At 68.1% G+C, this 55,360-nt stretch carries 55 protein-coding genes (2 of these 55 running past the window's edge); 29 read left to right on the top strand and 26 right to left on the bottom strand.

Going from position 1 to position 55,360, the window contains the following annotated elements; genetic code table 11:
- On the top strand, positions 1 to 156 hold the 3' portion of the coding sequence (locus ASG51_RS22420) for a helix-turn-helix transcriptional regulator (RefSeq protein WP_056383132.1). Its footprint begins 81 nt before the window's first position; 156 of the gene's 237 nt are visible here — the last part of the coding sequence; its start codon lies beyond the left edge, outside the window; its stop codon occupies positions 154 to 156.
- A gap of 299 nt (positions 157 to 455) precedes the next feature.
- Here the strand turns inward: ASG51_RS22420 and ASG51_RS22410 are convergent, their stop codons facing one another.
- From ASG51_RS22410 to ASG51_RS22350, 13 genes are all read right to left on the bottom strand, one after another.
- Positions 456 to 1,310 (bottom strand): shikimate 5-dehydrogenase, encoded by an 855-nt coding sequence (locus ASG51_RS22410; RefSeq protein WP_277996220.1) that lies wholly within the window; start codon positions 1,308 to 1,310, stop codon positions 456 to 458.
- 2 nt (positions 1,311 to 1,312) lie between these two features.
- Positions 1,313 to 1,936, bottom strand: a complete 624-nt coding sequence (locus tag ASG51_RS22405) for a hypothetical protein (RefSeq protein WP_244480238.1) — start codon at positions 1,934 to 1,936, stop codon at positions 1,313 to 1,315.
- An 18-nt stretch (positions 1,937 to 1,954) separates the two neighbouring features.
- Complete coding sequence (locus ASG51_RS22400) at positions 1,955 to 2,194, bottom strand: hypothetical protein (RefSeq protein ID WP_056219187.1); 240 nt, start codon at positions 2,192 to 2,194, stop codon at positions 1,955 to 1,957.
- Between the two features lie 39 nt (positions 2,195 to 2,233).
- Positions 2,234 to 3,274 carry a formate dehydrogenase subunit gamma gene (locus ASG51_RS22395; protein WP_056383127.1) on the bottom strand — a complete coding sequence of 347 codons (1,041 nt, stop codon included), beginning with the start codon at positions 3,272 to 3,274 and terminating at the stop codon, positions 2,234 to 2,236.
- Positions 3,275 to 3,345: 71 nt separating this feature from the next.
- Positions 3,346 to 3,942 carry a formate dehydrogenase FDH3 subunit beta gene (gene fdh3B, locus ASG51_RS22390; protein ID WP_055955987.1) on the bottom strand — a complete coding sequence of 199 codons (597 nt, stop codon included), beginning with the start codon at positions 3,940 to 3,942 and terminating at the stop codon, positions 3,346 to 3,348.
- A 16-nt stretch (positions 3,943 to 3,958) separates the two neighbouring features.
- Positions 3,959 to 6,901: a formate dehydrogenase subunit alpha gene (locus tag ASG51_RS22385; protein WP_056273118.1), complete on the bottom strand. Its 2,943-nt coding sequence runs from the start codon at positions 6,899 to 6,901 to the stop codon at positions 3,959 to 3,961.
- Between the two features lie 7 nt (positions 6,902 to 6,908).
- A complete protein-coding gene (locus tag ASG51_RS22380) occupies positions 6,909 to 7,148 on the bottom strand; it encodes a formate dehydrogenase (protein ID WP_056219196.1) in 240 nt (79 codons plus the stop codon).
- Positions 7,149 to 7,216: 68 nt separating this feature from the next.
- Positions 7,217 to 7,819 carry a molecular chaperone TorD family protein gene (locus ASG51_RS22375; RefSeq protein WP_244480237.1) on the bottom strand — a complete coding sequence of 201 codons (603 nt, stop codon included), beginning with the start codon at positions 7,817 to 7,819 and terminating at the stop codon, positions 7,217 to 7,219.
- A 168-nt stretch (positions 7,820 to 7,987) separates the two neighbouring features.
- Positions 7,988 to 8,662 carry a DUF3306 domain-containing protein gene (locus tag ASG51_RS23745; protein ID WP_082514209.1) on the bottom strand — a complete coding sequence of 225 codons (675 nt, stop codon included), beginning with the start codon at positions 8,660 to 8,662 and terminating at the stop codon, positions 7,988 to 7,990.
- A complete protein-coding gene (locus ASG51_RS22365) occupies positions 8,659 to 9,186 on the bottom strand; it encodes a DUF3305 domain-containing protein (protein ID WP_056383279.1) in 528 nt (175 codons plus the stop codon). The genes ASG51_RS23745 and ASG51_RS22365 overlap by 4 nt, the downstream gene beginning before the upstream one ends.
- 47 nt (positions 9,187 to 9,233) lie before the next feature.
- Positions 9,234 to 10,244, bottom strand: a complete 1,011-nt coding sequence (locus ASG51_RS22360; RefSeq protein ID WP_056383124.1) for a DUF6352 family protein — start codon at positions 10,242 to 10,244, stop codon at positions 9,234 to 9,236.
- A gap of 35 nt (positions 10,245 to 10,279) precedes the next feature.
- The gene (locus ASG51_RS22355; protein ID WP_056219209.1) at positions 10,280 to 10,855 is read right to left on the bottom strand and encodes a DUF6505 family protein; all 576 of its coding nucleotides are present in this window, start codon (positions 10,853 to 10,855) and stop codon (positions 10,280 to 10,282) included.
- The gene (locus tag ASG51_RS22350; RefSeq protein WP_056383123.1) at positions 10,852 to 11,598 is read right to left on the bottom strand and encodes a biotin/lipoate--protein ligase family protein; all 747 of its coding nucleotides are present in this window, start codon (positions 11,596 to 11,598) and stop codon (positions 10,852 to 10,854) included. Before ASG51_RS22350 ends, ASG51_RS22355 begins: the two co-directional genes overlap by 4 nt.
- A 282-nt stretch (positions 11,599 to 11,880) precedes the next feature.
- On the opposite strand from ASG51_RS22350, the gene ASG51_RS22345 reads away from it, so the two are divergent.
- Complete coding sequence (locus tag ASG51_RS22345) at positions 11,881 to 13,878, top strand: 4Fe-4S binding protein (RefSeq protein ID WP_056383121.1); 1,998 nt, start codon at positions 11,881 to 11,883, stop codon at positions 13,876 to 13,878.
- Between the two features lie 17 nt (positions 13,879 to 13,895).
- Positions 13,896 to 14,399, top strand: a complete 504-nt coding sequence (locus ASG51_RS22340) for a GNAT family N-acetyltransferase (RefSeq protein WP_082514206.1) — start codon at positions 13,896 to 13,898, stop codon at positions 14,397 to 14,399.
- Between the two features lie 7 nt (positions 14,400 to 14,406).
- Here ASG51_RS22340 and ASG51_RS22335 read toward each other — a convergent pair whose 3' ends face one another.
- The gene (locus ASG51_RS22335) at positions 14,407 to 15,657 is read right to left on the bottom strand and encodes a c-type cytochrome (protein ID WP_244480236.1); all 1,251 of its coding nucleotides are present in this window, start codon (positions 15,655 to 15,657) and stop codon (positions 14,407 to 14,409) included.
- Positions 15,658 to 15,979: 322 nt separating this feature from the next.
- On the opposite strand from ASG51_RS22335, the gene ASG51_RS22330 reads away from it, so the two are divergent.
- The 4 genes from ASG51_RS22330 to glp are packed head-to-tail and all read left to right on the top strand — an operon-like array spanning position 15,980 to position 20,818.
- The gene (locus ASG51_RS22330; protein WP_056383274.1) at positions 15,980 to 17,047 is read left to right on the top strand and encodes a molybdopterin-binding protein; all 1,068 of its coding nucleotides are present in this window, start codon (positions 15,980 to 15,982) and stop codon (positions 17,045 to 17,047) included.
- Positions 17,048 to 17,055: 8 nt separating this feature from the next.
- Positions 17,056 to 19,035, top strand: coding sequence for a molybdopterin biosynthesis protein (locus tag ASG51_RS22325; RefSeq protein ID WP_200941370.1), 1,980 nt, complete (start codon positions 17,056 to 17,058; stop codon positions 19,033 to 19,035).
- Positions 19,032 to 19,577, top strand: a complete 546-nt coding sequence (gene mobB / locus ASG51_RS22320; protein ID WP_056219221.1) for a molybdopterin-guanine dinucleotide biosynthesis protein B — start codon at positions 19,032 to 19,034, stop codon at positions 19,575 to 19,577. The genes ASG51_RS22325 and mobB overlap by 4 nt, the downstream gene beginning before the upstream one ends.
- Entirely contained in the window at positions 19,565 to 20,818 is a 1,254-nt protein-coding gene (glp, locus tag ASG51_RS22315; protein WP_056383119.1) for a gephyrin-like molybdotransferase Glp, read from the top strand. The genes mobB and glp overlap by 13 nt, the downstream gene beginning before the upstream one ends.
- Here the strand turns inward: glp and ASG51_RS22310 are convergent.
- Positions 20,794 to 21,786, bottom strand: coding sequence for a substrate-binding domain-containing protein (locus ASG51_RS22310; RefSeq protein ID WP_056383117.1), 993 nt, complete (start codon positions 21,784 to 21,786; stop codon positions 20,794 to 20,796). The genes glp and ASG51_RS22310 overlap by 25 nt on opposite strands.
- Before the next feature lie 73 nt (positions 21,787 to 21,859).
- Here ASG51_RS22310 and ASG51_RS22305 point away from each other — a divergent pair, with 73 nt between their 5' ends.
- The 5 genes from ASG51_RS22305 to ASG51_RS22285 all read left to right on the top strand — a co-directional run bounded on the left by ASG51_RS22305 (position 21,860) and on the right by ASG51_RS22285 (position 25,598).
- A complete protein-coding gene (locus ASG51_RS22305) occupies positions 21,860 to 22,555 on the top strand; it encodes an ABC transporter permease (protein ID WP_056383116.1) in 696 nt (231 codons plus the stop codon).
- 4 nt (positions 22,556 to 22,559) lie between these two features.
- Positions 22,560 to 23,276: an ATP-binding cassette domain-containing protein gene (locus ASG51_RS22300; RefSeq protein ID WP_056383113.1), complete on the top strand. Its 717-nt coding sequence runs from the start codon at positions 22,560 to 22,562 to the stop codon at positions 23,274 to 23,276.
- Positions 23,249 to 24,073 (top strand): extracellular solute-binding protein, encoded by an 825-nt coding sequence (locus ASG51_RS22295; protein ID WP_056383111.1) that lies wholly within the window; start codon positions 23,249 to 23,251, stop codon positions 24,071 to 24,073. Before ASG51_RS22300 ends, ASG51_RS22295 begins: the two co-directional genes overlap by 28 nt.
- Before the next feature lie 264 nt (positions 24,074 to 24,337).
- Entirely contained in the window at positions 24,338 to 25,108 is a 771-nt protein-coding gene (locus ASG51_RS22290; RefSeq protein WP_056383109.1) for a hypothetical protein, read from the top strand.
- Positions 25,109 to 25,280: 172 nt separating this feature from the next.
- Positions 25,281 to 25,598 carry a hypothetical protein gene (locus ASG51_RS22285; protein ID WP_056383107.1) on the top strand — a complete coding sequence of 106 codons (318 nt, stop codon included), beginning with the start codon at positions 25,281 to 25,283 and terminating at the stop codon, positions 25,596 to 25,598.
- 201 nt (positions 25,599 to 25,799) lie between these two features.
- Here ASG51_RS22285 and ASG51_RS22280 read toward each other — a convergent pair whose 3' ends face one another.
- Entirely contained in the window at positions 25,800 to 26,045 is a 246-nt protein-coding gene (locus ASG51_RS22280) for a hypothetical protein (RefSeq protein WP_244480234.1), read from the bottom strand.
- Between the two features lie 14 nt (positions 26,046 to 26,059).
- The gene (locus ASG51_RS22275; RefSeq protein ID WP_056353476.1) at positions 26,060 to 26,707 is read right to left on the bottom strand and encodes a PRC-barrel domain-containing protein; all 648 of its coding nucleotides are present in this window, start codon (positions 26,705 to 26,707) and stop codon (positions 26,060 to 26,062) included.
- Positions 26,708 to 26,859: 152 nt separating this feature from the next.
- Here ASG51_RS22275 and ASG51_RS22270 point away from each other — a divergent pair, with 152 nt between their 5' ends.
- The 4 genes from ASG51_RS22270 to ASG51_RS22255 all read left to right on the top strand — a co-directional run bounded on the left by ASG51_RS22270 (position 26,860) and on the right by ASG51_RS22255 (position 33,453).
- Positions 26,860 to 28,248: a Wadjet anti-phage system protein JetA family protein gene (locus ASG51_RS22270; protein ID WP_056383105.1), complete on the top strand. Its 1,389-nt coding sequence runs from the start codon at positions 26,860 to 26,862 to the stop codon at positions 28,246 to 28,248.
- Positions 28,249 to 28,452: 204 nt separating this feature from the next.
- A complete protein-coding gene (locus ASG51_RS22265) occupies positions 28,453 to 28,722 on the top strand; it encodes a hypothetical protein (protein WP_056383103.1) in 270 nt (89 codons plus the stop codon).
- A 127-nt stretch (positions 28,723 to 28,849) separates the two neighbouring features.
- Positions 28,850 to 29,485: a DUF4194 domain-containing protein gene (locus ASG51_RS22260; RefSeq protein ID WP_056219257.1), complete on the top strand. Its 636-nt coding sequence runs from the start codon at positions 28,850 to 28,852 to the stop codon at positions 29,483 to 29,485.
- A 512-nt stretch (positions 29,486 to 29,997) separates the two neighbouring features.
- A complete protein-coding gene (locus tag ASG51_RS22255) occupies positions 29,998 to 33,453 on the top strand; it encodes an SbcC/MukB-like Walker B domain-containing protein (RefSeq protein ID WP_056383100.1) in 3,456 nt (1,151 codons plus the stop codon).
- Between the two features lie 14 nt (positions 33,454 to 33,467).
- Here ASG51_RS22255 and ASG51_RS22250 read toward each other — a convergent pair whose 3' ends face one another.
- Positions 33,468 to 33,941, bottom strand: a complete 474-nt coding sequence (locus ASG51_RS22250; protein ID WP_056219264.1) for a cupin domain-containing protein — start codon at positions 33,939 to 33,941, stop codon at positions 33,468 to 33,470.
- An 871-nt stretch (positions 33,942 to 34,812) separates the two neighbouring features.
- On the opposite strand from ASG51_RS22250, the gene ASG51_RS22240 reads away from it, so the two are divergent.
- Positions 34,813 to 35,601: a Crp/Fnr family transcriptional regulator gene (locus tag ASG51_RS22240; protein ID WP_244472743.1), complete on the top strand. Its 789-nt coding sequence runs from the start codon at positions 34,813 to 34,815 to the stop codon at positions 35,599 to 35,601.
- 84 nt (positions 35,602 to 35,685) lie between these two features.
- Here ASG51_RS22240 and ASG51_RS22235 read toward each other — a convergent pair whose 3' ends face one another.
- Complete coding sequence (locus ASG51_RS22235; protein WP_056219272.1) at positions 35,686 to 35,889, bottom strand: ribosome modulation factor; 204 nt, start codon at positions 35,887 to 35,889, stop codon at positions 35,686 to 35,688.
- A 46-nt stretch (positions 35,890 to 35,935) separates the two neighbouring features.
- Here ASG51_RS22235 and ASG51_RS24450 point away from each other — a divergent pair, with 46 nt between their 5' ends.
- The 7 genes from ASG51_RS24450 (at position 35,936) to ASG51_RS22205 (ending at position 41,997) form a co-directional block, all read left to right on the top strand.
- Positions 35,936 to 36,253, top strand: coding sequence for a hypothetical protein (locus tag ASG51_RS24450; RefSeq protein ID WP_156389828.1), 318 nt, complete (start codon positions 35,936 to 35,938; stop codon positions 36,251 to 36,253).
- A gap of 130 nt (positions 36,254 to 36,383) precedes the next feature.
- On the top strand, positions 36,384 to 37,475 hold the full coding sequence (locus tag ASG51_RS22230; protein ID WP_056383096.1) for an HWE histidine kinase domain-containing protein: 1,092 nt from the start codon (positions 36,384 to 36,386) through the stop codon (positions 37,473 to 37,475).
- Complete coding sequence (locus ASG51_RS22225) at positions 37,472 to 37,924, top strand: response regulator (RefSeq protein WP_056273055.1); 453 nt, start codon at positions 37,472 to 37,474, stop codon at positions 37,922 to 37,924. The genes ASG51_RS22230 and ASG51_RS22225 overlap by 4 nt, the downstream gene beginning before the upstream one ends.
- 109 nt (positions 37,925 to 38,033) lie before the next feature.
- Positions 38,034 to 39,317, top strand: coding sequence for a LarC family nickel insertion protein (locus ASG51_RS22220; protein ID WP_056383094.1), 1,284 nt, complete (start codon positions 38,034 to 38,036; stop codon positions 39,315 to 39,317).
- Positions 39,314 to 40,141, top strand: coding sequence for a hypothetical protein (locus ASG51_RS22215; RefSeq protein ID WP_056383093.1), 828 nt, complete (start codon positions 39,314 to 39,316; stop codon positions 40,139 to 40,141). The genes ASG51_RS22220 and ASG51_RS22215 overlap by 4 nt, the downstream gene beginning before the upstream one ends.
- The gene (gene larB / locus ASG51_RS22210; RefSeq protein WP_056219287.1) at positions 40,138 to 40,839 is read left to right on the top strand and encodes a nickel pincer cofactor biosynthesis protein LarB; all 702 of its coding nucleotides are present in this window, start codon (positions 40,138 to 40,140) and stop codon (positions 40,837 to 40,839) included. Before ASG51_RS22215 ends, larB begins: the two co-directional genes overlap by 4 nt.
- 48 nt (positions 40,840 to 40,887) lie before the next feature.
- On the top strand, positions 40,888 to 41,997 hold the full coding sequence (locus ASG51_RS22205; protein ID WP_056383091.1) for an aldo/keto reductase: 1,110 nt from the start codon (positions 40,888 to 40,890) through the stop codon (positions 41,995 to 41,997).
- Positions 41,998 to 42,354: 357 nt separating this feature from the next.
- On the opposite strand, the gene cynS is transcribed toward ASG51_RS22205, so the two are convergent.
- From cynS to ASG51_RS22185, 4 genes are read right to left on the bottom strand one after another with little or no spacing between them, the layout of a single operon-like run.
- Positions 42,355 to 42,843, bottom strand: coding sequence for a cyanase (cynS, locus tag ASG51_RS22200; protein WP_056383089.1), 489 nt, complete (start codon positions 42,841 to 42,843; stop codon positions 42,355 to 42,357).
- Positions 42,844 to 42,878: 35 nt separating this feature from the next.
- Positions 42,879 to 43,859: an ABC transporter ATP-binding protein gene (locus ASG51_RS22195; protein ID WP_056383087.1), complete on the bottom strand. Its 981-nt coding sequence runs from the start codon at positions 43,857 to 43,859 to the stop codon at positions 42,879 to 42,881.
- Positions 43,860 to 43,864: 5 nt separating this feature from the next.
- On the bottom strand, positions 43,865 to 44,704 hold the full coding sequence (ntrB, locus tag ASG51_RS22190; RefSeq protein WP_056383085.1) for a nitrate ABC transporter permease: 840 nt from the start codon (positions 44,702 to 44,704) through the stop codon (positions 43,865 to 43,867).
- A gap of 3 nt (positions 44,705 to 44,707) precedes the next feature.
- Entirely contained in the window at positions 44,708 to 46,069 is a 1,362-nt protein-coding gene (locus tag ASG51_RS22185; protein ID WP_056383083.1) for a CmpA/NrtA family ABC transporter substrate-binding protein, read from the bottom strand.
- Between the two features lie 174 nt (positions 46,070 to 46,243).
- Between ASG51_RS22185 and ASG51_RS22180 the strand changes: the two genes are divergently transcribed.
- The 5 genes from ASG51_RS22180 (at position 46,244) to ASG51_RS22160 (ending at position 52,134) form a co-directional block, all read left to right on the top strand.
- Positions 46,244 to 48,163, top strand: a complete 1,920-nt coding sequence (locus tag ASG51_RS22180) for a sigma 54-interacting transcriptional regulator (RefSeq protein WP_056383082.1) — start codon at positions 46,244 to 46,246, stop codon at positions 48,161 to 48,163.
- A gap of 157 nt (positions 48,164 to 48,320) precedes the next feature.
- Positions 48,321 to 49,250 (top strand): aldo/keto reductase, encoded by a 930-nt coding sequence (locus ASG51_RS22175; protein WP_056383080.1) that lies wholly within the window; start codon positions 48,321 to 48,323, stop codon positions 49,248 to 49,250.
- A complete protein-coding gene (locus tag ASG51_RS22170; protein ID WP_244480233.1) occupies positions 49,204 to 49,974 on the top strand; it encodes an NAD(P)-binding domain-containing protein in 771 nt (256 codons plus the stop codon). Before ASG51_RS22175 ends, ASG51_RS22170 begins: the two co-directional genes overlap by 47 nt.
- An 80-nt stretch (positions 49,975 to 50,054) precedes the next feature.
- Positions 50,055 to 51,338: an MFS transporter gene (locus ASG51_RS22165; protein ID WP_244479553.1), complete on the top strand. Its 1,284-nt coding sequence runs from the start codon at positions 50,055 to 50,057 to the stop codon at positions 51,336 to 51,338.
- 322 nt (positions 51,339 to 51,660) lie between these two features.
- Positions 51,661 to 52,134, top strand: a complete 474-nt coding sequence (locus tag ASG51_RS22160) for a MucR family transcriptional regulator (RefSeq protein ID WP_056219319.1) — start codon at positions 51,661 to 51,663, stop codon at positions 52,132 to 52,134.
- Between the two features lie 98 nt (positions 52,135 to 52,232).
- Here the strand turns inward: ASG51_RS22160 and ASG51_RS22155 are convergent, their stop codons facing one another.
- The 3 genes from ASG51_RS22155 to ASG51_RS22145 all read right to left on the bottom strand — a co-directional run.
- Positions 52,233 to 52,466: a hypothetical protein gene (locus tag ASG51_RS22155; protein WP_056383266.1), complete on the bottom strand. Its 234-nt coding sequence runs from the start codon at positions 52,464 to 52,466 to the stop codon at positions 52,233 to 52,235.
- Between the two features lie 69 nt (positions 52,467 to 52,535).
- Complete coding sequence (locus tag ASG51_RS22150) at positions 52,536 to 53,708, bottom strand: YncE family protein (RefSeq protein WP_244480232.1); 1,173 nt, start codon at positions 53,706 to 53,708, stop codon at positions 52,536 to 52,538.
- A 964-nt stretch (positions 53,709 to 54,672) separates the two neighbouring features.
- Positions 54,673 to 55,360 carry the end of a DUF882 domain-containing protein gene (locus tag ASG51_RS22145; protein WP_056383262.1) on the bottom strand. The gene runs 731 nt beyond the window's last position, so 688 of the gene's 1,419 nt are visible here — the last part of the coding sequence; its start codon lies off the right edge, out of view; it ends in the stop codon at positions 54,673 to 54,675.

Below are 55,360 nucleotides of genomic sequence, written 5' to 3'. Positions count from 1 at the left end.
ATCAACCAGCCGCGGATCTCGCGTTTCATCAACGGCATGAAGAAACCGAACCCGGACCTCGTGCGTGTCCTGGACGCCTTCTTCGCGGCGGAGGCGCAGGCCCGCGTCGCGGCGCGGACAGGCGGCGGGTATCGGCACGGCCCTCCGCGCGCGTAGACTGCCGCTCTCCCGGCACCGGCGCTGCCGGCATCGGATCCAGCCCGTCTTCGCGTTGGACGCTCGCCCGAAGCGCGCCGTCGCCTTCACCCGGCGAACGCTCGCCGAAGGTCCCGCAAGGCTCGTTCGCGAATGACCGATGTCCCCCGCGGCGACGGCCGGATGGTCCGCGCCGAGGAAGAAACGCCAAGGGTGCCGGTCCGGTCACGACCGCGGCGCCTCCTCGGCATGATGGCGTCGATCGCCGCCGTCATCGCCCGGGTTGACCGCGGGCTGGACGCCCGCGCGCCCTCGTCCCGTCAGGTCCGGGCGTAGGCGGCCGCATCCGCCACCTGCGCGGAGGACGGCGTCACGCCGGTGTAGAGGATGAACTGTTCGAGGCCCTGCAGGATCAGGACCTCGTGCCCGGTGATGCACGGCTTCCCGAGGCGTTCCGCCGCCGCGAGGAACGGCGTCCGGGAGGGCAGGGCGACCACGTCGAAGGCGATGGCGCAGGCGGCGATGGCCGCCTCCGGAAAGGCCAGGGCCCCGGCATCCGGCCCTTCCATGCCGAGGGGCGTGACGTTGACGAGGAGCGGCGCCGTGCGGTCGCCGAGCGCGGTCGCATGGGCGAAGCCGGACCGCTCCGCCAGGGCCGCACCCGCCGCCGCGTTGCGCGCGACGATCGTCCCATGCCGAAAGCCCGAATCGCGCAGGGCCGCCACGACCGCCTTGGCCATCTCGCCGGACCCGCGCACGATGAACGGCGTCGCCGGATCGATCGCGTGCCGGGCCAGCAGGGCGCGCACGGCGAGATAGTCCGTGTTCGCGCCGGTCAGCGTGCCGCCGTCGTTGATGATGGTGTTGACGCTGTCGATCGCCCGCGCGGACGGATCGAGGGTGTCGAGGAGGGGGATCACCGCTTCCTTGAAGGGCATCGAGACCGCGCAGCCGCGGATGCCGAGGGCGCGGATGCCGCCGATCGCCCCGGGCAGGTCGGTGGTCGAGAACGCCTTGTAGACGTAGTCGAGACCGAGCAGCGCGTAGAGCCGGTTGTGGAACCGCGACCCGAAATGCCCCGGCCGGGCCGACAGGGACATGCACAGGGTCGTGTCCCGTCCGATGAGGGGACGCGCGGGCAGACCCGCCTCCGCGTTCTCCGCCGTCCCGCCCACCCTCAGGGCTGCGATCCCGCGAAGAGCTTCGGGTTCAGGGCGGCGAGCGCCAGGAGGGGCGGGGGCATGATGACGCCGGCGACGCGCATGGCGCGCGCGGCCGCGCGGCAGCCGGTCTGGTCGTTCGCTCCGGCGGCGGCCTCGAGCTGCGCCACGACGGCGGGATCCGGCTTCGGGCTCGGCGCCGGCGCACCGGGGGGCGGCGGAGACTTGGCGGCGGCATTGGCCTGCGCCAGGACGGTCTTTCCGTCGCTGACGGGAGCCCGCGTGTCGCTGGTGGGCGCCTTGGTGTCGGTGTTCGTGGGCCCGCTCAGCCCCGACTTCTGCTGCGGGTCACCGCCGGCCGTGGAGGGCTGCCCGTCGCTCTTGCCGGAGGCATTGGAGACGGCGGTGGCCTGCTTGGGCGGCGTGGCGGCCTCCTGCTTCTTCTCCTCCGGCTTCTGCACGAACGCGATCAGTTCCTGGCACAGGTTCGCCGGTCCCTTCGCGGGCGCCGCCGCCGGGGCGGGCGCCGCATCCTGCGCGAAGGCTGCGGGCGCCGCGAGGCAGCCCGACAGGAGCAGTGCGGCGAAGGGCAGGCGTCGGATCATCTTCGGTCCCCTGTGGTCCGGGCTCGTGGTTTTCATCGGTGATCGCTGGAAGGATCAGGATCGCTTCGGATGGGACGGCTCTCCGGTGGCCTTGCCGTGGGCGGATTCCCCGGTGTCGTTCGTCTGCGGATCCCCGTTCCACTTCTCCCCGACGAGATTGGTGCCCGGCTCCGACACGCGGGCGCCCGACGTCGCGAAGGCCTGGTAGGCGAACGTCTGATTGCTCGTCAGGGCGTACATCGCCACGACGCCGAGCCCGATGGCCGCGATGATGGCGAGGATGAAGGCTTTCATGGTCGGGGTCCTCGCCGCGCGGGCGTGCAGGGTGTTCGGTTACTCGGCGGGGGCGGGGTGGCGACCGGAGAGCTGCGGGCCGCTCGCCGTCTTCGCCTGCTCCTGCTCCACCCAGAGATCGTGGTGGGCGCGCGCCCAGGCCAGGTCGACCTTGCCGCTGCCCATGGCGTCGTAGGCGCCCTTCATGCCGAGCGTGCCGATGTAGATATGGGCGAGGATGCCGGCGATGAAGGCGATGCCGATCAGCGAGTGGATCACCTGCATGACCTGCATGCCGTTGATGTCCAGCAGCGCGAACGGGAACAGCATCATCAGGCCGGTCATGCTCATGGCGGCGCCGAAGCCGGCGACCATCCAGAACACGCCTTTCTGACCAGCGTTGAAGCGGGCCGCGTGCGGGTGCTTCTTGCCGATGAACCCGCCGCCGGCCTTGATCCAGTCCCAGTCGAGGCGGTTCGGGATGTTGTCCTTGATCCAGACCACGAACATCATCACCACGCCGAACATGAACGGCCAGGCGAGATAGACGTGGCTGTACTTGGCCCATTGCGCCAGGGCGCCGAAGGCCTCGGGGCCGATCAGCGGCATCAGCAGGCGCTTGCCGAAGATGTAGTTCAGGCCCGAGAGCGACAGGATGATGAAGCACACGGCCGTCATCCAGTGGGTGAAGCGCTCGAAGGTGTTGAAGCGCAGGATCTTCCGGCCCGATTCCTGGCTGTGCTCCGTGAGGATGCGCCCGCGCCAGAGGAAGAACGCCCCCAGCGCGCCGATCATGCCGAGAATGAGGGCGGCCCCGATCCACGGCAGATAGTGCTCGCGGAACGACTGGTACTCGCGACCCTGCGGCTGGATCAGGTTCGCGGCCTTCCGATCGGGGATGCTGATCCGGCCGGTGATCTTGTCCGCGTTCTTGAAGAGAAACTCTTCGTTCACCGAATCCGCCGTGGGCTTGGCGCCCATGGGGTTCTGCCCATCCTGTGTGATCGGATTCTGGGCGCGTGCCGGTTCGAACGCGCCCGGCGCGGCCAGGAGCGTCGTCGCGACGACGAGGGTGCTGAGGAGCGTGACTGCCCGCCGCATCGGCGTTCCTTTCGATGGCGTGTCGTCTCGGAGCCGCCGGATGGCCGCCGGCTCCAGGGGCGAGGGGGCGATCAGATCGCCACGGTCTCGCGGTAGGCCGTCTTCCAGCCCCAGGCGCCGGAGCCGTAGCCGCGCTTGATCACGCGCTGCTTGTAGATCTCGGCGATCATCTCGCCGTCGCCGGCGAGCAGGGCCTTGGTCGAGCACATCTCCGCGCAGAGGGGGAGCTTGCCCTCGGCGAGGCGGTTCGAGCCGTATTTCTCGTACTCGGCCACCGACAGGTCCGGCTCCGGGCCGCCCGAGCAGTAGGTGCACTTGTCCATCTTGCCGCGCGAGCCGAAGTTTCCGACGCGCGGATACTGGGGCGCGCCGAAGGGGCAGGCGTAGAAGCAGTAGCCGCAGCCGATGCAGATGTCCTTGGAGTGCAGCACCACCGCGTCGGCCGTGGTGTAGAAGCAGTTCACCGGGCACACGGCCGCGCAGGGCGCGTCCGTGCAGTGCATGCACGCCATCGAGACCGAGCGCTCGCCGGGCTTGCCATCGTTGAGCGTCACGACGCGACGGCGGTTGATGCCCCAGGGCACCTCGTGCTCGTTCTTGCAGGCGGTGACGCAGGCGTTGCACTCGATGCAACGGTCGGCGTCACAGAGGAACTTCATACGGGCCATGGTCGATGCGCTCCTCTCACGCGGCCTTGATCTGGCATAGGGTACACTTCGTCTCCTGCATGCCCGTCACAGGATCGAAGCCGTAGGTGGTGACCGAGTTGACGCTCTCGCCGAGCACCACCGGGTCGGTGCCCTTCGGGTAGTAGTCGCGCATGTCCTTGCCCTCGTACCAACCCGAGAAGTGGAAGGGCATGAACGCGACGCCCTTGCCGACACGGTCGGTGACGAGCGCCTTGACCTTGGCCTTCGAGCTGTTCTCGGCGCCGGTGACCCAGACCCAGGACCCGTCCTTGATGCCGCGCTCGACGGCGTCGCCGGTGTTGATCTCGACGAACATGTCCTGCTGCAACTCGGCCAGCCACGGGTTCGACCGGGTCTCCTCGCCGCCGCCCTCGTATTCCACGAGGCGGCCCGAGGTGAGGATGATGGGGAAATCGCGCGCCACGTTGCGCTCGACGGCCGCTTTCTGCACCGAGAAGCCGATGTTCGGCATGCGGAACTGCCGCTCGTCGGGGCGGGTCGGGTACTTCGCCACGAGGTCGGGGCGCGGCGAGTAGACCGGCTCACGGTGCACCGGCACCGGGTCGGGCAGGTTCCAGGCGTTCGCCCGGGCCTTGCCGTTGCCGAACGGGATCACGCCGTGATCGAGGCAGACCCGCTGGATGCCGCCCGACAGGTCGGTGGCCCAGCTCACGGTGTCGGCCTTGTCGCCGCCGATCTTGAGGATCGTGGCGAGTTCGTCCGCCGTCAGGTCTTTGTCCCAGCCGAGCTTCTTGAACACCCCGAAGGTGAATTCCGGGTAGCCGTCGGTGAGGTCGGAATCCTTGGTGAAGCTGTCCTCGGCCAGCAGGGTCTGGCCGTTGCGCTCGGTGCCGAACCGGGCCCGGAAGGTGCTGCCGCCGTCCTTCACGTGGAGGGAGGTGTTGTAGAGGATGGCCGAACCCGGATGGCGCAGCTCGGGCTTGCCCCAGCACGGCCAGGGCAGGCCGTAATAGTCGCCGCCCACCTCCGGGTCGTCCTTGGGTGCCCGCAGGGTGATGAGATCGAACTTGTGCTGGTTGCGCATGTGCGCCTTCAGCCGCTCGGGGCTCTGGCCGCAATAGCCGGTCGACCAGCCGCCGCGGTTGATCTCCCGCAGCAGATCCTCGGCCGAAGGGACGTTGTTCTCCACCTTGATGTTCTTGAACAGCGTCTCGGCGAAGCCGAGCTTCTTGGCGAGGAGGTAGAGCACCTCGTAGTCGTTCTTCGACTCGAAGGCCGGCTTGACGATCTGCTCGCCCCACTGGAGCGAGCGGTTGGAAGCCGTGCGCGAGCCCTCCATCTCCAGCGAGGTGCAGATCGGCAGCAGGTAGGTGTTGTCCTGGCGGGCATCGAGGGCCGCGAAGGTGGTCGGATGCGGATCGGCGACCACCAGGAGCTCGAGCTTGTTCATGCCCTCGATGGCCTCGGGCAGGCGGGTCACGGTGTTGCCGCCGTGGCCGAACACCATGAACGCCTTGATCGGGCTGCGCTGGTCGATCTGCTCCGGCGGCAGGTTCACGGCGTCGAACCAGCGCGTCGAGGTGATGCCGGGCGCTTCCATGTTCTCCTTGCGCGAGCGGGCCTTGCGGCCGGCCGCGGCGGGAACCTCGTCGAAGCGGGACTGCAGCCACTCGTAGGGCACGTCCCAGACGCGGGCCCAATGGCGCCAGCCGCCCTCGACGAGACCGTAGTAGAGCGGCAGCGAGGTGACATCGAGACCGAGATCGGTGGCGCCCTGCACGTTGGTGTGGCCGCGGAAGATGTTCGCGCCGGTGCCGGGCTTGCCCACGTTGCCGGTGGCGAGACACAGGATGCAGAGGGCGCGCACGTTGGCAGTGCCGACCGTGTGCTGGGTCGCGCCCATGCACCAGATCAGGGTCGCGGGCTTCTCCTTGGCGAACTTCTCCGCCACCCGGCGCAGCTGCTCGCCGGGCACGCCGGAGACGCGCTCGACCTCCTCGGGGGTCCACTTGGCGACTTCCTTGCGGACGTCGTCCATGGCGTAGACGCGCTGGCTGATGAACTCCTTGTCCTCCCAGCCATTCTGGAAGACGTGCCAGAGGATGCCCCAGACCACCGGAATGTCGGTGCCGGAGCGGATGCGCACGTACTCGGTGGCGTGGGCCGCCGTGCGGGTGAAGCGCGGATCGATGACGATCATGTTCGCGCGGTTGATCTCCTTGCCCGACAGCACGTGCTGCATGGAGATCGGGTGCGCCTCGGCGGGGTTGCCGCCGAGGATGATCATCGTCTTGGCGTTGCGGATGTCGTTGTAGGAATTGGTCTGGGCGCCGTAGCCCCAGGTGTTGGCGACGCCCGCCACCGTGGTCGAGTGGCAGATGCGTGCCTGGTGATCGACGGAGTTGGTGCCCCAGAAGGCGCCGAACTTGCGCATCAGGTAGGCGGCTTCGTTGGTGAACTTGGCCGAGCCGAGCCAGTAGACCGAGTCCGCGCCGTTCTTCTCGCGGATGGCGCCGAGCTTGTCGCCGATCTCCTCGATGGCTTGTTCCCAAGAGACGCGCTGCCACTGGCCGCCGACGAGCTTCATCGGGTACTTCAGGCGCCGGTCGGACGAGACCAGCTCGCGGATCGCCGCGCCCTTGGCGCAGTGCGTGCCGCGGTTGATCGGGCTCGCATAGGACGGCTCCTGGCCGACCCAGACGCCGTTCACCACCTCGGCCGTCACCGTGCAGCCCACCGAGCAGTGGGTGCAGACGTTCTTCTTGATCTGGACGTCGGGGCCGACGGCCGACGAGCCGGCGGCGCGGGCCTGCCGGACCGATCCGAGCTGGATCGTGCCGGCCGCCGCCAGGGCGCCGGCGGTCAGGCCCGACTTCTTCAGGAAGCCGCGACGGTCGAGCACGCCGGCCGCGAGGCCCGCGGCGACGGCCTGGTGCTTGGTGCGGCTCGCCTCGCCGCTCTTGCGCTTGGTCAGCATCGCAGGCTCACTTCTTTCCGGCGTTCGTGCTGTTCTGAAGGGTCTCGTAGCCGTTCGTCCGGTAGAACGCCTTCACCTCGTCCGTGAGGCGGTAGCGCGACCGGGTCTCGTCCGTGCCGGGGTCATAGGCCTGCGCCTCGGTGACCGAGAGCGGCGACGCCATGCCGGCCGCGGCCGCCACCGTGCCGCCGCCGAGCGCGCGGAAGAATTGGCGACGGCCGAGCTGGTCCTTCTGATCCTGTCCCATCGCCCACACACTCCCTCCGGCGCTCTCCGACACGGGGTCGAGCGCCATGATCCAAAGAGACGGATGCCTCAGGCATCCATCGCGAAAGCCGCCGCCTCGATCTCGAGGAAGGCCCGTCCCAGGGCCCCGACCGGGCGATAGAAGCGCGCCGCCTTGGCCCGCTCCAGATCCGTGAAGAAACGTTCGCCCCACGGCGCGATGTGCCGGAGGAAGAACGCGCGCGCGGCACCGGGCTCGGCCTCGAACCGTCCGGCCGTGAGCCCGGCCATCACGTCGAAGAGAATCGCGAGATGATCCTCGGGTTCGGTCGTCGCGGGGTCGCGCTCGATGCCCAGTCCCGAGAGATCCTCGCGAACCCGGGCGAGGGGCCGCTCGTTCAGGAACCCCGTCAGGTAGTAGGAGGCGTAGGGCAGAAGCTCTCCCCGCCCGACACCGACGAAGAGCGCGAAATATTCCCGCTCCACGGCATCCGCCGACGTCTCCCGGGCCAGGGCTGCGAGAGAAGCGACCTCGCGGCCCAGGACGCTGTCGCCGCCCTCGAGCCCCGCCAACGCACGAAGAAGATCCGCCGTGGGAGGACGGCCGAGGAGGACCGCGAGAAGGTCGTACTGCTGCGCGCGCAGGTGATCGACCTCGTCCAGGGCCAAGCTCACCGTCGTGGCCTCGTCCATCCGATCCATCACCCCGACGCCGACTTCCCCTGGCGGCTCTGAAAACGGCGCACCGGAACGCATACCACTCCTCGACCCTTCCGGCCCCCGCCGCTCCACCTGAGGTGCGGTCTAGTTTGTATTGATAATAAAAAGGGTTTCACCGAACGGCAATCGCGTTTCTTCGCATTAGCTCGGCATCGCGCCGCCATGGCGTCGCAGGGGCGAAACAATCGGGGCCGATTGAAACGTGCGCTCGCCATTCTGCGATGGATGAAGGTCCTCCGCGCCGACGTGCGCGGTCGGCGCGTCCTGGATGGAGACCATCTGCGTTTCCGCGGCGGTTTCATCCGCGACCGGGACGGTCGACGGCGCGACCTCGACGTCACCCTCTTGGATACCGACCGGCTTCTGCGGCGGCTTCGGGGCGTGGCCGGTCATGATCCGCTCGACCATTGCCGTGATGTCGTCCGTGGGGAGCATGGGTCCGAGCCCGGGTACCCCACCGGGCGTATTCCAGTCGTAGGCATATTCCCGGGCCTCGCTGACGAAATCACGGATCGCCGGATCGACGGACCACATCCGCCGAAGGGCGGCTTTTCGCAGCGCCGCCGGAATCCCCGCCCTGAGAAACGGAACGAGCTCGGTCTCCGCGGTCAGATCCTCGATCTTCGGCAACCGGGCGATCGCGTCCGCCAGGCTCTCGTCGTCGAGCGCTGGTTCCGTGGAAACGAGAGCTTCGTCAACGACTTGCGGTTCGGGCGGGACCACGAGCGCCGACGGTTCCTTGACCGCCTGCGCGCGCTCGTGCTGACGAACCTCCTGCTTGCGTCGCGCCCAGCGTGAGAGAAGGCTCTCGTTCATTCGCCGCGTCCCTTGCCCTGACCGCCCCGCGCCAGCGCTTCCGGATCGGCGCGGTCGCGCTTCCGCTTCTCGAACTTCCGCTCGACATGGAACGCCTCGAAGAACGCGAGCAGGATGCCCTGGCATTCCGTCGGCATCGGGACCGCCTCCACGATCTCGCCGATGCCTTCCGCCATGGCCTCGCCCTCGTAGGGGTCCGCCGTCACGGTCGCGATCTCGTAGGAATCCTCACCGAGCTTGCGCAACGAGACCCAGAGGGAAGGACGTCCGGACACGAGGTTGTCGCGATAATGCGAGGTCTCCGCGGGGTGGAGGAGAACCTCGTAGGATCCGGCGTAGAACGTTGATTCCTCTTCGTTTTCTGTAAGCGGGGTCCAGTTCGCGACGGGAGGCGCCGCTGGGAGTGCCGCGACCGGCAGCCAGGCATGGGTCGCCCAGGGGCCGCGCAGGCGTCGTCGGGCGACTAGGATACCGACCTCGAAATGATTCTGCGGCCTGGCGCGATCCTGCTCAGGGTCGTCCAGCGCTCGTCCGCCCGCATCTTCGTCGAGGATTGTCGGATCGTTCGGCATCAGCAAGGCGCCTGCGCTGTCTTGAGGGGAAGACCCGCGATCAGATTGTGCGGCTTCAGCGTCACGAGGTTCGCGCCCGTCGCCGCCAGCAGGAGGTAGACCGGACGGTCGCCGACCGAGTCTTCGAGGCGCGTCCGGTCGCTGAACGTCAGGCTGAAGAGCGCGATGACGCGTTCCTGGTCGGCGCTCGAGACCGGTTCTCCGCGCCAGAGGGCGTTGCCGATCCGCGTCGCTTCCGCATCCAGGCCGACGAACCAGCGCCAGTCGGAATCCTCGAGCTTGTCGAGGGGGTTGACCCGAACCTCGACGTTCAGGAGGTGCCCGACGAAAGCCTCGATCACCCGGGCCAGCGCCACGCGGCTGCGCATGCTGGAGCCGAGGTTCAGCGCCATCGAGAATGCATCGGAGCGGCTCCAATAGCTCCAGGCATTGTCCTCGTTCAGGATGTCGAGTTCGTTCGCCGCGTCCTTGCCCAGCATGCTCACCAGCGGCGACAGGGGGGCGCTCCCTTCCCGCGCCTCGATCACCTCGGCGTCGGCCAGGAGAACGGCGTTGTCGAGGCGACTGATCCGTTGAGGCCGGAACAACAGCTCCGCCGCGCGCAGCACGAACGGGTCGTCGCAGCCGTCGAGGGCGTTGCGCAGGATCAGGTGGACCAGCTGGTTCAGGAACAGCGAGGGAATGCCCTGCAGGCCCTCCCGGATCATTCCGAGATAGGCTGCCTCGATCGAGCGCGCCGCCAACAGGCGGTCTCGGAAGGCAAGCAGCACCTCCCAGTTTTCCCGAGCATCCGGATCCGCGATGGCCCTCACGGCCTCCATTGATACGACGCGGCGTGGATGGGCGAGCAGGTCGGCATACAGGGCACGCTCCGCGGCGCAGGCGTCGTCGGGCGGCAATACCTCCGGGCGGGCCAGATAGGCGAGGATCAGTTCGTCGGTGACGGCCAATCCGCCACCCTCGGTGCGCTGCGTCAGGTGGTGGCCGCTGGAGACCCAGAATTCGGTCATGGCAGGGTCTGTCCCGGTACGAAGGCTGGCATCGATCAGTTCCCCGAGGAAGCCGAAGCGCGCGCGAGCCCGATGAGATCGGCGCGTTCCTCGGGTTCCTCCTCATCGGTCTCCACGAAGCGAAAGGCGCGGGCATGGGCATGCAGACGGTCGGCTCCCGGCGTTCCGGCATCGCGCTGGTGCAACGTCCGGAAGGCTTCGGTAATCTCGCCGTCCGTCTGGGTCCGGTGCATCGCTACGACGCTCCCGATGGGAACGCCACAGAGGGAGGCTGCGAAGTCGAGCTCTTCGCGGGCCGCCGCCCGTGCGGTCACCCGGTCCGGTGCACCGAGACGCTCGTGAAGATGTCGAGCCAAATCCTCGACCGCAGCATCGCGCTCGGTCTCGGACGCTTCGGTCACCACCACCAGGGTCGAGAAGCCGAGAGACGTCACCCCGACGAAACCGGACCGGAAGGCGGCGCGCGCTTTCCCCTCCAGGGCGGAAAGATCCTGGTCCCAGAAAAGAAACGACCCCGTCACCGCCCATTCACCCGGCTCGGCCGGATGTGCGAAGACGAAGGTATCAGAGGGGTCGAGCCGCAGTGTGCGCGGCAGCTTGAGCGCCGTCATAAACGGACCGTCCCGGTTTCAGGATCAAGCCATGCCGGTTCGCGCAGCAGCCGCGCCAGAGGCCAGCGCTCGGACTCACCCAGGATGACGTCGCCGGCCCGATCGATATAGACCGGCACGCCCGGCGGTGTCGGCAGGTGCGCGAGGTAGCGGGCGGCGATCCCGTCGAAGCCATCTTCCGCCCAGAGGGAGAACGTCCGGATCAGATTGCGGGCAAAGCTCTCCACCAGCGGAAACCGGATGTCCGCCGGAAAGCCCTCCTCGTCGAGGGCCGTCGAACCAGGAGTGAGCCCCGGATCGCCGGTGGCTCCTTTCGAGAGAAGAAGCATGGCCGAGAAAACCAGCCAGTCCGGCGTCGATTCCTCCGGGCATTGGGCGGGCCAGCCCAACCGCCCACCCCCGAGCCGGGCGCCGTCGAAGACGAGCACGTCGGGCCAGCCGAAGGTCAGCGGCATCTCCGGTGGACCATGCGCGCCGACAGCGTCGGCCAGGGCCGTCATGGCAGCCAGGAATGCGCGGCGCGCCGAGACCAGCGGCTCTTCCGGCGCCAGAACCACTGCAAGGTCGAGCACGCCCGCGCGTTCGGTAAGCACGAGGGTGCCCGCCGCATCAGCCCCCTGATGCTCGGCCAGCGACCGGGCTTCCGTGAAGGCATCGCAGGCACCTCCCACCAGGCGGCCGGTGAATGCCGGTGGCAGAGCGAGTGCTGTCGATCGGAGATCGAGGTCTGGGGTTGTCGTCACGGAGAAGGCAGGACTCGCGAGGAACCGGTTGCGGGAGAAGCGCTGCCACCGAGATGTCGTCCCGGCGACCGAGGCACAAGGCGCAAGATGCGCGCGGGACGTGTCGTCGCTGCGCTCCGGTGTCGGATCGCAGTTTTGAACCATTTGAGTATATGAGATACGAACGACGACGCGAAGAGGCCATCGCTGTGCCGGCCCGTCGTCTGCGTCAGCTTCCCCAGATCCATCCAGGGTTCGTCCGTGTCCGACCGTATCGTATTCGCCTGCACCTGCGAGAAGACGATGTCGCTCGACGCCGAGGCGATCGGGCGTGGGTGCGGCGGGACGCTCAGGGTGGCCGATCAGCTCTGCGGCCACGAGCTCGACCGATTTCGGGGCGCCGTGCAGGCGGGCGGTGCGGTTACCGTGTCCTGCACCCTGCAGTCGCCCCTCTTCGACGAGGTCGCCTCCGAGCTCGGCGCCGAGGACCGGGTGGTCTACGCCAAAATTCGCGAGACGGCAGGCTGGTCGTCCCAGGGTGACGCGGCTGGCCCGAAGATGGCAGCTTTGCTCGCCGCCAGCGCCGAGCCGGTCCCGGATGCAGCCACCGTCGCGATCGTGAGCCAGGGCATCGCACTTGTCTATGGTCGCGATGCGACCGCCATCGAGATCGGCCGCCGTCTCGCGGAGCACCTCGACGTGACGGTGCTTCTAAGTCGGCCGGAAACGGTCGAGCCGCCTAAGCGCAATGACTTTCCGATCGTGCAGGGGACGATCGCCGGCGCCAAGGGACGGCTCGGGGCCTTCGAGCTGCGCATCGACGACTATGCCCTGCCGGCGCCGTCGTCCCGATCGCATCTCTTGTTCGGAGCGAGCCGCAACGGCGCCACTTCGACCTGCGACATCGTCCTCGACGTCACCGGCGGCACCGCCCTGTTTCCGGCGCACGAGGTCCGGCTCGGCTATCTCCGCGCGGATCCGAGAGATCCGGCGGCGGTCGAGCGCCTGATAACGGAGGCGTCACACCTTGTCGGCACCTTCGACAAGACGCGCTTCGTGGATTTCCACGCCGAGCTTTGCGCTCATTCACGCTCCCGCGTCACCGGTTGTACCCGCTGTCTCGAGGTTTGCCCGACGGGGGCGATCGCGCCAGCGGGCGATACGGTGGCGATCGATCCCTACATCTGCGCCGGGTGCGGAAACTGCGCCTCGGTCTGCCCGACCGGGGCTGCCGCCTATGCGCTGCCGCCGGCCGATGCGCTGATGCGCCGGCTGCGGACCCTGATGGTCGCCTACCAGGCCGCTGGCGGTCGTGACGGCGTGATACTGTTTCACGATGGCGACCACGGCGAACCTCTGATCGACGCCCTCGCCCGTCATGGAGACGGCCTGCCGGCTCACGTGCTGCCCGTGCGGGTGAACGAGATCACGCAATTAGGCCCGGAGGCCTTCGCGGCACTCTTTGCGTACGGCGCCGCCGGGGTCCGCATTCTCGCCCGCGACCGACCCAAGCATGACCTCGACAGTCTGCGCCGGGCGGTGGCCCTCGGCGACACCCTGGCGCGCGGGCTCGGTTTTGGCAGCGGAACTTCAGAGCCGGTCGTCTCCCTGATCGAAACCGACGACCCGGATGTTCTGGGCGCCACCCTGACAGGACAGCGGGTCGGAAAAGCGGCCGGCGTTCCCTCTCGTTTCATGCCGATCGGCGGCAAGCGAGAGGTTCTACGCTTTGCCTTCAACGAGATGCATGGGGCAGCCCCCGAGCCGGTAGCGCGGATCGCGCTGGCCGGGGGGGCTCCATTCGGCGGCCTGGAGTTCCGCACCGAGGATTGCACGCTCTGCCTGGCCTGCGTCGGCGCCTGCCCGACCCATGCACTGTCGGACAGTGCCGACCGGCCGTTCCTCGCTTTCGAGGAGAGCCTCTGCGTGCAGTGCGGTCTCTGCGCGAATACCTGCCCGGAGAGTGTCATCACCCTGAAGCCGGGCGTCGATTTCGAGGCCTGGGCCGCGCCACGGCGGGTGTTGAAGGAGGAGGAGCCCTTCGCGTGCATCGCCTGCGCCAAGCCCTTCGGCACGCGCAGCACCATCGAGCGCGTAGTGGAGAAGCTGCGCGATCGGCACTGGATGTTCCGGGGCGAAGCCGGCGAAGCGCGCGTGCAGGCCCTCATGATGTGCGAAGATTGTCGTGTCGAGGTCGCGGTGAATCAGGGCTTCGATCCCCATGCCGGCCCCGAGCGCGACCGCCCGCGCACCACGGAGGATTATCTCCGCGAGCGCGCCGCCCGCGGCGAGGCGATCTAGCCGGATCGGCCGCTGCCATGGGCGACTGGACGTGGCGGAGCATGGAGGAGCGGGATCTCGTACAGGTCGTCGCTCTGGCCGACCGGCTGTTCCCGGACCATCCGGAGGATGCGGCGCATTTCGGCGAACGGCTCGCGTTGGGAGCCCGCCTGTGTCTGGCTCTGAGCGACGCGCATGCAGGCGTCGCGGGGTATGCGGTTGCGTATCCCTGGCCGCTCGGACGAGTTCCGCCCTTGAACCGATCACTCGCGCCCGTGCCGTCGGCGGAGGGCGCTGCCTACCTGCATGACCTCGGTATCGAACCGGCGCTCGCCGGTGCCGGGCAGGCCGGAGCGGGTCTGGCGCTCCTGATCGGCCGGATGCGGGAGGCCGGGCTGCACGACCTGGCCCTGGTGGCGGTCAACGGGACCGTGCGGTTCTGGGAGCGCCATGGCTTTCGAAGCTGCGCGCCGAGCGACGCGACGGCGAGGACGCTCGCCAGCTACGGCGGCGAGGCCCGTTACATGATCCGGACGCTGTGAGCCGGATTCAGCGCGTCGCCGTCGCGCTCTCCAAGAACTTCACGAGTGCCTCCCGGTCTTCCGCCCGGTTGATCGTCTGCTCCGGCATCCGCGTCCCCGGTGTGTAGCGGGTCGGGCCGACCTCGAAGAGCCGAGCGATGGTGCGCGCGTCCCAGACGATGTCCATGCCCCTCAGGGCGTCGGAATAGCGGTAGCCCGGCACGGTGGCGATGCGCCGGCCGATGATGCCGGCGAGCGTGGGGCCGGCGCGGGGGCCGTCCTCCGGGGTAAGAGCGTGACACGCGACGCAGGCCTGGAACACCTCGGCGCCCCGGTCCCCGTGATACGCGGCCAGGGCATCCGACGGACGCGGCATCGCCAGGGGACCGATCGGTTCGCCGCTCAGGGCATCCCAGCGCCGGATCAGTCGGTCGCTGCCGCCCGTGAGGAGTTCGCGTCCGTCCGGGCGCCACGCGATGGACCAGACCGGCAGGCCCGGCCCGACGAGGCGATGCAGGATCGTACCCGATTCCCGGTCGATCACCGCGACCGCGCCGCCGGCGGTGGCGGCGGCGATCCAGCGGCCATCGGGGGAGGGCGCGAGCGCGATGACCGGGTTCGGCCCGACATCGACCGAGGCGCGGACCGATCCGTCCGGGTGTAACAGGCGTACGACCGCGTCCCCGCCCGCGACTGCGATTTCGCCGTCCGGCGTCACTGCCAGCGCGTTCAGGATGGTGGGCAGCGTGACCACGATGGGCACGCCCGCGGGGTCGTCGGCCCGCGGCCAGATCCGCACGGTGGCGTCGTAGCCGGCGGTGACCGGCCGCCGATCCGGCAGGAAACCGACGGCGTTCACGTTGCCCTGGTGCCCCGCGAGCACGCGGGCCGGGCCGCCGGCGATCGGGCGGATCCGGGCGGTTCCGTCCCAGGCGGCCGAGGCCAGCAGCGATCCGTCGGGCGAGACCGCCAGCGCCGCCACCGGCCCCGCATGTTCGGTGAAGACCCGCTCGGGCTCGGGTTGGCCGGCGCGCCAGAGGGCGATACGGCCATCTTCCGAGGCCGTGACGAAGCCGCCCTCGGACAAGGCGGCGACCGCGTTTACGGCCCCGTCATGAAAGCGCAGGACGGTGAGCGCGCTGCCGCTGTCGATCGCCCACAGGATCGCGGCCTGATCGAAGCCGCCCGAGATCGCGAGGGCACCCCCCGGCGCGACCGCCAGCGCCCGAACCGGGCCGCCGTGGCCGCGCAACTGCGCGGCGGCGGGTGAGCCTGACACAAGGGACGCGAGGAAGCAGAGGGCGAGTGCCCGCCGGGATGGGACACGATCGACCAAGGCTTTGCCGAAAACCTGCACTGCATCCCCCGCGAGAAAACGCCGGGATACCGGCCCGGCGCGCGAATTTAGACGATCCGCCAGAGAGATGTCGCTGCATGGAGACGGGACCCGGTGACGCGGGAGACCCGGGGGGCGCTTGATCATCGCTCGGCGATGGCGCATCGCTCGACGCATGATCGCATCCGACCGCAGCGCCCTCGAACCGGAGGCCGGCTCGCCCGCAGCGGCACCCGGTCCGCGCCGGACCGCATCCTCGGCTCTCATGCCACTGACGCAGGCCGTTCGTCTCTTGACGGAGCACCTTGTCCCGGTCGCACCGGAGGCGGTGCCGTTCGCCGAGGGCCTCGGCGGGACCGGCGCCGTCGACTGCCATGCGCCGCGGGCCATTCCGGAATTTGCGACGGCCCTGCGAGACGGTTGGGCCGTGCGCGGTGCGGACGTCGTCGGCGCCTCGCCCTTCGCGCCGATTCTCGTCGTGGGCCGCCCGCCCTGGGTCGAGGCAGGCGCGCGGTTGCCGGAGGATGCCGACACGATCCTGCCCCCCGAAGCCATCGAGGGATCGTCCATCGTGGCCGATGTCCCGATGGGGGAGGGCGTGCGTACGGCCGGTGCAGAAGCCTCGCCCGGCACCCTGCTCCTCGCCACCGGTCAGCGGGTGACGGCCCTGCACCGGCTGGCCCTACAGGCGGCCGGCTTCGCGAGTCTCGCCCTACGCCGTCCCCGCCTGACCCTGATCGTCGCGGGAGCGCCCGAGGCCGACACCCTCTCCCCCCTCCTGGCGCATTGGATCACCGCGGCGGGCGCGTTGGTGGCCAACATCGTGGCCGCCAACTCTCCGGACGCGATCGCGGATGTGCTCAGAACACAGGACGGCGACGCCGTTCTGACGATCGGCGGGACGGGCTTCGGACACAACGACCACGCCTCCGCCGGACTGGCCCTGGCTGGAACGGTGCGGGCGCATGGCATCGCCCTCCAGCCGGGGGACACCGCGGGCTTCGGCGAGGTGGGAGGACGGCCCGTCATTCTGCTGCCGGGGCGGCCCGACGCGGCGCTCGGCGCCTTCGTCGCCCTCGCGCGCCCGCTGATCGCGAGCCTGTCCGGAGCTCGGGCTCCGGCGGGAAGCGGCGCACCGCTTCTGGGCAAGATCGCCTCCACCATCGGCATGAGCGAGATCGTCTTCGCCCGCCGGATGCCTGACGGCCTTCTGCCGCTGGGCGGCAGCGACCTTGCGCTGGCCAGCTTGATCCACGCCGATGCGGCGATCCTCGTCGGACCGGAATCGGAAGGATATCCGGCCGGCCGCGTCGTCCCGGGGCTCGCGCTGTGAGCGACGCCGTGCCCACCGACACCGCCGCGGAAGACGCCTTCCTGGACCGGCTGGCGCAGGCCGCGCGCCAGGAGCAATTCCTCACGGTGGTCAGCCGGGAAGAGGCCCTCGCGCGCTTCCGCTCGGCGGTGCCGCACGCAGCCCTCGCGCCCGAGACCGTGTTTCTCGTCGACGCACTCGGGCGCGTCCTGGCCCACGACGTCGCCTCGCCCATCGACGTGCCGCCCTTCGATCGCGCCCTCGTGGACGGATTCGCCCTGCGCGCTGCGGATACCGAGGGCGCGGACGAGGCGCGGCCGCGGCGCCTGATCCTGAACCGCGAGATCCTCGCCTGTGGGGTCGCGCCGGTCATGGCCGTGCCCCCCGGCACCGCGACGCCGATCGCCACCGGCGGAGTCGTCCCGCGCGGCGCCGATGCCGTCGTGATGGTCGAACAGACCGAGTTCCGCCCCGACAGCCTCGCGATCGACCTCATCCGTCCGGCCCGGCCGGGCCAGTTCATCGGCTATGCCGGGGCCGACATGGCCTCGGGCGAGACGGTCCTGCGCAAGGGCATGCCGATCACCGCGCGCGAGATCGGCATGCTGGCCGCCTGCGGCCTCGCCGCCGTCGACGTCGTCCGCCGGCCCCGGGTCGCGATTCTCTCGACCGGCGACGAACTGGTGGCGCCGGGCCGGGCGCTGAAGCCCGGGGCGATTTACGATTCCAACGGGCCGATCGTGGCCGCGACCGTCAGCGAGAACGGCGGCACCGTTTGGCCACTCGGTATCGTTCGCGACGACGAGGCCGCCCTGGACGCTGCCCTCCGCACCGCCATCGCCGACAGCGACATCGTCGTCCTGTCGGGGGGGACCTCGAAGGGGGCCGGCGACGTCTCGCACCGCATCCTTCAGCGCCTTGGCGAACCCGGCATCCTCGTGCATGGGGTCGCCCTGAAACCCGGGAAGCCCCTCTGCCTCGCGGTCGCGGGACAGACGCCCGTGGTCGTCCTGCCGGGCTTTCCGACGTCGGCGATGTTCACGTTCCACGACGTCGTGGTGCCGCTGGTGCGGGCGATGGCCGGCCTGGCGCCGCGGGAGGACACCTTTGTCACGGCGATCCTGCCTCAGCGCGTGCCCTCCGAGCGCGGGCGCACGGAATTCGTGATGACCGCCCTGGCCGAGACGGAGGGCGGCCTGCGCGCCCTGCCGCTGCCCAAGGGATCCGGCTCGGTGACTGCGTTCTCGCAGGCCGACGGCTTCTTCGCGGTTCCCGCCGCCCGGGCCGGCCTGGAGGCCGGGGAAACCGTGTCGGTCACCCGGCTCGGTGCCGGCGTCCGGCCGCCGGATCTGACGATCATCGGCAGTCACTGCGTCGGACTCGACAGGGTGATCGGGCGACTCGCGGAGCACGGACTTCGTGCACGTCCCATCTGGGTCGGCTCGGCCGGGGGGCTCGCCGCACTGGCCCGGGGGGAGTGCGACCTCGCCGCGATGCATCTCCTCGACACCGAGACGGGCATCTACAACCGGCCGTTCCTCGGGCCCGGACTGGAGTTGGCCGAAGGCTGGGGACGCCTGCAGGGCGTTGTCTTCAAGCCCGGCCATCCCCTGTTCGAGGGCTGCTTGCCGGACGAGGCTGTCGCCGCGGCCTTGGCCGAACCCGAGATCGTGATGGTCAACCGCAATACCGGCTCGGGCACCCGCGCCCTGGTCGACGGCCTCCTGAAGGGCGCCCGTCCGCCCGGGTTCTGGAATCAGCCGCGCTCGCACAACGCCGTGGCGGCGGCAGTGGCCCAGGGGCGGGCTGATTGGGGCGTCGCCATCGCCACCGTGGCGCGGGCCTACGGCCTCGGTTTTCTGCCGCTCGCCGATGAGCGCTACGATTTCGCCTACCGCGCCGAGCACCGCGAACGGCCGGCACTCGCCGCCTTCCTCGCCTGCCTGCGCGATCCCGAGACCCGCGCCCTCCTCAGCGAAGCCGGGTTCTCGCCCGCGGAGGCGCCGTGAATCCCGCCCGGGTCATCGGCCTCGCGGGCTGGAGCGGCGCGGGCAAGACCACGCTCCTGTCCCGGCTGATCCCGCTGCTGACGGCGCGCGGCGTGAAGGTCGCAACGATCAAGCACGCGCACCACGCCTTCGACGTCGATCATCCCGGCAAGGATTCCTACGTCCATCGCGAGGCAGGGGCGTCCGAGGTCATCGTGTCGTCGTCGCGGCGCTGGGTCCAGATCCACGAGATCGGCGCCGAGCGGGAAGCGCGGCTTGGCGAGCTCCTGCGCCGGCTCTCGCCCTGCGATCTCGTCATCGTCGAGGGCTTCAAGCGCGACGTGCATGCCAAGCTCGAGGTCCACCGCGCCGCCAACGGCAAGCCGCCGATCTACCCCGACGATCCCCGGATCGTGGCGGTCGCGAGCGACCAGCCCTTCACGGATGCTCCGGTGCCGATCGTCGATCTCGACGCCATCGCGCGAATCGCCGACCTCGTCCTCGCCCTGTCGGAACCGCTGGAGACGGCGCTGGCGCACCTGGAGGGACCATGGCCCAGTTGACCGACGACTGCTTCGCGTTCGGCGGTGCGCTGATGCGCATCGAAGACGCCGTGGCGCTGATCGGCGAGCGCCTGCCGATCCTGGCCGGGACCGAGTGGCTGCCGCTCGGGCTGGCCGATGGACGCGTGGCGGCCGAGCCCGTCCTGGCGCTCCATGACGTGCCTCCATTCCCGAATTCCGCCGTCGACGGCTACGCGATCCGCCACGGTGACCTCAGCCTGGAGGGCGAGACGCGGCTCCCGGTCCGCGGTCGGCTCCCCGCGGGGACGGCCGCGGAGGAAATCTCGGGCGCTGGCGGCGCGATCCGGATCTTCACCGGGGCTCCGATGCCGCCCGGGGCCGACACGGTGTTCATGCAGGAGGACGTGCGCCGCGAGGGCGACGTCGTCGTGCTGCCCCCCGGGCTGAAACGCGGCGCCAACGCTCGAGACGCCGGTGAGGACATCGCCCGCGGGGCCTGCGCGATCCCGGCTGGGCGGCGCCTGCGGCCACAGGATCTCGCCCTCGCGGCCGCTTCCGGCCATGACCGAATCGCCGTGCGCACGCGCCTGCGGGTCGCCCTGTTCTCCACCGGCGACGAACTTACAGAGCCGGGCGCGCCGCTTCCCTCCGGCGCAATCCACGATTCGAACCGCGTGATGCTCGCGACCCTGCTCGCCCGCCTCGGAGCCGAGGTCGCGGATCTCGGCATCCTGCGCGATGAACCCGATGCCCTCGCGGCGCGCCTGCGGCAAGCGGCCCGGGATCATGACCTGATCCTGACCTCGGGCGGTGTCTCCACCGGTGAGGAGGACCACGTGAAGGCCGCCGTCGAGGCGGTCGGCGCGCTGATGTTCTGGCGCCTTGCGATCAAGCCCGGCCGTCCGGTCGCAATGGGCGTTGTCGACGGTACGCCATTCGTCGGGCTGCCGGGCAATCCCGGTGCCGTCTACGTCACGCTCCTGTTCGTGGTGCGCCCACTCCTCGCGCGCCTGGGCGGCGCAAACGACGTTGCACCCCTCGGCCAGCCCGTTCGGGCCGCCTTCGCCTATCGCAAGAAGGTGGGCCGGCGCGAATTTGTCCGCGTCAGCGTCGCCCTCGGGCCCGATGCCGTCCTGGAGGCCGTGAAGTACCCCCGCGAAGGTGCCGGTGTGCTCTCGTCGCTGACGGAGAGCGACGGCCTCGTCGAACTCGACGAAACGGTGACGGCCGTGGCCGCGGGCGACATCCTCACCTTCTATCCGCACGCCGTGCTCTGGTAGCCGAGGGTGACGGACGCCGCTCGTCCGGCGGCCTCCGTCAATTGCGTTAACAACGCCTCGTCAATGGTGGTGCGGGCGGCCAGGAAGTAAGTTTCCCAGCCCAGGGACTGGAAAGCGAGGCCGAAGCGCTCGGCGATCGCGGGTGTCCCCATGCCGACATCCGCGGTGCCGGTGGCGATGAGCGCGGCGACGGCCTGATGGGTGAATTCCTCGGTCTGCGACCCCCGGATCGCGCGGCTCTCCAAACCGGCCTCGGCGCAGAGACGTTCGAACCAGATGCGCGTCCCGGCACCCCGCTGGCGGTTCACGAAGCGCAGGTCCAGGCGGGCGATGTCGCGGACGCCGGTGACCCCGTGCGGGTTGCCGGGCGGAAGCATCAGGCCCTGCTGACGCCGGAACAACGGTCGAACGTGGAGGTCCGGATCGCGGAACACGGCACCGAAGGGATCCGGGGCCGGACCTTCGGAGCCGTAGTGGAAGCCCGCCGCATCCGCGCTCCCAGTACGAAGATGCGACAGAGCGTCGAGGCTTCCGGCGATCGCGAGCTCGACGTCCGCCCGGGCTTCGACGACACCCAGAAGCAGCGGATCGTGGCTCGCCGCGAGCCTCAGGGGGGGCAATTGACGGGCCTCCAGCCTGCGCAAGGCCTCCGTCATCCGGTCCGCCTCGGCGGCGAGAAGGGGGCCGAGCCGATCGTACATCTCTGACAGCGTCGCGTGGAGCGTACGGCCATACGGTGTGAGCACCGTGCCGTGCCCCTTGGTCTTGATCGCCACCGGTTGTCCGAGGGCGGCTTCGAGGTCCGAGATCCGGCTCCAGGCCGAACGATAGGAAACTCCGAGTCTTCGCGCGGCGACGAGCAGCGAGGTGGAGGTGGAAAGCGCGTGCAGCATGGCGAAGGTCGGCCGCAGCGCGAGACCGTTCCAATCGCCATCGGCCTGCAGCGTGAGAGGCGTCGATACGCGCATCGGCAAAGTCTTTCCTATTGATCTTTCCCGCTCCCCCGTATCATCCCGCGAGGCCCCATGCAGCCCGGTGACGATGCTTCAGACCTTTCAGGAGACGATCTCGCGTCTGGTGACCCTCGACCGCGATGTCCTCGTGATCGCGTGGCTTTCCCTGCGTGTCAGCCTCACCGCCGTGGGCATCGGGCTCGGCATCGGGATCCCGGTGGGGGCCCTTCTGGCGGTCGCCATGTTTCCGGGGCGATCGGTCCTCGTTGGGCTGCTGAACGCCTTCATGGGGCTCCCCCCGGTGATCGTCGGGTTGGTGCTCTACCTCGTGCTGTCGCGCTCCGGCCCGCTGGGGTCGCTCGGTCTCCTGTTTACCCCGGGCGCGATGGTGGCGGCCCAGGCCGTACTGGCGACGCCTCTCGTCGCGGCGCTCACTCGGCAGGTGGTCGCCGATGCCGAGGCGCATCTCGGTGAGCAACTGCGTTCGCTCGGACTGTCGGCCCCGCGCCGGGCGCTCGCGCTGATCCACGATACGCGCTTCTCCCTCGTGACGACGGCCCTGGCCGCCTTCGGGCGCGCGATCTCGGAGATCGGCGCCGTCCTCGTGGTCGGGGGCAACATCGATGGTCACACCCGCACGATGACCACGGCGATCTCTCTGGAGACCCAGAAGGGCGACCTCAGTCTGGCCCTCGCGCTCGGGCTGGTGCTGATCGGGCTCGTCATCCTGATCAACGCGTTGGCGGCGACCCTGCGCGCCCACGCCGCGCGCGCCTACGGCTGAGCCGATGCCCGCGATCGAACTCAGCGACCTCGCGCTCGCCCGGAACGGCACCACTATCCTGGATGGCCTGAGCGCCGGGATTTCCGCCGCCGGCATCACGGCGCTGATCGGGCCGAACGGCGCCGGCAAGAGCGCCACGCTGCGCGTCATCGACGGCCTGCTCGCACCCGATGCCGGATCGGTGCGGATCGTCGCCGCCGGCCCTGTGCGGCGCGCCTTCGTCTTCCAGCGCCCGGCTCTCCTGCGGGCCAGCGCGCTCGCCAATGTCGCCCTCGCGCTGACGCCCCTCGGCCTGTCGCGGACCGAGCGGACGCGGCGCGCCCACGCTGCCCTGGCGCGCGTCGGCCTCGGCGACCGGGCTTCGGCGCCGGCGACCCGCCTCTCCGGCGGCGAGCAGCAGCGCCTCACCCTCGCGCGGGCCTGGGCGGTCGAACCCGATCTCCTCCTCGCCGACGAGCCGACCGCCAATCTCGATCCGGGCGCCACCGAACTCGTCGAGGGCCTGATCGCCGAGATCGCCCGGCAGGGCACGAAGGTGGTGCTCGTCTCTCACAATCTCGGACAGGTCACGCGGCTCGCCGCCGACGTCGTCGTGCTTGCCCGAGGGCGGGCCGTCGAGCAGGGGCCGACCCGCACGCTTCTCACCTCGCCCCGGGCCCCCGAAACGCGGGCCTACATCACCGGAGAACTTCCTTGGACATCCTTCGCCGCGGCCTCCTGACCTTCGGCCTCCTGTTCGCGCTCGGTGCCGCATCCGGCGTCCGAGCCGAACCGGCTTCCATCGTCGTTGCCTCCACCACGTCCACCGAGCAATCGGGCCTGTTCAAGCACCTGCTGCCGCTCTTCGAGGCGAAGTCCGGCATCGCCGTGAAGGTCGTGGCCCTCGGCACCGGACAGGCCCTCGACGCGGCCCGCCGGGGCGATGCCGACGTGGTTCTGGTGCATGATCGCCCGGCCGAGGAGAAGTTCCTGGCCGAGGGCTTCGCCACGAAGCGCTGGGACGTGATGTACAACGACTTCGTCCTGATCGGACCGAAACCCGACCCGGCCGGTGTCCGTGGGGGCGACGCGGTCGCGGCTTTCGGCAAGCTCGCGGTGGCCAAGGCTCCCTTCGTCTCGCGCGGCGACCGGTCCGGCACCCACAGTGCGGAGTTGCGGACCTGGAAGGAAGCCGGCGTCGATCTCGCGGACATCAAGGGCGACTGGTACCGCGACATCGGCCAGGGCATGGGACCGGCCCTCAACACCGCTTCGGCCCTGAACGCTTACCTCCTGGCTGACCGCGGGACCTGGCTCGCGTTCAAGAATCGCGGCGATCTCACCATTCTCGTCGAGGGCGACAAGCGCCTGTTCAATCCCTATGGGGTGATGCTGGTGAACCCGGCCAAGCATCCGAACGTGAAGGCGAAGGAGGGCCAAGCCTTCATCGACTGGCTGATCTCACAAGAGGGGCAGGCGGCGATCGCGAGCTACAAGATCGAGGGCAAGGAGCTGTTCTTCCCCAACGCGAGCAAGTAGGGCCGAAGCTTTCGTACGGGGAAGCCGGATTATCGGGGAAAGCGTCGGGTCGAGCTGCCCTCCGGGCGGGGCAATCGTTCATGGATCTTTTCTTCGAGACGGGTGACGCCGGCTCCCGCAAGCCTGCCGGCTGCGGCGATGCGCGACGAGAATGCGTCGCGCAGGGTGCGCGCCCTGACACCGATCGGGATGCGATGCGGGCATGCGGACGGCGCCACGTCGAGTGCCTTGCCGCCATCTCGCTCCAGGGCCTATCGGTGAATCATGACCGAGTTCATCGAGCACACCGACGGCGAGGAGATCCTGGAAGACGGTCACGGGGTCCGGTTCATCCTGCCGGCGTGGCGGTTCGACCTCCCTGTCACCCGAGGGGCGTGCAGGGACGAGTTGTCTGATGGCCGAAGGGTGCGAACCTTCAGCATCCAGAAGGGTGACCTTTCCGCGAATGAAGCGCGTCATTACGCGGGCCGGCTGCGGGACGCGCCGGCCCGGGCGATGGCGGTCTTCGACGCAAGTCGACGCGATGTTCATCCACCCGGAAAAACGATGCGGGCCAGTTTCACGATCAACGTTCTCCCGGGCCTGCTGATGACGCACGATTGGTGCATCGTCAGCCAATACAACGCACGCCCGAGCCCGGGCGAGCGCTGGCGAAATCCGCCCTTCTCGATCGGGGTCAGGCCGCAGGCCCCTCACGCTCGGGATGAAGTCCTCTACGTCGATCTCGCCACCTTCCCCACGGCCGGATCTCAGGAACAAGGCCGCCACGTCGATCTGGGACCGGAGGCCGTCGTCCCGTTGCAGCGGGATCGCTCCTATGCGGTCGCCATTGACTTCGCGGATGGGGCCGGCGGCGAGGGCCTGCTGAAGGTGAGAGTCGATGACAAGCTCATCGTCGATTACGCCGGCCCGACGGGCTACGCCAACTTCGCCGGGTGCTTCTTCGCCTACGGCCTCTACCGCTCGCCGTGGTGCCCCGGGTGTGAGGGCCTGAGCGCGCGCTTCGTGAACGTCGTGGAAGGCGTCGCTGAGTAGTCGCTGGACCCGCCGCTCGTACGAACGACGAGTCCTCCGGGCCGCACCTCGTCACACCTGCGGTCCGAACGGTGCCGCAGGACGGTTTCCCGGATCGATCTGCCGGGCAATCGTGCGATTGCCCGGCGCTCTCATCTAATCAGCGCCGATCGCGACGGACGACGGCGGCGCCGTGATCGGCCCTGGCACGATCTCGGTTCACGGCACTCCGACCGACAGCCGCAGCGTGATTGTCTCTGCGCAGACCTGCCCCGTCCTGGTTGACGGCCGCCTGATCCCGCGCGATGGCGGCTCGGTCTCCGCGCCGTTCGTCTCGGCGCAAGACTGCGCCATCATGGTATTCCCTGGCCCGGTCCGTCCCGACGGACCTGCGATCATCGGCGCTCGATTGCTCAGCGCGGTTCAGATCGCGGCGCTCCGCAGCCGCTCGCCCGTTGTCGCGGCGCTGAATCGCTGCGTCAGACTGCGCAAGGGCCGGCAGCACCGCTGAGGCTGAGAGAAAAAGTGATAAGGTGGCGAGGATGAATTTGGATTGTGTCATGTGGTGAACCTCGTCCGATTTCTGAGCCCCTCGGGCCCGGCTGAATGGGCAGAGCATCTGCGTCGTGAGCTGTCGGTTCGATGAACGCCGTTGCCCTCTCGTGGAAACGGCGTTCACGAATTGCCGATCGGATCGACGGGCGTTGTGCTCTCAGCGGATGTTTCCCGATTGCCGGCGCCGGGCGACGTACCAGACTGCCAGCGCGACGACCGCGATGACGAGGCTCAGCCAGATCCAGTTGAAATTCGTCGCCGCCGCGTTGGCGGCGGCGGAATTCGAGCCGGCGGGTCCCGTCTCCGGGATCGGTGGGGCCGGATTGGTCTGCTGGGCGAGCGCACTTCCGAGCGTTGCCGTCCACAGGAAGGCACTCGTGGTGAGAGTTCGGGTCATCGTCATCGTGCTCTCCACGGCTACTTATCGGCCTGGCGGGCCGCTCCGTACTGGAAGGCCGGCGCCGCGTTGAGCTGTGCCTTGGTCATGCGGATCTCGGCCTCGACGGGCACACCGCCGGCCAGCACCGTGGCGCGATCGGCGGGCGCCTTCCGGTTTTCGTCGACCGTGCCGGTGGTCGCCGTGACCTGATCGGTGTGCTTGTTCTGGACGGCGCCCAGGACCTCGCGCGTCGTGTCGGCCCCCGGCATGGTCTCGGGCTGTACGCGGGCTGCGGCCTCGGTGCTGGGCTTCGTCTCGGGCGTGACCACCGAGGTCGGCCCACGCGTGAGGGGAACGTCCTTCATGTTCCACGCGAGCGAGTCGTAGGGAATTGCCACCAGCTTCTCGCCGATTCCGAGGAAGCCGCCGACGCCGATCACCACCGCCTCGACCTTCCCGGCGTCGCCGATGAGAACGTCCTCGATCGATCCGACCCGCACATGGTCCATGCCCACCACCGGAAGGCCGATCATCTTGGATCCCCGCATCGCCCCCGGCTGCGGCTGGGCGAACCCGGCGCCGGTTCCGTCCGAGGCCGGTTGTGCATGGACCGGCCCCCCGGACGCCAGCGGCAGAGCGAGAACGGACAGGGCGAGGAGCAGAGTGCTCCGGCGGCGGACAGACATCGCAAACTCCACGAAAACAACTGGCTTCGCAGAAAGCGAACGACCGGTGGACAACGCGCGGTTCGCGTCCTGAGTTCAGGGCGATCCGCGCGCCACCCCTCCGGCGATTTGACTCTCCGCGCCGGGCAGGGCTGATCTCTGCCGGCTTCGCCATGCTGTTCACACACCTCTCCGACGATCTGTTCAAGCCGCTCGCCTCGCCGAGCCGGGCCTTCAATGCGGCGCTCCTGCTGCACCTGCACGGTCGGGTCTTCGGGGACACCGCCGAACCCCTGCGCAAGAGCGAACTTCTGACGGCGATCGGTGACTTCGCCGCCGATTTCGTGGACCGGGAGATCGACGACGACGCCTCCGGCACGGTGGAACCGAGCGAGCGCCGCTCGGTCGTCTATCGCCGCCTTCTCGATGCCGGCTGGCTGGTGGAGCGGCGGGAGCGCTATGTTCCGGTGGTCGAGTTCGACCCCGAGGCCCGGATGGTCATCGAGGAACTGGCGCGGCTCGACAGGGGCGAGCGGCGCTCCTACGGCGGTGCCGTCCTCGACGTGCTGGGCAGCCTGGAAAGCGCGATCGCCAACCCCGCCGAGAGGTCCGAGGCCCTGGTCAACGCGGCCAAGTCGGCCCGTACCTTCCTCAGTCATCTGCGCAGCCTGGCTGGATCGATGCGCAAGAGCGAGGAGCGCATCCTGCGCGAGGCGGATCAGGGCGTCGCCCTGCGCCTCTACTTCGAGGAGTTCGTCGCGCGGCACCTCGTCAGCGACTACCGGACGCTGCACACCCGCTTCAATCCTTTCCGCTTCCGGTCGGGAATCGTGCGCGAGGCCGGCCGTGCCCTGCGCGATCCCCTCACCCTGCGCGCCCTGACCGATGCGGGTCTCCGGGAGGGGCGGGCGCCCGACCGGGAGACGGCCGAGCGCGCCGTCCGCGGCGATCTGGCCGAGATCCTGGCGATCTTCGAGGGTCTCGATCGCCACCTCGACGTGGTCGCCGACATCGTCGCCCGGCTCGAGCGCCGGATCGCCGCCACGCTGCGCTACCTGGACCATCGGGATTCCGACCGGATCGAGCGCACGGCCGCGGCCCTGCGCGCGGTGGCTGGTGGCGATGACGACCTCGCCGGCCTGCCCGATCCCCAGGTCTCGCTGTTCCGCCCCCCGATCGGCGAGCCGCATTGTTACGCACCGCGCCTGCGCCGGGCGGCGATCGAATCCGAGCCGTTGCCCGAGATCGAGATCGATCCCGTCATCGAAGCCTTCATCGCCGCCAAGGACGCGTTCCGGGAGCGCGTCGCGGTCACGCCCGAGCGGATCGTGGCCTTCATCGAGGCACGGCTCGGGCCGGAGCGCACCATCCGGGGCTCCCAGATCCGGATCGCCGACGTCGACGATTTCGTCGTGTTCCAGCGCCTGCGGGAGATCGACGTCCTGTTCGACGGGAGCCTGCGCGGCCGCTATCGGCTTTCGCGGATGGAGGGTCGGGTGTCGAATGGCTGGCTCGATTGCCCGGACTTCCTGCTGGAGCGGGCGCCGGCGCTGCGCCGCTAGATCCGGAGCCGTCTGAGTCCGGTCGCGGCTATGCTGCCTTCACGGCCGAATTCTCTGCGCAACGGCGTTCGTCGCGATCGGTTGAATTGATGATCCCGGTTTAATCCCAGGCCTTGGCAAAATACTGTGAGGGGTTCATGCTCCGCTGGATTTCATTCGCGCGATGCGACGCGAAATTCGAGAAGACTGCGGGAGCGTTCGTCCATGACCAGCGCCAAATGCCTGATCAAGTCCGCTTGGATTGCCGCGGAAGTCGGCCGGGAGCGCTGTGAGCGGGTCCTGGTGGTCGAGACCTACATTGCGGTCAGCCCGCTGGAGCCGAACTACGATCCGGCCCGCTACGAGGCGATCGTTTCCGAGGTCCAGCGCGTTCTCGCGGCGAATCCCTCGCTCGACCGCGCTTCGATCCTCAGCATGCACCGCGACACGGCCTGCCTCTCGCTCTTTCGTGCGACGCCGGCCGTCGCGGTTTGAACGACATCGCGAAACTGGCGTCGCACTCTCGCGGACCCGCTCGCGGCCACGACCGTTGGCGCGCGTCGCCGCGAGGCGCTAGAGACACCGGCCGGCGCGGGCAGATCCCGCGACCGCGAGGCCAGCCATGCTCGAATCGTTTCGCGCCATCGTCGACGGTGAGGACTTGCCGCCGCCCGGAGCCCGCGCGCCTTCGGAAGAGGAGTTGACCCGGGCGCTTCAGGTCCTCCTGAAGAGCCAATGCGTCTACGCCGGAACACCGGGCATCGGGCGCTCCTATGAGCTCGCACGGCACTACGCGCCCTTCTTCCAAGCCTACTTCGCGTGCCTCGGCTACCAGTTCGACGTGATGCATCGCGATCAGATGGTGTGCCTGCGGGTTCCGCCCGAGGGCGTCCGTCACGATGCCCAGGCCGAGCGCCTGCGCAAGGACGAGACTCTGGTCTTGCTCGCCCTGCGTCTCGCCTACGAGGAAGGCCTGCGTGCCCACCGGGTGACCACCGAGGGTGTCGTGGAATGCACGACCGACGACATCGTCGAATCGATCCGCACCGCTACGCGCAGCGATCCGCCGGAAGAGGCCCGACTCACCGAGATCCTCCGTCTGTTCGCGCGCAAGGGGGCCCTGCGCCTGGGCGAACGCGACAAGGTCGAGAAGATCACACCCTTGATGGTGATGCCCGGGATCGCGGTGTTGTCGCCGGACGCCTGGATGGATCAGGTCCGAGCCTGGGGGGCTGCGCGCGGCGACGAGGAGGCGTGAGGTCTGAGGCGTCGATCCGCACGCGCTTGCCGAGGAAATCGAGGAGGCTGCGCATCCCGGGTGAGAGTCGATCGCCCACCGCGTCGAGGGCGTTCTTGTCCTCGCAATCCCCTGGCTTCCAGCCTTCGAGCATCGGTTCCGGTCGCCCGGCGGCGCGACCATCGCGGGATGCGCCCGGAACAGGCGCGATCGAGCGGTAACGACGATCCGCTCGGAGGACCCAACGGCGCCGGCCGATGTCCTGGACGCCGGGTTCTTCCGGGTCCACCGCCCCCTCTCGCTGAGTCAGCGCAACATCGCCTTGAAGGAGATTGCCGCATTAATCGCCTCCCTCGCCAGTCCCAACTCCGCGGCCACCCACGACGCGACGCGGCGCGGGGAGCGTGGGATCGTCCCGACTCTCGCCCAGCGGTGCCGCGTCCCCAGGCCGGCGGCCCCGCCGGCTTGCATCCCGGACGCTCAGCGTTCATGCGAGGGGTGTCTTCTCGAACTCGGGATCGTCAGCGCCGGCCGTGTACCGCCTTACCGATATCGTCCTCTCGAACTGGTACCTGATCCGCCGCGAGCAGATTCGGATCCGGGGCGCGGCTGCGCTGGTGGGACCTACGGGGGCCGGCAAGTCGACCATCTTCGATGCGGTCGGCACGGTGCTGGCGGGCAACAATGCCAGCCGCCTCGCCCTCAACGCTTCGGCCTCGGGACGCAGCGCCCGGACCGTGCGGGATTACTGCCTCGGCTGGATCAGCGATCCGGCCGAGGGCGGACGCCCCACCCGTGAAGCCTGCGAGACACTGATCGTCCTGGTCTTCGAGAACGAGACCACGGGGCGCGTCGTCTCCGCCGGGCTCGCCCTGGCGGCCCGGGCAGAAGACAGCCGCGAGACGACCCTGTCCCGCTTCGTCCATGTCGGCCACCGCTTCGAGGTCGCCGACTACGTCCGTGAGGCGCCGGGCGGAAGCTTCGTCGCGCCCTGGGCCGAGATCGCCAAGGACCTGCGCACCCGCGGGAGCACCTTCGACGAGTACCGAGCGTCCGGCGAGCGCTTCACCGCCGAACTCCTCGGAAACCTTCGCGAGGGCGCGGCGGTGCCGGAGCCGCGCCACTTCCTGCGCACCTTCTCCAACGCCGTGGCGTTCAAGCCGATCTTCGATTCGTCCGCCTTCGTCCGGTCCTTCGTGCTCGAACCCGAGCCCCTGGACGTCGCCCGCATCCGGCAATCGGTGGAGACCTGGCGGCGCCTCCTCGAGACCATCGAGGAGTTGGAACGGCGCCTCGCCCACCTCGCCCGGATCGTCGGGCGCTACGAGACCTGGGCCGAGGCGAGCCTCGCCACGGTTCTCGGAGACCTGCGCGCCGCTGATGCGGACCTGCGTCGGCGCATCATCGACACCGTGACCGCCCGCCAGACCCTCAAGGACGTCGCCGAGCGCCTGCGCATCGCGCGCGAGAGCGTCGCCACCAGCCAGGGCTTCGTGCGCGAAATCGACGGCGAGATCGCGGGTAAGAAGGCGCTGCTCGCCGGAACCGCCGCCGAGGGGCGCCTCGCCGCCTCGAACGCCGGCCTCGCCATGTTGGCCCGCGACCGACGCGACCTGGCCGCCCGGGTCGCCGAACTGGTCGGAATCGTCCTCGATACCGGCAAGCTCGCGGTGATCCTCGGCGAAATCCGCAAGGTTTCGCCGGAGGCCGCCCGCCTGGTGGAGGCCTGCGCCCGATCGGGTCTGCGACGCGAGGCCAATCCGGAAGAAACCCTGCGGTCGGACGGTCCGCTCGCCGCGCTGATCGCCGGACTGGCTGGAATGCCCCCGATCGCCGCGCCCCTCGAGCGGGCGGCGGAGGACGCGGCCCTGCGGGCCCGCGCCCTCGAGAACGAGGCGCAGTCCCGCGCGCCGGCACCGAGCGCGGGGCGGGGGGCGGCGCCGCGTCTGTCCTCGGACGTGGCGGCGTTCCGCGAAGAGCTGTCCCGCCTCGGCATCGTGGCGACACCGATCTGCGAGCTGGCCGAGATCATCGATCCAAAATGGGGGCAGGCCCTCGAGGGCCTCCTCGGCGGCGCCCGCGAGGCGCTTGTCGTGCAACCGGACCGCCTCAACGAAGCGTTCGCGCATCTCGAAGCGCGCAAGAGCCAGTTCTACCGCTGTCTCCTGGTAAAGACGACCGATACGGCCCGGCGGCGCGGCGGGCGCGACGACGAGGGTCCGCTCGCACTGATCGAGACGGCCGATCCCCACGCGCAGGCCTTCCTCGGGGCGCGCCTTGGCGGCTACGATCTCGCCCCGAACGACGCGGCCCTCGCGCATATGAGCCGGGCCGTGGCCCCGAGCGGGCGCTCGACCTCGGGCATGGCTTATTCGGTGGTGCGCCCGGTCCAGCTCATGATGACCCGGGGCCACCGGGGTCCGACCGCAGAGAGCCGCCAGGATTGGGAGCAAGCGGTCTCCGAGGCGCGCCGAGCCCGGGCAGAGGCCGATGTCCTGCGGGAAGCGGCCCGGATCGGGGCCGCCCTCGCGCGCCGCCTGTCCGAAACGAACCTGGATTTCGCTGAATTGCGCGCCGAGGCGGACGCGATCGAGGGCCGACGCCGCAGCCTGACCACGGAGCGGGAGAGCGTGGAGCGGGCCGAGACCGGCGTCTTGGAGGCCGAGCTCGCGGAGCTCGCTAAGGAGCGTTCGGCCTATCTCACCGAGCTTGTCCAGGTGCTGGAGCCGAAGCGAGACCTGCTGCTGGGCGAGGAGGCCGGCCTGAAAGCCAAGGTTGCGGCGAGCCACGAGGCCGCCCGTGCTGCGCTCCAGGCGCGCCGGACCGCGTATCAGCGCTGGGCCGGCGGCGACAGCATGCGCATCCGGCTCGTGCGTCCGGACGCCTTCGACCCGAAGGCGCTCGCGACGCTGCGTGCCGAGCGTGCGGATCTCGACGCCAAGGCGCTGGCGAGTCATGCCAATACCGGGCGTGCGCGAGCCCGTGAAGCGGCGGAGACGGCGCGAACGCAGGGCAGGGCGGCCGAGCGCGACCTCGCCGAGTACTGCGTGCAGTGGCGGGTGGAAAATCCGCTGGGGGCGAGCGACGTGCCGGCCTCCTTCGGCTACGGCTGGGCGAAGCGGGCCCATGACGAGGTGGCGAGCCACGAACTGCGGCGCTACCGGGATCAGGCGCGGCGGGCGGAGAGCGAGATGCGCCGCCTGATGATCGAAGACCTGTTGACCCGGCTCGCGGACAAGTTCGAGCGCGTACGCGCCCGGCTCGAGGCCCTCAACGAGCGCCTGTCGAGCCAGACCTTCACGGGGCAGACCTATGCCTTCGAGGCCGAGGTGGATCGGCGCTACGCCGCCGTCCATGCCCTGGCGACAGAGGTCGCCCGCTCGCCGGATGCGGCCCAGGCGATCCTGCCGGACGAGGGCGGCGCGATTCCCGATGGTCCGCTCGCGGCGGCGATCGACGAGATCACCGCCCTGATCGCCGGTGAGGAGAGCGCCGCGCGCCTCGCGGACTACCGGAACTACTTCGTCTACGAGATCGGCATGCGCGATCGGGCGGGAAACCGCACCACGATGTCGAACCGCGCGCTGCGAGGTTCGGGCGGCGAAGCGCAGGCGCCCTTCTACGTCGCCATCGCGGCGTCGCTCGCCTCGGCGTATTATCCGGGCGACCGACCCGGCGACGAGAACCCCGGCCTCGGCCTCTGCCTTCTCGACGAGGCGTTCTCCAAGCTCGACGTGCGCAACAGTCAGGCCCTGGTCGATCTCTATCAGGCGTGGGGGCTGCAACTGCTGATCGCGGCCCCGGAAGACAAGCGGACGACCTTGACCGAGGTGATGGATACCATCGTTACCGTCTACAAGAGCCCGGATCTCTCCTCCGTGCGAATCGAGGCCGAACACCCCCTGGAAGCTGCCAAGCGCGCCCTGGCGGCGATCAATCCCGAGCGCCAGGGCATCGAAGGCTTCCGGATCACCGACGCCGCCGAGTAGGGCGCGAGGCCGCCCTACCAGACCGGCTCGGGACCGTACCAGGTGAAGTGCTTCTTGACCGGTTCGATCACGTCCCAGGTGCCGGAGAAGCCCGCCGGCGTGACGAAAGCATCGCCGGCCCGGTAGGTCTTCGCGACGCCCTCCGCGTCCGTCACCGTCACCACGCCCGCGATCAGTTGGATGAACTCCGCCCGGCCGAAGTCGATGCGGAACTTGCCGGGCTGGCAGGTCCAGATGCCGGCGGCGAACAGGCCGTCGGGGCTTCTGTAGACGTAGGTCGCCGTCTGCTCCGGCTTGCCCGACAGGATGTGTGAGCGCTCAGGCCAATACGCGGATTCCCGCGGCTGAAGCGCCGGGAAGTCGTAGGTCCGCTCAACCGGTCCCTCCAGCACCGGGGGAGGTGCGGCGGGCCGCCGCCACGACGGCAGCGTGCCGACGAGGGCCATCACGGGACCCGCGAAGGTGTGAAGCAGGCGTGCAATTTCCATTCGAGATCCTCTGACCCTCTCCGACCGAAACTCATGGGTCCGCATGCGAACCGCAATGCAATCATCGACTTTCGGCGCTTGATTTGAACAGAAGACTGAATGGATCCTTAAGTGCAGAATGCATAAACCAACATGTCGTTTTTCATCGATACTGGCGGATGATTTGCCGGTGAGCGCCATGGCGCGGAGCGATGGCGGTCGCTGAATTTCCGGCCCACGGAACAGCCGCGGTTGTGCATCTATCCTAAGTTGCATATCCCGTGGCTGATCCATCACATCAGCGCGACACCTTTACGTGTAATAGATTTTGGACAGATCTCTACGTCTAACAAATGATTGTTTCGTATCGCACACACAGTTGACGCATCGAATCTTGCGGATCGAAATCGGCAACTGCACTTGCATCGATACTGCACTTGCATCGATAATGGATAAGGGGCTTATTTGTGTTCCGGGTCTGATTGGGATCTGGCTCCGTCTCGAAAACAGGGTCGAGTGATGGAAGAAGCCGGAACATCACGGGGGCCGGTCGCCGAAAGCGACACGATTCTCCCCCTCGACTTGTACGAAATCCTCCGGAAGGCCGTTTCTCGCGTTGCCGGCCCGCTGACGACGGCGGCGGCGACCGAGGCGCTTCGGAGGCGCCAACGCGTCGATCCGCCCGTCATCGAGCCACGGCGTCAGGATGGCGACCGTTCAAAGCCCTTTCGGTGTTTCCCCAGGCACAGTGTGACCTTCGTTCTGCCAACGACCTGCCATCGCGAGGATCCGATCACGCGGGGCTTCGGCGACGCGGCTTGGCTCGCGAAGCCCACGATCCCCTGGGACGTCGTGAGTGCCCACGACGAATTTGCGATCGGGAGTGTGTGACATGGGACAGGCCCTCAGCAGTCAAACGTCCGGCGATCGCGTCCTCGTCCCCATGATGGAGTCGCCCGCGTCTGCGCTGATACAGAAGCTCGAAGCGTTCCAGGACTTGTCGACGGAGGATCGGAATGCACTGTCACGTCTGGCGACGACCGCGCGGGACTACCCCGCTCATACCGACATCCTGCGCGAGGGAGAGCCCGCCGACGGCGTTCTGATCGTGGTGAAGGGGTTCGCCTGTCGCAACCAGTTCCGTCAGAACGGTGCACGGCAGATCACCGCCTTCCTGGTCCCCGGTGACCATTGCAACCTGGAAGCCGGCCTCATCAATCGGATGGATCACGCCGTGAGCACGCTCTCACCCTGCCGTGTGGCGCGCGTGAACGCGGATGCCCTGCAGGCGATCCTGCGGCAACACCCGGCCATCCGGCAGGCCCTCCGGATGAGTATCCTCGTCAACGAGGCCACGCTCCGCGAGTGGATCGTCAACATCGGATGCCGGACGGCCGTCGAGCGCATCGCGCATCTGTTCTGCGAACTGCACCTGCGCCTCAACGCGGTGGGACTGACTCGGGGGATGACCTACGAACTACCGTTCACGCAGAGCGACATCGCTGTCACCGTCGGGTTGTCGAACGTGCACGTCAACCGTTCCCTGCAGGCCCTTCGCCGCCAGCGGCTCATCGCCTTGTCCGGCAAGCGGCTGACCATCCTCGACTGGGCCACCCTCAGCGAATTGGCCGAATTCAACCCGAGCTACCTGCAACTCGGTCGCCGGAGTCTGGATGGATGACTCGAACCGAGGCGTCGGTCTGCCTCGGTTCGAGGCTCGGGTGCCGAGCCGCCGGTTCTTAGAGCACCGGGTGATAGGCCCGGCTCAGGCTTTGACGGACGATTGGGGATCGATCGTACCGGTTTCGCTTTCCGGACGATCGTCGGAGGCCTCGTCGAACGCCTGCATCCAGGCGGCTCGGTCCTCGCTTCCCTCGGCATAGGGGCAACTTTCGCGCTGCCTGCCGTAGAGGCGGGCATTGCGGCCCTTAATGAAGGGGCTGTCGCTGGCGGTCGCACCGTCGCTCATTTTTCGTATCCCAATGGTTGGGCCGCACGCCGGGGGAGGACGTCCCATGGCGTTCGTCGTTCGCACGGCCCTGTTGCACGTCAACCCGGAGCCGGTCGCTCCGGTTCATCCGCGTCCGATCACGAGCGCGCTCTCACCCGTGGCGCCGATGATTCGCGGCATGCGCCACCGCGCGTCGGAGGTTCCGGAATCGATCCTCGACCGCGTAGGGGTTGCGAAGCAGTTCGAAGCCGTGTCCATCGCGGGTTCTGCCGCGTCACGCCTCCCTATCCCACGCCCGTCGGCGCGTCGCTCACGCGCTGTCGAGCATGACGGCGAAGGCGTCGGAACCATTGCGCGGACCATGGATTGCGATAGGCGCTGACGTTAGACCTGTGCCTGCAGTGTGTCGGCCCTGGCCGATGGATGACCCTGCACCGCCTTTTCGTTGTTCACTGGCCAGCGGCATCGCTGTCCGTTCCGGGAAACGATCGTTCGTGCCGAGTTTTGGACCGATGCAGACGTTCGATACGACCACGACCACCCTGACGACCCTGCGGCGCGGTTCGCAGCTGTACGAAACGGAGCGGCGACTCAACGCGGTCCTGAACAATGCCTCGGTGGCCATCTTCCTGATGGATGACCGCCAGCACTGCGTCTACATGAACCGTGCCGCCGAACTGCTCACCGGTTTCAGCTTGACCGAGGTGCTCGCGCGCGATTGCCCGCTGCACGACATCGTCCATCACACCTACCCGGATGGCCGCCCGTTCCCGCTCGCGGAATGCGTCATCGACCGCGCCTTTCCGGAGAACAACCAGGAGCGCGGCGAGGAGGTGTTCGTTCATAAGGACGGACATTTCTACCCGGTCGGATTCACCGCCAGTCCCATCCGCGACGACGAAACCCGCATCATCGGCACGATCATCGAGGTGCGTGACATCACCGAGGAGAAGGCGGCCGCCGAGCGTCAGCGCCTGCTCACCAACGAGCTCAACCACCGGGTCAAGAATACGCTGGCCACCGTTCAGTCGATCGCCGCGCAGACCTTCAGGGGCAACATTGACGCCGCCGTGCGCCAGACCTTCGATGCGCGGATGGTCGCTCTGTCGAACACGCACAACGTGCTCACGGCCGAGAACTGGGAGAGCGCGAGCCTGCGCAGCGTCGTCGAGGGCGCCCTCGCACCGCACGCTCTGGCCGAGGTCGATACGGCGCGCTTCGACCTCGTCGGCCCGGACACCCGCCTGCATCCGAAGGTCGCCGTAACCCTCGCGATGGCGCTGCACGAGCTCATGACGAACGCGGCCAAGTACGGCGCGCTGTCCGTCCCGGAAGGCCGGGTCGGCGTATCCTGGACCCTGGAGCCGGGGGAGTCGGGCGAGCGCCTCGAACTCGTCTGGACCGAGACGGGCGGGCCGCCGGTCGCGGAGCCCACGCGGAAGGGATTTGGCAGCCGGCTCATCGAGCGCCAACTGCCGATGGAATTCGACGGCAGCGCGGACCTGACCTTCGCGCCGACAGGCGTGACCTGCCGTCTTCGGATCCCGCTGACCGCCCTCGGGTGGCATGGGCAGGAACGGGTGACCGGACGGACCGCCCGATGAGCGGCCTTCAGGGACGGCGCGTTCTACTGGTGGAAGACGAGAGCCTTGTTGCCATGCTCGGCGAGGACATGCTCCTCGATCTGGGGTGTGAGGTCGAGGTCGCCATGCGCCTCGACAAGGCGATCGACTTGGCCCGCGGGGCGGACCTCGACATGGCGATCCTGGACGTGAATCTCGGGGAAACCTGCAGCTATCCCGTGGCCGACGCCCTGTTCAAGCGCGGCATCCCCTTTATCTTCGCGACGGGCTACGGTCTCTCCGGCATCGAGCCCGCCTACCAGGCCATCCCGGTGATGCAGAAGCCCTATCAGGTGGCGCAGATGGAGCGGCTGCTCCGGCACCTGCTCACCTGCGAAACCCCGTCCTCCGCAGGGACCGTGCAGCCGCTGCCGTGCGGGTGCTCGTTCTGGGCGAAGATCGTCGGCCCGCTCCAGATCCGGGCGGACTGAGCACCGTCGCTGCGGCCTTCGGTCTCCGGGCCGAGGCGCTTGCCGCCGGACCTTTCCGAACGATGTCGCGTTCGCTCCTCGCGGTGACGGGACAACGAACACGACGCGCATGCAGATTCATCTGGACGCCCTTGGCGGCGTCGCCGGCGACATGTTCGCCGCCGCCCTTCTCGATCTCTTTCCCGACCGGGAAGCCGGCGTGCTGGGGAGCATCCGAGCCGCCTTGCCGGGGGTCTCGTGCAAACTCGTCGGACACAACGACGGCATCCTCGCCGGGCGCCGCTTCGTCGTCGCGCGCAGTGCGGAGCATCGGGACGGCGTCGCTCCCGGTCACACGCATCGCCATCACGCGCACGAGCATGGCCACCGACACGATCCCGTCGGCGGAGCCGGTCACGGGCATCGCCACTGGTCGCAGATTCGCGCGGACCTGCAGGCCTGTCCGCTCGAGTCCACCGTCAGCGCCCACGCGATCGGTATCTTCACCCGTCTGGCCGAGGCCGAGGCGCGGGTGCATGGCATCGCCGTCGAGGCGGTGGCGTTCCACGAGGTCGGCGCCTGGGATTCGATCGCCGATATCGTGGCGGCCGCCCACCTGATCGCGGCCCTGGATGCGGAGGCCTGGAGCGTGTCGGCCCTGCCCCTCGGCTCGGGCCGGGTCCAGACCCAGCACGGGCCGCTGCCCGTGCCGGCCCCGGCCACGAGTCTCCTCGTCGAGGGCTTCGAGACCCTGGACGACGGTGTGCCGGGCGAGCGCGTCACCCCGACGGGGGCCGCGATCCTGCGCTACCTGCGGGATATCGCACCGCCGATTCCTGCGGCGCCGCGGATCCTGAAGGGGTCGGGCGTCGGCTTCGGCACGAAGGTCCTGCCGGGCCTGAGCAACTGCCTGCGCGCGGTGGCGTACGAGGCGGCGACGTCGAACGGGAGCGGCGAGCACCGCGACCTCGGCGTGATCGAGTTCGAGGTGGACGATCAATCGGCGGAGGACCTCGGCATGGGCCTCGATCGCTTGCGCAGGCACCCCGACATCTTCGACGTCGTCCAGATGCCGGTCTTCGGCAAGAAGGGACGGATGATGACCCACGTGAGGGCGCTCGCCCGAGTTAGCGCGCTGGACGAGGCGATCGCAGCCTGCTTCCGCGAAACCACCACGATCGGCCTGCGACATCGCATCGTCTCCGGCGCAGCCCTGCCGCGGCGGATGCACACGGTCACGGTGGAGGGTCAGACCGTGCGGGTGAAGGTGGTCGACCGGCCGGGTGGGCGCACCGCCAAGGCGGAGGCCGACGACGCGGTCGCGCAGGAGATCCACGCAACCCGTGCCGGCCTGCGCCGCGCCGCCGAGGCCCTGGCGCTCCGGGCAGATGACGAGGCGGGAGGCGCGGCATGAGCCCCGAGGTCTTGCAACGTCTGAACGACGTCCTGCTCGCGATCGGACCCCTTGCAGTCGCGGTCAGCGGCGGTGTCGACAGTCTGACTCTTGCCGAGACCGCCCACCGCCTGCTCGGGGTCGACCGGGCGCTGATGGTCCATGCGGCCTCGCCGGCGGTGCCCGTCGAGGCGACGCAGCGGGTCCGGGACGAGGCGGCGCGGGCGGGCTGGTCCCTGCGCGTGGTCGAGGCCGGCGAGTTCGCCGACCCGAACTACCGGGCCAATCCGGTCAATCGCTGCTTCTTCTGCAAGACCAACCTCTACGGCAGGATTCGTCAGGTCACCGACCGGATTATGGTGTCGGGCGCCAACCTCGACGATCTCGGCGAGTACCGCCCGGGCCTCGACGCGGCGCGCGAGCACGGCGTCCGCCATCCCTACGTCGAGGCCGGCTTGGACAAGGCCACGGTGCGATCGCTCGCCCGAGCGCTCGGTCTCGGATCGGTGGCGGAGCTTCCGGCGGCGCCCTGCCTGTCGAGCCGCGTCGAGACCGGGATCCGAATCGAGCCCGAGACCCTCGCCTTCATCCACGCCGTCGAGGGCCTGGTGAGTCGCAGCCTCGAGGCGGCGATCGGACCGCGCCGTGCCGTGCGCTGCCGCGTCCGGGCCGCCGGGATCGTGGTGGAGCTCGACCCCGTCAGCCTCGCTGCCCTGGACGGCACTCGCCAGACCGCGCTGGCGGCGCAGATCCGCGCGGGTGCCCCGGCAAACCTGCCGGAGACTCCGGTGCGGTTCACGACCTACCGCACCGGCAGTGCCTTTCTGACGGGAGCGGCCCGATGAGCGTCTCCGACGAGTTCGTCCTTGATTTCGCCCGACCCGAGCGGATCGGCCTTGAGGAGGCGATCTACGCGGCCGGCAAATCCCCGGTGCAGATCGACGCGATCCTGGACGCCGCCGCGGCCCGTGGCGCGCCGCTGCTGCTGACGCGCCTCGACGCCGACAAGCACGCGGCCCTTGCCGGGCATCACCGGGACCGGATCGATTACTGCGCAGTGTCGCGCACGGCGATCTTCGGGCGAGCCCGGCCGCTCACCGGGCCGGCCCGGATCGGCATCGTCGCCGCCGGGACCTCCGACGTTCCGGTCGCTCGGGAGGCCGTGCGGACCTTGGCCTATCAAGGGCATGCCACGACCCTTTTCGCCGATGTCGGGGTCGCCGGGCTCTGGCGCCTGACCACCCGGCTCGACGAAATTCGCGCTCATCCGATTCTCATCGTGGCCGCCGGCATGGACGCGGCCCTGCCGAGCGTCGTCGGCGGCCTCGTCGCCAGCGCCTTGATCGCGGTGCCGACCTCTGTCGGATACGGGGTGGCCGAGGGCGGCCGTACGGCCCTCGACGCCATCCTGGCGAGCTGCGCCCCCGGGATCACCGTCGTCAACATCGACAACGGCTACGGGGCCGCCTGCGCGGCGATGCGCCTGCTCCAGGCCGCCCGCACCCTCTCGGAAGCCAATCGCGTCGAGGGGACGGCGGCCTGACATGCCGCACGCATCCCGCAACACCCCCCTTCACACCGGAGAGCAGACATGGAACGCCGCAGCTTTCTCCAGGGCGCCGCAGCCGGCGCCGGACTCGCCGCCACCAGCAGCGCCAGCGCGGCCGTGACCGCCCCCGGCCTGCCCAACACCCGGCCGAAGGACCCGGCCGACCTGCCTCTGCTCAGCGATCCGGGCGAGCGCCGGGGCGAGATGCTGTACCGGTCCTTTGGTCGCCACGACGAGAAGATCTCGGCGATCGGGATGGGCGGCTTCCACCTCGGCAAGAACGCGGTCTCCGACGACGAGGCGACCCGCCTCATCCATGCCGGCATCGAACGCGGCATCACGTTCATGGACAATTGCTGGGACTACAACGGCGGCCGTTCGGAACTGCGCATGGGGGTCGCCCTCTCGCAGAGCAGCTACCGCGACAAGGTCTTCCTGATGTCCAAGATGGACGGTCGCACCAAGCAGGAGGCGATGCGTCAGATCGACGAATCCCTCAAGCGCCTGCGCACCGATCGCATCGACCTCGTGCAGCACCATGAAATCCTGCGCTTCGACGATCCGGACCGGGTCTTCGCCGAGGGCGGCGCCATGGAGGCTTTCGTGGAGGCCAAGAAGGCCGGCAAGCTGCGCTACATCGGGTTCACCGGCCACAAGGACCCGCGCATCCACCTTCAGATGCTCGAAGTCGCCGAGGAGCGCGGATTTCAGTTCGATTCCGTGCAGATGCCGCTCAACGTGATGGACGCGCATTTCCGCTCGTTCGGGCATCTCGTGCTGCCCTACCTGGTCCAGCACGGAATTGCGGCCCTCGGCATGAAAACCTTCGGCGATGGCGTCATCCTGAAGAGCGACGCGCCGATCAAGCCGCTGGAATACCTGCACTTCTCCCTGAACCTACCGACCACCGTGGTGATCACCGGCATCGAGAGCCAGCGCGACCTCGACCAGGCCTTCGAGGCGGTGAAGACCTTCAAGCCCATGGACAGGGCGACCGTCGCCGAGCTTCTGGAGCGCAGCAAGCCCTACGCGCTCCAGGGCAAGTACGAGCTGTTCAAGACTTCCGCCACCTTCGACGGCACGGCCAAGAACGCGGCCTGGCTCGGCGAGGACGTGGAAAGCGTCAAGAAGCTCGCGCCCACGATGGAATGAGACCGGACGGCACCCGGGCGTTGTGGGACCGTCCCGGTCCGAGACTTCCAGCGAGGTCGCACACAGAACCACGTCATCCCGGGTCCGCGCAGCGGAGCCCGGGATCCAGACACGCAGGAGGTGCAGACCTTCCACGCGTCGGCGGTTCTGGAACGCACGCCTCCGGCCGCGCCCCTTCGTGTCCGAGCTCGCCTGCGGCGCCCCGGAATGCCGAAGCTGTCAGGCTCGCAATCGTCTGCCTTTCACGGATGGCCGTGCCGTCACGCCCCACGGGGATCCGCGATGGCCTGATGAAAGCCAGAGTACAGAACGATGCGTCGAGGCCGCTCACGCGCAGGCCGAACGGCCTCGCTCCAATCAGCCTTCCTTGAAGCCGTAATCCGGGACCCCTTCCTCGTTGCCGTAGTACTTGTACGGCAGGAACTTGCCCGAGAGATTCATCTTGACCCGGTCGCCCTTGTTGTTGGGTTCACGTTCCATGGTCATGTTGAAATCGATCGCCGACATGATGCCGTCGCCGAACTCTTCCTGGATCAGTTCCTTCCAGGTGGTGCCGTAGACCATCACCAGCTCGTAGAAGCGGTAGATCAGCGGGTCCGTGGGCGGCATCTGCGTGATCGAGCCGCGGAACGGCGCCTCGTTCAGCATGCGCTCCTCTGACTGGCTGAGGCCGAACAAGGCAGCGGCCTTGGCGGCCTGGGCCTTGGGCAGCTTCATCTGGCCCATGCAGGCGGCGGTGATGAGGATCGGCGAGATGCCGCCGATCTCATCCTGGATGTACTTCCAGGTCCAGCCCTTCTCGCGCTTGATGTCGAGCAGCTTCTCGGTGAGGTCTTCGCGCTTCATGGCTTGGGTCTCCGTGGCGAGTGGGTGAGGGAAGGTCAGGCGCGCCGGGCGGGGGGCGCGTCCGCCGACAGGGCGGTGGCATCGGCCTCGCTGAGGCTCGGGCGGATCACGGGCGGGTGGCGCTGGTCGTAACCGGCCGGCATCGCGTCCCGTAGCGTCTTCGAGCGGCTGACGAGGAAGTCCATCAGGTGATTGCGCAGCGCGTAGTAGCCGGGCGCATGATGCAACTGCGTGCGGTCGCGGACCTTCGGCAGCGGATTCTCGACGATCTCCGCCACCTTGGCCTGGGGGCCGTTGGTCATCAGCACGATGCGGTCGGCCAGGTAGATCGACTCGTCGACGTCGTGGGTGATCATGAACACGGTCTGTCCGGTCTCGACGCAAATCCGCCGGACCTCGTCCTGCAACGTGCCCCGGGTGAGCGCGTCGAGGGCCGAGAAGGGCTCGTCCATGAGCAGGATCTTGGGCTCGATGGCCAAAGCGCGCGCGATGCCGACCCGCTGCTTCATCCCCCCCGACAGTTCCGACGGCCGCTTGTGCTCGGACCCGGCGAGCCCCACCGTCGAGATGGCCTTGCGGGCCCTGGCCTCGACCTCGGCCCGGGGCGCCTTGCGCCAGCGCGACGCGACCGCGTAGGCGACATTGCCCAGCACCGTGCGCCAGGGCAGGAGCGCGTGGCCCTGGAAGATCACCGCCCGATCGAGGCTGGTCCCCTCGATGGCCTGCCCGTCGGCGATAACGACGCCCTCGCTCGGCGCCTCCAGCCCGGCCAGGATGTTCAGCACCGTGGTCTTGCCGCAGCCGGAATGGCCGATCATGCAGACGAACTCGCCCCGGCGCATGGGCAGCCACAGGTTCTCGAACACGGTGGTGCTCTTGCCCCCCGGCGCCGGATAGCGCCGGGCGATGCCCTCGATCGAGATGAATTTTTCCGAGGACGGCATGGTCTGGGACGACATGCGGGCGTCTCCGGTCTTGTCCGAGGATTTGGAGCGGAACGGGAGGAGGGCGGTCATGGCGCTCACTCCGGGAAGGTGACGAGGCGTTGTGCCTGCGCCAGCAACTGGTCGAGGATCATGCCGACGAGGCCGATCACCAGGATCGAGGTGATCACGTTGGTGATCGAGAGGTTGTTCCACTCGTTCCAGACGAAGTAGCCGATGCCGGTGCCGCCCACGAGCATCTCGGCCGCCACGATGACGAGCCAGGCAATGCCGATGGAGATGCGCATGCCGGTGAGGATGGTGGGGGCGGCTGCCGGGAGGATCACCGTGACCGCACGGCGGAAGGGTCCGACCTCCAGGGTGCGGGCGACGTTCAGCCATTCCCGGCGGGTCCCGGCGACGCCGAAGGCGGTGTTGATCAGCATGGGCCAGAGCGAGCAGATGAAGATTACGAAGATCGCCGAGAGCCCGGAATCCTTGATCGTATAGAGGGCGAGCGGCATCCAGGCCAAAGGCGAGACCGGCTTGAGGAGCTGGATGAAGGGATCGAGGGCCCGGCCCATCAGGGGCGACATGCCGATGAGGAAGCCGATCGGGATCGCCACGATCACGGCGAGCCCGTAGCCCAGCGCCACACGGCCGATCGAGTAGGCGAGCTGGATGCCCAGCCCCTTGTCATTCGGCCCCCAGTCGTAGAACGGGTCCTTGAGGTGCTTCCACATCGTCGCCCCGACATCGAGGGGCCCCGGCATCGCCGACTTGCCGGTGGTGGCGCTGGCGCCCATCAGGGCGGCGTATTCCGGGTCCATCGCCTCGGTCTTGCCCGTGCCGCTGACCGCGATCTGCCATGTGAGCAGGAACGCCAGCAGCAGGCCCAGCGAGACGAGGCCGGCGCGGAGGGACAGGCTGGTGGCCATGGCTCAACCCGCCCGCTTGATCTTGAAGGATGCGAGATATTCCTTCGGCTTGGCCGGATCGAAGGTCTTGCCCATGACCGCGAAGGTCTTGCTGGTGGTCTCGGGCGGGGTAAGCCCGTTCTGCTTCATCAGCCGGGCGGCATCGGTGGCGAGATAGACCTTGGCGGCCACCGCCGCGTAGTCGACATCGCCCTTGATCTGACCCCAGCGCTGCATCTGCGTCAGGATCCAGACGGCGAAGGACTGCCACGGGAAGGCATCGAAATCGACGCGGTCGGGCACCTTGCGCACGTTGCCGAGGCCGTCCGCGAAGGTGCCGGTGAGAACCTGCTCCACCACCGTGACGGGCTGGTTCAGGTAATTCGCCGGGGCGATCTGGGCGGCGATCTCCTTCCGGTTTTCCGGCTTGGAGGCGTAGGTGGTGGCCTCGATGATGGCCCGCAGCAGGGCCGCGTAGGTGTTGGGCGTCTGGGTGATGAAGTCCTGCGAGGCGGCGAAGGCACAGCAGGGGTGCCGGTCCCAGATCTCCTTCGACAGGATGTGGATGAAGCCAACGCCGTCATAGACCGCGCGCTGGTTCACGGGATCGGGGGCCAGGAACCCGTCGATGTTGTCGGCCCGCAGGTTCGCGACCATGTCGGGCGGCGGCACGGCGCGGATCTGCACGTCCGTGTCGGGATCGATGCCGGCCTCCGCGAGGTAGTAGCGCAGCAGGTAGTTGTGCATCGAATAGTCGAACGGCACCGCGAGCTTGAAGCCCTTCCAGTCCTTCGGGTCGCGCCGGTCCTTGTGCTTCATGGCGAGCGTGATCGCCTGGCCGTTCACGTTCTCCACCGCCGGCATCGTGTAGGGTTGCGGGTTCGAACCGACGCCCAGCGAGATCGCGATCGGCATCGGCGCCAGCATGTGGGCGGCGTCGTATTCGCGGTTCAGGGTCTTGTCACGGATCACCGCCCAGCCGGCCGTCTTCACCACGTCGACGTTCAGGCCCTGCTTCTCGTAGAAGCCCATGGGTTTCGCCATGATGATCGGCGTGGCGCAGGTGATCGGGATGAAGCCGATCTTCAGGTCGGTCTTTTCGGGCTTGGCGCCCTCGGCAAAGGCCTCGGCGATCAGGCGGGTGGGCAGGAACTGGCTGACGGCCGCCAAGGCTGTCGCGGCTCCGACGCTGCGCAGGAACGCCCGCCGCTCCGCATCGTGGGGAAACAGCGCCCGCATCACCGTCCCGTCGACCACCCGCTGCAGGGCCGCGTCGCCGGTCGGCTGGGCCGCATCGTGTTCACCCTGCGAACGGTGAGCGCCGCAGGAGCAGCCGCCTCGGCCAAGGCGTCGGGCGGCATCGAAGGGATTGTCGAACAAAGCCATGGTCGCCTCGCCACTGGAAACTGCACACTTATGAGCAACCCCCATGCCAGGATCGAAAACGACTGTTTGTTTAGTGAAAGCAAGTGCTTGACCTCATAGGGCCTGAACACGAAATCTCGTGGTTCACGAAAGATCGTGGTTGCGCAACGAGATCTCGTAACAACATAAGGGCAGATGACGATTCCGCCCGCTCCGCCCGCTCCGCCCGCTCCGCTCGATCTCGGCATCGCGTTTCGCGAAAGCCGCGAGGCGATGCTGGTCCTCGACCCGGATCGGGATTGCGTTGCGGATGCCAACCCGGCGGCCGCCGATCTGCTCGGATATCCCGCCACCGTGCTGCGCGGCCTGCCGGCGAGCGTCCTGCATCCGGGCCAGCTCCCGACGCTGATCGTGTTCACGCAGGCGGTCCAGGCCAAGGGCCATTGGTGGACCGACGCCCTGACGCCGCGGCATGGTGCAGACAAGGCCCTGCGCCTCGAATATGCCGGTTCGCTCCTCCTCGGCCACCCACCGCTGATGCTGGTGACGCTGGCCGACCTCGACGCGCGCCGTCGGCGCCAGGTGGATGCGCAGGCCGATGCCCATATGCGGGCCGGCCTCTCCGAGTGGCAGCGGATGGAGCGGGTCTTCCGCGATCTCGAACGCGAGAACCAGCTCATCCTGCGGGCGGCCGGGGAGGGCATCTACGGCGTCAACGCGGAGGGGGTGACGACCTTCGTCAACCCAGCCGCCGAGCGCATGCTGGGCTGGACCGCCGCCGACCTCGTCGGGCGGGACATGCACGCCACGGTGCATCACACGCATCCGGACGGGGCGCACTATCACCATCACGATTGCCCGATCTACGCGGCGTTTCGCGACGGTGTCGTGCATCAGGTCGACACCGAGGTGTTCTGGCGGCGTGACGGACGCGCGTTCCCCGTGGAATACACATCGACGCCGATCCGCGACCGAGGCCAACTCCTCGGCGCCGTCATCGTCTTCCGCGACGTCGGCCCCCGGCGCGAGGCCGACGAGCGGCTGCGTCAGGCGCTCGCCGAGGTCGATTCCCTGCGTGAGCGCCTGGAGCTCGAGAACGCCTACCTCAAGGAAGAAATTCGCCTCGAAAGCCATCACCAGGGCATCATCGGCCGCTCACCCGCCATCGAAGCGACCCTTCGCCAGATCGACGTGGTGGCGGGCACCGACGCGACCGTGCTGGTCACTGGTGAATCCGGCACCGGCAAGGAGCTGATCGCGCGAGCGATCCACGAGGCCAGCCGCCGCTCCGATCGCCCCCTGATCCGGGTGAACTGCGCCGCCGTGCCCCGAGAGCTGTTCGAAAGCGAGTTCTTCGGCCACGCGAAGGGCGCCTTCACCGGGGCCGTCCGCGACCGGGTCGGGCGCTTCGAACTCGCCGATGGCGGCACGCTGTTCCTTGACGAGGTCGGTGAAATTCCCCTGGACCTCCAGGGCAAGCTGCTGCGGGTGCTGCAGGAGCGCTCCTTCGAGCGGGTGGGAGAGGAGCGCACCCGCGCGGTCGACGTCCGGCTGATCGCGGCCACCAATCGCGACCTGCGGGAGGAGGTGCGGCGCGGTCGCTTCCGCGAGGACCTGTATTTTCGCCTCAACGTTTTTCCGATCGCCGCGAGTCCCTTGCGCGAGCGGCCCGAGGACATTCCGTTGATCGCCCAGCACTTCCTCAAGGGCGCGGCGCGGCGGCTCAACATCGCCGAGCCGCGGCTCACGGAAGGCGACGCGCGCCGCCTCAGCCGCTATCCGTGGCCGGGAAACGTCCGCGAACTGGAGAACGTGATCGAGCGGGGGGCGATCCTCGCGGTGCGTGGGCGGCTCCATCTCGACTTGCCGGAAGTCGATTTACCGCCGCGCGGCCGTGACGCCGTCGCCATGGCCTTGCCGATCCTGAACCCGTTGACGGAGCTTGAGCGGCGCGCCCGCGACCGCTCCGAGATCGAGGGAGCCCTGACCCTGGCCGGCGGCAAGGTTTTCGGCCCGGGGGGCGCCGCCGAACTGCTCGGCCTGCGGCCGACCACCCTGGCCTCGCGGATGAAGGCGCTGGAGGTCGATGCACGGACCTTCCGTGCGCGACGTTGACGCCGCCCTGCATCGCCCGCTGCTCCGGCCCGTGACGGATACGCCGTCCTTCGCCACCGGCCGTCGCAGGCACGATCCGTGCGCCAGTGGATATGTCGAAGTCCGGCACCGGGCCCTAGATGGTCCGGACGCTCGCCTCGCTGGAGTTCGTGCCCCGATGCATCCCAATCGACGCGCCGTCATCGCCGGCGCCGCTCTTCTGCCTCTGTCGGCAGGTCCGCTGAAGCGCAGGGCGATGGCCGAGACGGCGCAATTCTCCGGATTACTCCGCCGCCCAATTCCTTCATCCGGCGAAACCCTGCCGGTGATCGGCATCGGTACGTCGCGTCGCTACGAGGTCGAACCGACGCCGGAGAAGATCGCGCCGTTGCGCGAGGCGGTCCAGCGGTTCGTTGCGCTCGGTGGAACGGTCATCGATACCGCGCCGAGCTACGGCACCGCCGAGGACGTGCTTGGACTGATCCTCAGCCAGGATGGCCTGCGCGAGAAGGTGTTCCTGTGCAGCAAGGTCGGGACGCCGGGCCGGGAGGCCGGCGCGGCGGAGATCGCGCGATCCTTCCAGCGCATGAAGACATCGGTGATCGACCTCATCGCGGTCCACAACCTCATCGATCCGGATGCAAATCTCGCGACCCTTCGCGATCAGAAGGCGCAGGGGAAGATCCGGTATCTCGGCGCAACGGTCTGGCGCGACAGTCAGCTTGCGGATCTCGAAGCGCTGATGACGCGCGAGACCCTGGACTTCATCCAGGTGAACTACGCCCTCGACGATCGCAGCGCTGCCGCGCGCATCCTGCCCCTGGCAAAGGAGCGCGGGACCGCCGTGATGGTCAACGTTCCCTTCGGGCGCGATCGCCTGTTCAAGGCCGTGCAAGGGCGCGCGCTGCCACCCTGGGCTGCGGAGTTCGACTGCGCGAGTTGGCCCCAATTCTTCCTGAAATACGTCCTCGCGCACCAAGCGGTGACTTGCCCGATCCCCGGCATGGCCAAGGTGGCCTATGTCGAGGACAACCTCGGCGCCGCACGGGGCCGTCTGCCCGATGCCGCGCAACGCACCCGCATGGAGGCCCTCGTCGATGCACTTTGAGTTCGTGAAACGCCGCTCGATCCTCGCGCACGTCTCCGGCGCTGCCGTCGCCTTCGCTCTAGTCGGCTCCGCCTGGGCGCAGACCGAATCGGAGCCGATGCGCATCGGGATCATCGGTGCCGGCAATATCGGCGGCACACTCGGCGGCCTGTGGGCTAGGGCCGGCCATCCGGTAATGCTGTCGTCCCGGCACCCAGAAGACCTGAAGGGCCTCGTCGACGGGCTGGGACCCAAGGCCCGCGCCGGGACTCCGGCCGAAGCGATCGCCTTCGGCGACGTCGTGCTGGTGGCGGTTCCCTATAAGGCGTATCCACAGATCGCGCAGGATCACGGTGCCGCCCTGAAGGGCAAGATCGTCATCGATGCCGGTAACGCCACCCAAGCCCGCGACGGCGAGGTCTACGGCGAGGTCCAGGCGAGCGGCATCGCAGCCGTTTCGGCCAAGTACCTGATTGGCGCCCACATCGTTCGTGCCTTCAACGCGGCGAATTACAAGGTGTTCGCCAAGAACGCTCACCGCGAAGGGGGCCGGATGGCGATCCCCCTCGCAGGTGACGACCCTCAGTCCGTCGCGGAAGTGTCGAAGCTCGTCACCGATGCGGGCTTCGATCCGGTGGTCGTCGGACCTCTCAGGACGGCGGACAGCTTCGCCATGGGCTCGCCCGGCTTCGGGCTCGAACTTACCGCTCCGGACCTGCGCACGCGCCTGGGTGTCACACCTTGAGTGGTGAAACGTCCGCCGGCGCATCACCCAAAGTGCCGGCGGGTCAGCAGGCCGCTGCTTGGCTTGGGCGCCTCGTCGATATGCGGCCGGGCGAGGCACCGGCACTTGCCTGGTCGTGGGCGTACATCTTCTCGATCCTGGCGGCCTATTATGTGCTCCGTCCCATCCGCGACCAGATGGGCTTGGCGGGCGGCATCGAGAATCTGCCCTGGCTCTTCACGGGCACTTTGGTGGGGATGCTGGCTCTTAACCTGCCCTTCGCCTGGCTCGTGAAAACGCTGCCGCGGGCGCGGTTCGTACCGCTCACCTATCGGTTCTTCGCGGCCAACATTCTCGTCTTCGCCGCTACTCTGTACCTCGCGGGTCCGGAAGGGAATATCTGGATCGGCCGTGCGTTCTTCATATGGTTGTCGATCTTCAACCTGTTCGTCGTCTCGGTCTTTTGGGCTACCATCGTCGATGTCTTCTCGACGGAGCAGGGTAAGCGGCTGTTCGGTTTCATCGCAGCCGGGGCGACCCTCGGGGCCATCGCGGGCTCGGCGACCACCGCCATCCTCGCTCGCGACGTGCCGACCTGGGCCCTCCTGACCGGCGCGGCAGTCCTTCTCGAGGCGGCGGTCTTCAGCATGCGCGGACTCGCCCGTTTGTCGGACCGCCTGCGTCAGGCACCAACCGCCGGTGATGCACCGGCCGCCGAGGCCATCGGTGGCAGCGCCTTCGCGGGTATCACGCGGACGCTCCGGTCACCCTACCTTCTGAATATCAGTCTGTTCCTGTTGCTGTTCTCGACCACATCGACGTTCCTGTATTTCGAACAAGCCGGCATCGCGAAGCGCAGCTTTCCCGATCGAGGTGCGCAGACGGCCTTCTTCGCAAGCGTGGATCTGCTGGTGAACGCGCTCACTCTTGGCGTGCAATTCTTCCTGACCGGACGGATCGTGCGCCGGATCGGTGTGGGGCCGGCCCTGGCCGTCCTGCCAGCGGCCAGCATCCTGGGTTTCGCGGTCCTGGCCGTTTCGCCGACGATCACCGCCATTGTGCTCTTCCAGGTTCTGCGACGCGCCGGAAACTTCGCCATTGCACGGCCTATCCGTGAGGTGCTGTTCACGGTCGTACCGCGAGAGGATCGCTATAAGGCGAAGAACTTCATCGACACGGTGGTGTATCGCGTCGGTGATCAGGTCGGGGCCTGGTCATTCGCCGGGATCGCCGCTCTGGGGCTCGGTTCGACCGCTGTCGCCGTGACGGCGGTCCCGCTGTCCGTGGCATGGCTTCTGAACAGTCTCTGGCTCGGGCGTCGGCAAGGGGAGCGTCAGGCGCGTCAGGACAGCATCGTGCAGGATCAGACCGCAACCGGCCGGTAGCAAGCCCCGATGCCAAGGAGTTCTGGGCGTGGCGGCGTCACGCGACAAACCGGAAATCGCTGCGATTCCACATCGGATCGGGCAGTATGGACAACGCTCGACCTATCCACCGCGGCCCGATGGTTGTGCCGGCGGACGTGGCCGAGCACACAAGCAATAATCGCGAGTACGCTTCCGCATGCAGCGTCTCTGTTGTGGACATCTCTTATCTGTGATGCGCATGTCAGGCATGTTCATCGCCGAATTTGGCCTCGGGCGCTTGATAAATGTCTACGAATGGGCGATCTGCTGCCTTGGGGGCACAGGGAAAAGAAAATTACGCATGTCCGAAAGCACCGAAATTCAAACGACCGACTTCGTCGATCTCGCCGCCGACATCGTCGCGGCGTATGTATCGAACAATCCAGTCCGGACCACCGATCTACCGGATCTGATCCGCAATGTGCACGCCGCGCTCAACGGCCTCGTCACCGGTGCCGCCCAGACCGCCGAGGAGGTTGCGCCCGAAAAGCCGACGCCCGCCCAGATCCGCAAATCCGTGATGCCGGACGGCATCATCAGCTTTCTCGACGGCAAGAGCTACAAGACGCTGAAGCGTCACCTCAGCAGCCACGGCCTTGATCCCCACAGCTACCGGCAGCGTTACGGCCTCCCGGCCGATTACCCGATGGTCGCCCCGTCCTACGCCGCCATGCGTTCGGAACTCGCGAAGTCAATCGGCCTCGGTCAGGTTGCGAACCGCAACGAAGACGAAGAGGTCCCGCCGAAGACCAAGGGCCGCAAACAGGCTGCTTAAGTCACCGCCTCGCGCCTTGTCGAGGTTACGCTCCCCCTTGACGGCGCGTGACCTCGGCGGTCGTTGCATCAACCCCGTGGCTGGGTATTCGACGGGTTCTAGAGCCAACGTTCATCGAGGTCCGTAGCGTTCCGATCGGTGATCGGCTGGGCGTCGTCACCTTGCGCGAAGATTACGATATCGTTGGGACCGACGTCGCGCGTGGCGTAGAAGTCCCAGCGCCGGTGGATGATCCGGGGACCGCCGAAGAGACGGTACGCGTTCCAATAGCGATCATCGCGAAACCCCACATAGTGAACGCTTCGAGCGGACTGCGCCGGTTCGTCAGCCATGGCTTTGTCTCGGGCGAGGGAGAAGCGGCTGAAGTGAGGTTTTGCGTGCATCCCTCGGCATCGACGATCCTATCGTCCGGCCAGAGACGCGGGTTGGCCGGGAAGCGATAGGCGATTGCCCGTATCGATCAGGGTATCGCCCGAGATGCGGTAGATGCCCAAGTTCCGGTCGACGTAATTACAGACATAAATGTAATCGCCGGAGGGACTGAATGCGACACCCTGCGTGACGGCGCCCGCTTCCGCCTGGGACGTCATCTGCACGCTCTGTGACGAGAGGGACAGCAACGCAACAGCGCCAGTCGGCGTATAGCCCGGGCTTCCACGTGCTGCGCTCGACCCCCGGACGACCGAGACGGCGGCATGTCGGCCGTCCGGCGCGATCACCAGTGCTTCCGGCGTGTCGCCGATTCCCAGGTGATCGAGGACGACCGGGCGTCGACCATCGGCGCGAATGACACTGATGGTATCGGCGTGCCCGTCGCTTGGCTCCTGTCCGGTGTTCCCAGTGAGCGCGAGCGTTCCGTCGGGCGTCACATCGAGCCCGTAGACCCCTGCGCCAACGGGCATATCGTAATCCGGCTCATAGCGCACCGAAGTGCCATTGATCGACAGGACGCCAATACGCGCCGCTTTGTTCTTTGCGACGAAGGCGCGCCGTCCATTCGCCGCGAAGGCGACCGCCGCAGCCTCATCGCCCACATCGATCGTTGCGAGCGGCCGAACCTTTGAGCCAAGGATTGAGAGAACGGTGACGCTGCGTCCCTTGCGATTGGCGATGAGCGCGAGATCTCCGGTCCTCGAAATGCTGATACCGGAGGGTTGCTGTCCAACCTCGACTGTCTCAATGAGGCGCGGTGGCGTCGCGGTCAGATCGATGACATGCAGGCGATTGTCCGCGTGAGCGTACCAAGCGGTACCGTCCTGGTGCATCAGCACCGAACTTGCGACCAAACCGAGACGTCCGTCCGGCGTGACCCGCAGGTTCGTCGGCGGTCCGTACACCGAGTTGTCGAGAGGGAGGGTATGGATCAAGCGAGGATGTGCCTCATCACTGGCGTCGATGATCCCAACGGCATCACTCCCGTTCGGACCGTTGCGGCTGCCATCCGGCGCGAAGAACGTTTTGCCATCGAGGCCGACAAGCAGGAAGGCCGGTGCGTCTCCCGAGGCCAAAGCGCGTATCGGGCTAAGGGCGATCAGGAGTGCCATCCCGAGCGTGCGGATGTGGATGCGTGTCATGTCCTGCACATAGGGCAGCCGGGTCGGGAGTCCCGTTCGGTACATCCCGGAGCGATCGGCTTACCGGGCCCGCCGACCGGCACGTTATCGGAACAAACGGAGTCCTGCGCCGAGAAGACCAAGGCCTGCAATGAGCAGCGTACCCCCAGCCCATTCCAAGGTACTCCGAAGCCGCGGCGAGGCCTGGGCAGCGGCGGCCAGAGCAATGCCCGCCAGCAGGAAGCTTGCACTTACCGTGAACATCAAGAACCGCCTTCCTTGAGCGTTTAAGCTATTGCGGTCCTCATCGAAAGGTTGCCTGATCCTTCCAACGCCGCAGACGCCTCCTTGTCTTTGAAATGAATTCGGAATGGCATACCCCATTTGGCGGATCGGCGAGGCTTTTGCACACAATAAAAATTTTCGCGAAAGCCGGATTCCCCTCGAAATTAAAGCTCATAATTGCAGAATGCTCTGCCAGTCTTTGAAAAATATCTTTTTACAAATTACGCATTTGAACATCGTCCTATGAAAGCGCTCAGATTAATCAGTTTGATAGACTGACATCAGTTTCACCTTTCATTTTGGACTATGGGTTCGATGATAATTTAACTTACCTCCAGGCTGTTCGGTGAAGATTTGTTCGGTTGATCGTCTGTCGCGATGCTTCTGATTGGTGAGACATTTTATAAATTTTTGGCATCGGCAAGGAAAATACCGGCCCAGCCAAAGGTTGTGTTCGGGGCAGATATTTCAGGGGCGGACGACATGGTCCGTGGCAGCGAACTACCCTCTTGGTTCTCGCAATGCGAACGCCCGTCGCGCTTCTGGTGGACAACCTCCACGGTCAGTCCCGAGCCTCACTCCGCCGCGTCGCGACCTACCGGTTCGTGCGCTCGCGTCCGAGGACCGTCGGCGGTTCCTCCCACCTCGAGCGGGATGCAAAGCGAATCTGTCGCGTTACGGGCAAGTGACCGCGTCGCGATCAGCGTGTGCCGGGTACGACGCGTGTGGCCGAGCCAGTAAATCGCGAGGCCGCGAGGTCGTCGCCGGGGCTTCGGGCCGAGAAGCGGGTGGCGACGCCGGCTTGCGGCAAGACAATCGCGGTCGGCGCTCCGTCGAGCTTTGCCTTCGCGTTGGCAAGCCTCACCGGCGCCGCACGACTCGCGGGCTCGACATTCGCGGCAGCCGCCACGAAGAGAGCATTGAGCTGCGTTCGCGGATCGGCATTGGCTGGCACAAGGGCTGCACGGGGGGGTATCGACGGGGAGAGATTGGCCATGCCGGCATTGCCGAGGCCGGCAAGGTGTACGACGGGCCGTGGGGGCGGTAGAGGCATCGTCAGGGCGGCGGTCACCGCTGCAAATTCCGCCGGACGACGGGGCGGCAGCGGCAGGGCCACAGAAGCGACCGTATCCGAGGCTGACGTTGCAGTTGTGGGCGTTTCGCTGGTCAGGAGGCTCTGGGCGTCACGGCCGTCGCGACGAAGGAAATTGCTTTTGAGGGCCTCATCCGCGGCGGGTGCCGCGTAGGCGAGCGCCGTGCGCGCACCGACCGGGTCCTCGGGATCGGCGCTGGCGACCACCACGGCTGCCGTCCTCGCGCGGGCTCGCTCCGACGCTTTCGTCGCTGCCTGCACGGGCGGTGCGGTATCTTGCGCGCGGCCGCCGCCG

Origin of the sequence: Methylobacterium sp. Leaf465, assembly GCF_001424705.1 — a bacterium.
Classification (GTDB): Bacteria; Pseudomonadota; Alphaproteobacteria; order Rhizobiales; family Beijerinckiaceae; genus Methylobacterium.
The sequence above is the reverse complement of the archived record's forward strand: the minus strand, read 5'-3'. Positions and strand labels throughout refer to the sequence as shown.

Excerpts from the sequence above, each read along its gene's own strand:
- ASG51_RS22275 (WP_056353476.1), bottom strand. The coding sequence starts at position 26,707 with ATGTCTGTCCGCCGCCGGAGCACTCTGCTCCTCGCCCTGTCCGTTCTC.
- ASG51_RS22215 (WP_056383093.1), top strand. The coding sequence starts at position 39,314 with ATGAGCCCCGAGGTCTTGCAACGTCTGAACGACGTCCTGCTCGCGATC.
- ASG51_RS22310 (WP_056383117.1), bottom strand. The coding sequence starts at position 21,786 with ATGCGCGTATCGACGCCTCTCACGCTGCAGGCCGATGGCGATTGGAAC.
- ASG51_RS22405 (WP_244480238.1), bottom strand. The coding sequence starts at position 1,936 with ATGAAAACCACGAGCCCGGACCACAGGGGACCGAAGATGATCCGACGC.
- ASG51_RS22185 (WP_056383083.1), bottom strand. The coding sequence starts at position 46,069 with ATGGCTTTGTTCGACAATCCCTTCGATGCCGCCCGACGCCTTGGCCGA.
- ASG51_RS22290 (WP_056383109.1), top strand. The coding sequence starts at position 24,338 with ATGACCGAGTTCATCGAGCACACCGACGGCGAGGAGATCCTGGAAGAC.
- cynS (WP_056383089.1), bottom strand. The coding sequence starts at position 42,843 with ATGAAGCGCGAAGACCTCACCGAGAAGCTGCTCGACATCAAGCGCGAG.
- ASG51_RS22380 (WP_056219196.1), bottom strand. The coding sequence starts at position 7,148 with ATGGGACAGGATCAGAAGGACCAGCTCGGCCGTCGCCAATTCTTCCGC.
- ASG51_RS22250 (WP_056219264.1), bottom strand. The coding sequence starts at position 33,941 with ATGGAAATTGCACGCCTGCTTCACACCTTCGCGGGTCCCGTGATGGCC.
- ASG51_RS22180 (WP_056383082.1), top strand. The coding sequence starts at position 46,244 with ATGACGATTCCGCCCGCTCCGCCCGCTCCGCCCGCTCCGCTCGATCTC.
- ASG51_RS22220 (WP_056383094.1), top strand. The coding sequence starts at position 38,034 with ATGCAGATTCATCTGGACGCCCTTGGCGGCGTCGCCGGCGACATGTTC.
- ASG51_RS22150 (WP_244480232.1), bottom strand. The coding sequence starts at position 53,708 with ATGACACGCATCCACATCCGCACGCTCGGGATGGCACTCCTGATCGCC.
- ASG51_RS22355 (WP_056219209.1), bottom strand. The coding sequence starts at position 10,855 with ATGACGGCGCTCAAGCTGCCGCGCACACTGCGGCTCGACCCCTCTGAT.
- ASG51_RS22385 (WP_056273118.1), bottom strand. The coding sequence starts at position 6,901 with ATGCTGACCAAGCGCAAGAGCGGCGAGGCGAGCCGCACCAAGCACCAG.
- ASG51_RS22195 (WP_056383087.1), bottom strand. The coding sequence starts at position 43,859 with ATGACCGCCCTCCTCCCGTTCCGCTCCAAATCCTCGGACAAGACCGGA.
- ASG51_RS22160 (WP_056219319.1), top strand. The coding sequence starts at position 51,661 with ATGTCCGAAAGCACCGAAATTCAAACGACCGACTTCGTCGATCTCGCC.
- ASG51_RS22345 (WP_056383121.1), top strand. The coding sequence starts at position 11,881 with ATGTCGCTCGACGCCGAGGCGATCGGGCGTGGGTGCGGCGGGACGCTC.
- ASG51_RS22175 (WP_056383080.1), top strand. The coding sequence starts at position 48,321 with ATGCATCCCAATCGACGCGCCGTCATCGCCGGCGCCGCTCTTCTGCCT.
- ASG51_RS22305 (WP_056383116.1), top strand. The coding sequence starts at position 21,860 with ATGCTTCAGACCTTTCAGGAGACGATCTCGCGTCTGGTGACCCTCGAC.
- ASG51_RS22360 (WP_056383124.1), bottom strand. The coding sequence starts at position 10,244 with ATGACCGAATTCTGGGTCTCCAGCGGCCACCACCTGACGCAGCGCACC.
- ASG51_RS22270 (WP_056383105.1), top strand. The coding sequence starts at position 26,860 with ATGCTGTTCACACACCTCTCCGACGATCTGTTCAAGCCGCTCGCCTCG.
- ASG51_RS22240 (WP_244472743.1), top strand. The coding sequence starts at position 34,813 with ATGGGACAGGCCCTCAGCAGTCAAACGTCCGGCGATCGCGTCCTCGTC.
- ASG51_RS22300 (WP_056383113.1), top strand. The coding sequence starts at position 22,560 with ATGCCCGCGATCGAACTCAGCGACCTCGCGCTCGCCCGGAACGGCACC.
- ASG51_RS23745 (WP_082514209.1), bottom strand. The coding sequence starts at position 8,662 with ATGAACGAGAGCCTTCTCTCACGCTGGGCGCGACGCAAGCAGGAGGTT.
- ASG51_RS22165 (WP_244479553.1), top strand. The coding sequence starts at position 50,055 with ATGCGGCCGGGCGAGGCACCGGCACTTGCCTGGTCGTGGGCGTACATC.
- ASG51_RS22280 (WP_244480234.1), bottom strand. The coding sequence starts at position 26,045 with ATGACGATGACCCGAACTCTCACCACGAGTGCCTTCCTGTGGACGGCA.
- ASG51_RS22375 (WP_244480237.1), bottom strand. The coding sequence starts at position 7,819 with ATGGACGAGGCCACGACGGTGAGCTTGGCCCTGGACGAGGTCGATCAC.
- ASG51_RS22235 (WP_056219272.1), bottom strand. The coding sequence starts at position 35,889 with ATGAGCGACGGTGCGACCGCCAGCGACAGCCCCTTCATTAAGGGCCGC.
- ASG51_RS22225 (WP_056273055.1), top strand. The coding sequence starts at position 37,472 with ATGAGCGGCCTTCAGGGACGGCGCGTTCTACTGGTGGAAGACGAGAGC.
- ASG51_RS22340 (WP_082514206.1), top strand. The coding sequence starts at position 13,896 with ATGGGCGACTGGACGTGGCGGAGCATGGAGGAGCGGGATCTCGTACAG.
- ntrB (WP_056383085.1), bottom strand. The coding sequence starts at position 44,704 with ATGGCCACCAGCCTGTCCCTCCGCGCCGGCCTCGTCTCGCTGGGCCTG.
- ASG51_RS22260 (WP_056219257.1), top strand. The coding sequence starts at position 28,850 with ATGCTCGAATCGTTTCGCGCCATCGTCGACGGTGAGGACTTGCCGCCG.
- fdh3B (WP_055955987.1), bottom strand. The coding sequence starts at position 3,942 with ATGGCCCGTATGAAGTTCCTCTGTGACGCCGACCGTTGCATCGAGTGC.
- ASG51_RS22395 (WP_056383127.1), bottom strand. The coding sequence starts at position 3,274 with ATGCGGCGGGCAGTCACGCTCCTCAGCACCCTCGTCGTCGCGACGACG.
- larB (WP_056219287.1), top strand. The coding sequence starts at position 40,138 with ATGAGCGTCTCCGACGAGTTCGTCCTTGATTTCGCCCGACCCGAGCGG.
- ASG51_RS22400 (WP_056219187.1), bottom strand. The coding sequence starts at position 2,194 with ATGAAAGCCTTCATCCTCGCCATCATCGCGGCCATCGGGCTCGGCGTC.
- ASG51_RS22230 (WP_056383096.1), top strand. The coding sequence starts at position 36,384 with ATGCAGACGTTCGATACGACCACGACCACCCTGACGACCCTGCGGCGC.
- ASG51_RS22205 (WP_056383091.1), top strand. The coding sequence starts at position 40,888 with ATGGAACGCCGCAGCTTTCTCCAGGGCGCCGCAGCCGGCGCCGGACTC.
- ASG51_RS22330 (WP_056383274.1), top strand. The coding sequence starts at position 15,980 with ATGCCACTGACGCAGGCCGTTCGTCTCTTGACGGAGCACCTTGTCCCG.
- ASG51_RS22155 (WP_056383266.1), bottom strand. The coding sequence starts at position 52,466 with ATGGCTGACGAACCGGCGCAGTCCGCTCGAAGCGTTCACTATGTGGGG.
- ASG51_RS24450 (WP_156389828.1), top strand. The coding sequence starts at position 35,936 with ATGGCGTTCGTCGTTCGCACGGCCCTGTTGCACGTCAACCCGGAGCCG.
- glp (WP_056383119.1), top strand. The coding sequence starts at position 19,565 with ATGGCCCAGTTGACCGACGACTGCTTCGCGTTCGGCGGTGCGCTGATG.
- ASG51_RS22170 (WP_244480233.1), top strand. The coding sequence starts at position 49,204 with ATGCCGCGCAACGCACCCGCATGGAGGCCCTCGTCGATGCACTTTGAG.
- ASG51_RS22265 (WP_056383103.1), top strand. The coding sequence starts at position 28,453 with ATGACCAGCGCCAAATGCCTGATCAAGTCCGCTTGGATTGCCGCGGAA.